This is a genomic window from Collinsella sp. AM17-1, assembly GCF_003470665.1.
GTDB lineage: Bacteria > Actinomycetota > Coriobacteriia > Coriobacteriales > Coriobacteriaceae > Collinsella.
Window position 1 is genome coordinate 1 of the sequence record NZ_QRJZ01000020.1, and the last position, 46,801, is coordinate 46,801.

A 46,801-nucleotide genomic window follows, 5' to 3' on the forward strand; every position below is an offset into this window, starting at 1 on the left:
CGCGCCGCGCTGGGAAGGGCCGCGTAGCGGTCCAAGAAATCGTCCGCAGTCCCTCATTTAAGTCTGTCCCCAATGAATGGTCCCCAATGAATGCCAAGCGACTTCCACTCATTTAAGTCTGTCCCCAATGAGTATGGGCATTTCACTCATTTAAGTCTGTCCCCAATGAGTAGGGATAGAAAAAGGCCCGGGTGCCGTGGGGCATCCGGGCCTTTGCTAGCAACTTGATGTTGCGGGCAGCTTAGAACTTGTGGCCGCACTTCTTGCAGACGCGCAGCTTGTTCTTGCCGTCCTTCTCGTGACCGACGCGGGTAACCTTACCGCACTCGGGGCAGACGAGATTGACGTTGGAGGCGTCGATGGGAGCCTCCTGCGAAACGATGCCGCCCTGCTGGTTGGCAGCGTTGGGCTTGACGGCCTTCTTGACGACCGAAACGCCCTCGACAACGACCTTGTTCTCGGCGGGGAGAGCACGCAGGATAACGCCCTGCTTGCCGCGATCCTTGCCAGAGAGAACCTGGACCTTATCGCCCTTCTTGATATACATATATCTCCCCTAACTACAGGGTCTCGGGAGCGAGCGAGACGATCTTCATGTACTTCTTGTCACGAAGCTCGCGAGCGACGGGCCCGAAGATACGGGTGCCGACGGGCGAACCATCGTTGTTGATGACAACGCAGGCGTTCTCATCAAAGCGAATGTAGGAGCCATCCTTGCGGCGGATCTCCTTAACGGTGCGAACGACGACGCAACGGACAACGTCCTTCTTCTTGACGTTGGCGCCAGGAGTAGCCTCCTGGACAGCACCGATGAACACATCGCCGATGCCTGCATAACGACGCTTGGAACCGCCAAGCACCTTGATGCAGCGAATCTTGCGAGCGCCGGAGTTGTCGGCGACGTTCAGCATGGTTTGCATCTGAATCATGGTAGATGTTCCTCCGAACTAAGAACCGAAGAGAGGTGCGCAGCCTTTATACGGCCCGTGGTATGCAAGCCAGGCATACGCACATCTTCGGAAACGTACAAGTCGTAAGAGCGACTGCTTATTTAGCGCGCTCGACGACCTCGATGAGGCGCCAACGCTTCATCTTGGACATAGGACGGGTCTCCATAACGCGGACGGTATCGCCCACGCCAGCCGTGCACTCCTCGTCGTGAGCGTGCAGCTTCTTGGAGCTGGTCATCATCTTGCCGTACTTGGGGTGACGCTTGCGCTCGGTGATGGTGACAACAATGGTCTTGGCACCGGAGACGGAGGTAACGACACCCGTACGGACCTTACGCGAGTTACGCGAATCAGTCATGTTCTCTCCTTAGGTCCTACTCGGCGACAGCGGACTTCTCCGCTGCGATCTCGCGGGCGCGCTGCTCCGTGAGGACGCGAGCGATGTCCTTCTTCACGGTGTTGACGCGAGCGGTGTTGTCCAGCTGGCTGGTGGCCATCTGGAAACGAAGGTTAAAGAGCTCGGCGCGCATTTCCTTCAGCTTCTCAACGAGCTGAGCGTCCGAGAGCTCACGAATCTCTGCGGGCTTCATTAGTTCTCCTCCTTGGCGGCGGCGGCGTCCTCAGCAGCCCACTTGGCCTCGAGAGCGGCCTCCTCAGCCATCTCCTTCTCGATGCGCTGCTCAGCGTTCTTGGCAGCAACAATCTTGGTCTTGATGGGAAGCTTGTGCTGTGCAAGACGCAGAGCCTCGCGAGCGACCTCCTCGGGCACGCCCTTGACCTCGAACATGATGCGGCCGGGCTTGACGACGGCCACCCACTCCTCGGGGTTACCCTTACCAGAACCCATGCGAGTCTCGGCAGGCTTCTTGGTGATGGGCTTATCGGGGAAGATCGTGATGTAGACACGACCGCCACGCTTCATGTAGCGGGTCATGGCAATACGAGCGGCCTCGATCTGACGGTTGGTGATCCAATGGGCCTCGAGAGCCTGGATACCAAACTCGCCGAAATGCAGCTCGGTATTACCCTTGGCCTGGCCCTTCATGGAGCCACGCTGCACCTTGCGGTGAAGAATACGCTTAGGGGCAAGCACTACTGACCCCTCCTCTCGGAGTTACGACGACGAGGACGGGAAGAGCCCTCGAGTGCAGGGTTGGGAACAGGCTGGCCCGGGAGCTTCTCGCCCAGGTAGATCCAGACCTTCACGCCGCAAGCGCCCATGGTGGTGCTGGCGACGGCCGTGCCGTAGTCGATCTTGGCACGGAGGGTGTGCAGAGGCACGCGACCCTCGCGGTACCACTCACGACGGCCCATCTCGGCACCGCCGAGACGACCGGAGCACTGGATACGGATGCCCTTAGCGCCGGCCTTGCGGGCGGACTGGACAGCCTTGCGCATAGCGCGACGGAAGGCAACGCGGCCCTCGAGCTGCTCGGCGATAGACTGAGCAACGAGGTTGGCGTCGAGCTCGGGGCGCTTGATCTCGACAACGTCGACGGAGAGCTGGCCCTTGGAGACGCCAGCGACCTTCTCGAGCTCGGTGCGGAGGGTATCGATCTCGGCACCCTTCTTACCGATGACAACGCCGGGGCGAGCGGTGAGGATGATGACCTTCACCTTGTCGCCAGCGCGCTCGATCTCGACGCGGGAGACAGCTGCGCGGGAAAGACGCTTCTCGAGGTACTTGCGGATCTCGAGATCGTTACCGAGGGTCTTAGCGTAATCCTTCTCTGCGAACCAGCGGGAGCGCCAGTTCTCGGTGATGCCAAGACGGAAGCCGGTGGGGTAGACTTTCTGACCCATACAGCTTTACGCCTCCTTTCGAGGAGCAACGACGACGGTGATGTGGGAAGTACGCTTCAGAATGCGAGAAGCGGAACCCTTGGCGCGGGGACGGATGCGCTTAAGCGTCGGACCCTCGTCAACATAGGCAGCGGCGACAACCAGGTTGTCGGCACGCAGACCGTTGTTGTTCTCGGCGTTCGCAACGGCGGAACGGAGAACCTTCTCGACATCCACGGCGACGGCGCGGTCGCAGAAGTGGAGGATGTCGAAGGCCTGAGCGACAGGCTTGCGGCGGATCAGATCGACCACCAGGCGGGCCTTGCTGGGGGAAACACGCACGTACTTAGCGACGGCGCGAACCTCGGTGGCCTCAGTTTCAATAGACTTAGTTGCCATTTACGGTTAACCCCCTATTTGGCCTTGTGGCCACGGAACGTACGAGTCGGCGCGAACTCGCCGAGCTTGTGACCAACCATGGACTCGGTAACATACACGGGCACATGCTTGCGGCCGTCGTGGACGGCGATGGTGTGACCAACCATCTCGGGGAAGATGGTGGACGCGCGGGACCAGGTCTTCACGACGTCCTTCTTGCCAGCCTCGTTCATCGCGGTGATACGCGAGAGAAGGCGAGTCTCCACGAACGGGCCCTTTTTGAGACTTCTGCTCATAAGTGCTTTCTCCTAAAACTCGGTATCCGAAATTACTTCTTACGGCGACGAATGATGTGCTGGTTCGAGACCTTCTTCTTCTTGCGCGTACGAAGGCCCTTCGTCGGCTTACCCCAGGGGGTAACAGAGGGACGACCAGAGGTGTGGTTCTTGCCCTCGCCACCGCCGTGCGGGTGGTCGACAGGGTTCATGACGGTACCGCGGACGGTCGGGCGCACGTTCATGTGACGCTTACGGCCGGCCTTGCCGATGACGATGTTGGAGTGATCGGCGTTGCCGACCTCACCGACGGTGGCGCGGCAGGTAACGAGGATGCGGCGCATCTCGGAGGAAGGCATACGGACGATAGCGTACTTGCCCTCCTTACCCATCAGCTGGCAGGAGTTGCCGGCGGAACGGGCGATAGCAGCGCCCTTGCCCGGCTGGAACTCGACGGCGTGGATGAGCGTACCGACGGGGATGTCGGCGAGGGGCAGAGCGTTGCCCGGCTTGATGTCGGCGTCAGAACCGGACATGATGGTCTGACCGACCTCGAGGCCCTTGGGGGCCAGGATGTAGCGCTTCTCACCGTCAGCGTAGTGCAGCAGAGCGATGCGAGCGGAACGGTTCGGATCGTACTCGATCGTGGCAACCTTGGCGGGCACGCCGTCCTTGTTGCGCTTGAAGTCGATCACGCGGTAACGACGCTTCACGCCGCCGCCCTGGTGGCGGGTAGTGATGCGGCCGTTGCTGTTACGACCGGCCTTCTTGGGCAGGGGCTCGAGAAGAGACTTCTCGGGCTTGGTGCAGGTGATCTCGGAGAAGTCGGAGATCGTCTGCCAACGCCTACCAGCGGAGGTCGGCTTAAGGTGCTTTACAGCCATTACAATCCCTTTCAATAGGAATCCGTTAGCCATCGCAGACAGGGATTCGAGGTTCTGCCTCGGGTGCGATGACACCGGACGTATACACGGTTCCGGGCGTGTCCATTTTATACGCCCAAAACCTTGAGCTCTCGCCTCCCCTTTTTGGGAGGCATGAGCTCACTCAACAGCAGCGAGTCTTAGGCCTGGTTGCCAAAGACCTCGATGGTGTCGCCCTCGGCCAGCGTGACGATGGCCTTCTTCCAAGAACGGGTCTTGCCGGCGACATAGCGCACGCGCTTGGTCTTGGGCTTGACCGTCAGGGTGTTCACGCGAACGACCTTGACGCCGAAGATCTCCTCGACAGCGTCCTTGATCTGATACTTGTTAGCATCCTTGGCGACCTCGAACGTGTACTTGTTCAGCTCCATGCCGGAGAAGGAACGCTCGGACACGATCGGACGGATGATGATCTCGTGGGCGGTCATTTATACAAGCACCTCCCCGAAGTGAGCGGCGATGTCGGCGGGCATCAGCACAGCGTTGTTGTTGACGAGATCGTAGGTGTTGGCCTCGTCGGCAGTGATGATGAACGTCTTGGGAATGTTGCGGAACGACAGGTAGGCGTTGACGTCCTCATCGCGAACGATGATGGTCAGACGCTTGCCCTCAAGGCCGAGAGCCTTGAGCATGGCGACGGCAGCCTTGGTGGAAGGCTTCTCGAAGCCGTAGTCGTCGACGAGCACGAGCTCGCCATCGGCCAGCTTGGCGGACAGCGCGGAGCGCATAGCCAGCTTGACCTCCTTGTTGTTCATACGCTTAGCGTAGGAACGGGGCTTGGGGGCGAAGACAACGCCACCGTGACGCCACTGGGCAGCACGGATGGAACCCTGGCGGGCACGGCCGGTGCCCTTCTGACGCCAAGGCTTCTTGCCGCCACCGGAAACCTCAGAGCGACCCTTAGCAGACTGGGTGCCCTGACGCCAAGAGGCCATCTGGCACTTGACGATGTGGTGCATAACGTGGATGTTCGGCTCAATGCCGTACACCTCAGCGGCGAGCTCGGCCTCGGCGACCTTCTTGCCCTCGCTGTTCTTTACTTCAAACTTTGCCATTTAAGTGTTCTCCTTGGTATGACGCTGGGCTAAATGGGCTGGGCCCTTAGGCCATACGGATGGCGACGAGACCATTCTTGGCACCCGGGACAGCGCCCTTGACCAAGATGAGGTTCTGCTCGGCATCGATGCGGACAACGGAAAGGTTCTTGACGGTAACGCGCTCGTTACCCATGTGACCGGCCATCTTGACGCCCTTGAGGACGCGCGCAGGATAGGCGCACTGACCGATAGAACCGGGGTGACGCTGGAAGTGAGAACCATGCGTCATAGGACCGCGGCGCTGACCCCAGCGCTTGATGCGACCCTGGAAGCCCTTACCCTTGGAGGTACCGATGACGTCGACCTTCTCGACATCAGCGAAATCAGCGACGGTGACGACCTCGCCGACCTTGTGCTCCTCGCCGTTCTCGACGCGAACCTCACGAAGGAAGCGGACAGGCTCGACGCCAGCCTTGGCGAAGTGACCAGCCATGGGCTTGTTCACGTTCTTGGCCTTGATGTCGCCGAAACCGATCTGGACGGCGTCATAGCCGTCGGTTGCCTGAGTTTTAACCTGCGAGACAGCGCAGGGGCCAGCCTGGATGACCGTGACGGGAACGACGTTGTCGTCCTCGTCCCAAACCTGGGTCATGCCAATCTTGCGGCCGAGAATCATGCTGATCAAGATATGATCCCAACTCTCGCGTGGTCTTGGGACAATGCGTACGCCACCGAGCGTACGCCCCTAGAGGACCACTACTTACACGACGTGCTCCCCAGTCTTGTATTGCGTCCGGACTACCTGACAACCCTATTAAGCAGGCATTTTGTCCAGCCAGAATACTCCCCTGGTTACACACAGCTGTTTAGTATACACGGCTGCGGGCGTATCCATCGAGATTCATATTTCACTCACATTGTTTACGCAGGTAAAGTGCGTGGCACGTCTCCCGAGCACGGCGGAGGGCCGGAGAAATATATTAAGGTCCCTGCTCTACAGTCCTGCGCAAGACGAAGGCCACATTAAGTGGCCTTCTTTGCGTGCGGAACTCGCGATGACCTTAATATATTTCTCCGGCCCTCCGCCGTGCTCGGGAGACGACACGTTGATGTCTGCTTAACTCTGCTCGTTCAGGCTAATGACTTTGTTGGGGGTCCACTATTTGCTGAAGAGTGAACTTGCATTGGGACCTATCGCCCTCTCCTTGCAAATCTTCCTCGTCAAAATCGAAAATCATGATGGCGCAGTTGGGGAGTTTTGTTGGGAGCTCGAAGCCCTCTGGGGCTGCAGCCTTGATGAATTGGCGGCTGGCGCTGCCGTGGCTTACTGCTAGGAGGGTTTCGACTCCCTTGGCGCCCATGAGATTGGTGAGGGTGTCTACCATGCGCTCTTGCAGCGCGCGGCTTCCTTCTCCTCCGAAGGGGACCAGATCCTCGCCGGGATCCCAGACGTCGGTAGGTAGCGCGTCGTGCGGGCCCTCTTCGAAGGAGCCGTAGCAGCGTTCGATGATGCCTTCGCAGGGCTCGGCAGCGGCGTCCGGACCGAGGAGTTCGCATGCGACGAGACTTGCCGTGTCCATGGCTCGGCCTAAGGGTGATGAGATCACTTTGTCGGGGACGACGCCGTTGGCTTTGAGCCACGCGGCGGCTGCCTGTGCCTGTTGACGGCCCAGGCTGGTCAGCGGTGAATCGCAGCGGCCCTGGACCAGCTTTTTGACGTTGAATTCCGTCTGGCCGTGGCGGAGTAGATAGAGACGCTTCATGCTCTCCCCTTCTGCTTCAGTTACCTTGCCGGCACAGCCCTACTCGTTGGTATGGCCGACATAGTCTTCGTCGATCGTAATCTTGGCAATCGACTTGGGGTATTCCGATTCGACCCTCTGGGCTAGCGCGTGCTTGAGCTCATCGGCTCCCATGTCCAAATCCGAGGGTCGCACACAATCAAATATCACATTGGTGTGCGTGGGGCCCGGCACGCAGCGCAGATCGTGAATCGAAAGGCGGCTATCGATCTCTTGAGCCATAGCGTTGATGCGCAGGCGCATGCTCGCCACATTTGAATCGTCGGTCACGATGGGATCGTAATGGAGCGTGACGATCATGCCGTCCTCGTCCCTAAAAGACTGCTCGATGTTATCGAGCGTGTCGTGACTTTCCAGCGGGCTGGCCTCGGCCGCCATCTCGGCGTGCGCACTTGCAAACTTCCTGCCCGGACCGTAATCGTGAACCATTAGGTCATGAACGCCCAAAACGCCGGGGTAGCTCATGATCTTGTCTCGGATGTGCTTGACCAGCTTGGGATCGGGTGCCTGACCCAAAAGCGGGCTCACCGTATCTTGGATAAGCTCAAAGCCGCTCCAGCCAATATAGGCGCCAACGGCAAGGCCAACCCATGCGTCAAGATTGACATGTGTCACCTGCGAAACAATTGCGCACGCTAACACGGCGCCTGTGGCAAGGACATCGTTCTTGGAATCCTGCGCGGTCGCATGCAGCGTCTCGGACTCAATGCGATCGCCGAGCTTTTGGTTGAGGGCCGCCATCCAGAGCTTTACGACCATCGAAAGCACTAGAACTGCCACCAGGGCAAGCGAGAACTCGACAGGTTCGGGGTGGATGACGCGCTCGACCGAGGACTTCACCAGCTCAACGCCAATAAGCAGCACGAGTGCCGCCACAACCAGACCCGAGAGATACTCGTAGCGACCGTGGCCGTAAGGATGCTCGAGGTCGGCCGGCTTGCTCGCCAGCTTAAAGCCCAGCACGCTCACGATATTCGAGCTGGCATCGGACAGGTTGTTCATGGCATCTGCCACAATCGAAACCGATCCCGAAACCACACCAATGGCACCCTTTGCAGCACAAAGCGCCACATTGGCGACAATACACACCATGCCCGCTAACGTGCCCACACGCGCACGATCGCCCTGTGCGCGCCTAACAATCCACTCGACCATCTGCATCCGCCCCCACGGTACTACTTATATATCTATTGCTCAAACGGATTGTAGTGTAGCCACTTTGCCCCACAGATACAAAGAGGCCGCAACCCACACGGGCCACGACCTTGGAACATGACAAAGAAATCGCCCTTTGTCGCACAGGTTTATGCGCTTGCTTCGGCCACGCTCTTCGAGGTTTCGGGTGAATCAGCTCCGTCTTCTGCCGCCTGCCCCTTCGCCGGCACCACGCCAAAGCAGTAGCTCAGCGCCGCAGACACCGCAAATGCCACACCGCCGGCAGCACAGCACCATAGCAGGTTCGAGATGCCGCCCGTGGCAAAACCAATGACCATGAGGACATTCGTCATACCGATGGTATAGGCCGTAACGTGGCCCACGGCCGCAACAAGGCCTCCGACGACGGCGCCAATGGCCATGCACGTCAGGCACCTGCCATATTTAAAGCCGCAACCGTACAGCACCGGCTCACTTACGCCACCAAGCACGCCCGAGATCGAATAGCCCAGCATGAGAGCCTTCTCGTCCTTATCCGCAACGCGAAGCGACGCACCAAAGGGCATGCCCCAAACGGCAAACGTTGCCATCGTCGCGGCGATCAGAATGCACGAATCCGTTCCCACACTCATAAACTGCGCATAGGCGAGCGATAGGACAACGTTGCTGATGCCCGCAATCTTAAGGAACTCCCAACCCGCGGCAAGCCCCATGAGCGTAAGCAGCGACACGATGCCACCGGAATTGCCAAGCATAAACATAAGCTGTCCCAACAGCATGCCCAGATAGCTGCCCGCCGGCGCCGTAATGCACAGCGAAACCGGAACCATGACGAGCATGGTCGCAAACGGAACGAACGAAAACGCCACGGCCTTAGGGATAATGCGCGAAAAGAAACACTCCACTCGCCATAGCACAGGCACCGAGATAAGGACCGGAATAACAGTCGCCGTGTAATCGTTGACCGGCGCGGGAAGCAGGCCATACACGGAAGTCATCGATGCCCCCGTCGTCGATGCGGCATCGACGAGCTTAAGCAAATCGGGCGCAATCAATACGCCGCCCAGCATCATGCCCAGCTGCTCCGAGCAACCGAGCTGGCGGGCGGCCGCCCAACCAAGATAAATGGGCAAAAAGTAGTAGCCGGCGTTATAGAGCCAACTGTAGAACAGGCGATAGATTTCGGAATCGGCAGACCACAGGCCCAGCATGCCTTCGCCCATAATGACGGCGACGGTGCGGAACAACGCCGCGCAGACAATAAAGGGCAGCGCCGACATCATGCTTTTGGACAGATAGTCCACCACGGCCATGGCGTTTGATGAAACCGTCGTTGTAAACGAGGTGTTAGAAACTTGTGACATGGAACGCCTTTCCCAATGTGACATGTGAACTGTCCCTTTGTCACATCGTGCGGTACTGACCGATTGCGCGGTACTTTTCGTAGCGAAGGTTTGTGAGGGTCGCGTCGTCGAGCTGCCCAAGCGTATCGAAGGCATCAAATGCCGAGGACATGACGGCACCGGCGATCTCCTCATGCGACAGGCCCCTATCGTCGACAATGCCGTCGATGATACCGAGCGCCAACAAATCGGGGGCCGTGAGCTTAAGCGCCTCGGCGGCCTCATTCGCGCGCTCGGTATCCTTCCACAGGATCGACGCACAGGCCTCGGGGCTCACGACCGAATAGGCCGAGCTCGAGAGCATCAGGATGCGGTCGGCCACGGACAGCGCCAGCGCGCCGCCAGAGCCGCCCTCGCCTGTCACCACCGAGACAATCGGCGTCTTAAGGCCGCTCATCCCCATGAGATTCTGGGCAATCGCCTCGCCCTGGCCGCGCTCCTCGGCACCGATGCCGCAAAACGCACCCGAAGTATCGACCAGGCACAGAACCGGTCGACCAAACTTTTCGGCCTGGCGCATAAGACGACGCGCTTTGCGGTAGCCCTCGGGATGCGCCATACCAAAGTTGCGGCGCATACGCTCTTTGGTCGTGGTACCGCGCTCGATGGCGATGACCGTTACGGGGCGTCCGTCTTTCCAGCCAATGCCAGCCACCACAGCGGCGTCGTCGCCAAAGTAACGGTCGCCGTGCAGCTCCACAAATCCATCCAGGCCCAGCGAGATCATCTCACCCGCCGTGGCGCGATCTGCCGAGCGGGTCTGCTTGACAATCTCGAGCGCGGTTTTTGGTGCCGGCGAGCGCTTAAACAAGTGCCCCAGCTTTTTGACGCGGCGACCCGTATGCACGATTTCATGCGGTGCCCCCAGGCCGGGCGCATGCCCTTCATGTAGCGCCAGCAGCTCGCCTACCGTGAGCGCAATCTCGCCACGCGGAACGACGGCATCGCAAAAGCCGTGCTCCAGCAAAAACTCGGAGCGCTGGAATCCCTTGGGCAGACGCTTGTGCATGTTCTGCTCGATCACGCGCGGGCCGGCAAATGCCGTCAGGGCATCGGGCTCGGCCAGGATAATGTCGCCCTCCATGGCAAAGCTCGCGGTTACACCTCCGGTCGTGGGATCGGTGAGCACCGTGATATAAAGGCCGCCCGCCTCGCTATGGCGCCTAACCGCCGCAGAAATCTTGGCCATCTGCATAAGCGATGTCACGCCCTCTTGCATGCGCGCACCGCCCGAAACGGTAAAGCCGACAACTGGCAATCCCAGCTCGGTCGCACGCTCAAATGTGCGACAGATCTTCTCGCCCACCACGGAACCCATCGAGCCCATCATAAAGTTGGCGTCCATAAAGAAGAGTGCCGTATCGCAACCGCAGATTTCGCCCCTGCCGCACACAACGGCATCGCGCTCGCCCGAACGCTCGCTCACGCTCTTGAGCTTGTCGGCATAGCCGGGAAACGAGAGGAAGTCCTCCGACGCCAGATTGGCATCCCATTCCTCAAACATGCCCTCGTCGACCGTCATGCGCATGCGCGCGCGACCGCTCACGCGAAAGTGTTTGCCGCAACGAGGGCAGACCTCGAGGTTGTCGTGCAGGCGTGCCTCATCGATTACGCGGCGGCACTCCGGGCACTTGATAAACACGTGGCGCGCGGGAAACTCGGCGCGCGACTCGGTCATCGGTCCCTCGAGGACGTTGACCGTCTTCGCTTTTCTATTCATCAGCATAGAGATGCCCCATCAGATCGGTGTGATACATGCCCGACAAGAACTCGTCGTTTGCCAGCACGTCGAGCTGAAGCTCGCTGTTTTCGCTCACGCCCTCAATCACGAGCTCGCCCAGGGCCGAGCGCATCTTGCGAATGGCGCCGTCACGCGTGGGCGCACACACGATGAGCTTGCCGAGCATGGAGTCGTAGTACGGCGGAACGTTCGCACCGGTAAACATGGCGGAATCCCAGCGCACGCGCGGACCACCCGGCACGCGCAACGCGGTGACCGTTCCGCATGACGGCAGAAAGTCCGGCGTTTCGGCATTGATGCGGCACTCCATGGCGTGGTTGCGGACCGGCATGTCCTCCTGCTCAAAGGGCAGAGGCTGGCCGGCCGCCACGCGCAGCTGCCACTTAACCAAGTCGGTATCGGTCACAAACTCTGTAACCGGATGCTCCACCTGCAAGCGCGTGTTCATTTCCATAAAGTAGAAATTGCCGTCGTCCGAATACAGGAACTCGATGGTACCGGCTCCTTCGTAGCCGACGGCACGAGCCAAGTCACGCGCTGCCTTGTGCATGCGAGCACGAATGTCGTCGTGTCCGTCGAGGCACGGCGCGGGGCTCTCCTCGATCAGCTTTTGATTGCGACGCTGAACCGAGCACTCGCGCTCGCCGAGCGAAAACACATGGCCCTGCTTATCGGCCATAATCTGCACCTCAACGTGGTGCGCCGGCGCGACGAACTTCTCCATGTAGCACTCGCCGTCGCCAAAGACGGCCTCGCCCTCGGCACGCGCCTCGATGAACGCCTTTGCCGCATCTTCCACGCGCTCGACCTTGCGAATACCGCGGCCGCCTCCACCCGCACGCGCCTTGATGAGCACGGGGCAGCCAATGCGCTCAGCCTCGGCCGTTGCCTCCTCGGGACTTTTGAGCAAATCGCAGCCCGGCACGATGGGCACGCCCGCCGCGGCAGCCGTTCGACGTGCGGCGTCCTTGTCGCCCATGCTGTCGATCACCTTGGCCGAAGGACCGACAAACGCCAGGCCATACTTGTCGCAGTCGCGCGCGAAGCTCGCCTTCTCGGAAAAAAAGCCATAGCCAGGATGGATCGCCTTTGCCCCCGACTTCACGGCACAGGTGAGCACAGCATCGTCGTTGAGGTAGCTCTCGGCAAGACGCGGACCGCCGATGCAATATGCCTCGTCGGCAAGCTGCACGTGCAGCGCGTCCGCATCGGCCGTGGAATAAACAGCGACGGTCTTGATGCCCATATCGCGGCACGCGCGGATAACACGGACCGCGACTTCGCCGCGGTTGGCGATGAGCACTTTGTCGAACATGAAGCCTTCCTTAACTTTCGTGCATGAGTGCAAAAGACATATCGGCGCGGCAGCAAACCTCACCGTTGACGCTCGCGGTGCCCGTCGCAAAGCGGAACGGCCCGCGCGCACGCGTGATGGAGCACACCAGATCCACCGTGTCGCCCGGGCGCACCGGACGCTTAAAGCGCACCTTGTCCAGACTCGTATAGAACGGCGTCGCGCCGCGCGCCTCCTCATCGCCCATCAGCAGCACGCAACAGTTTTGGGCGAGCATCTCGCACTGAATCACGCCGGGGACCACCGGGTTTCCCGGAAAATGCCCCTGCAAAAAGTACTCGTCACCCGTAATCGTGATCTTGCCGTGGGCCTCGTCGCCCACCAGCTCGGCCTCGTCGAGCAAAAGCATCGGTTCGCGATGCGGCAACAGCTTCTTGAGCTCTTCTTTGTTCATGGATATCACCTATCCGATCCTCATGAGGCAGCTGCCAAACTCCACGAGGTCACCGTCGGCCACGCAGATCTCGAGTACCTCGCCGTCTGCCTCGGCCGTCACCTCGTTGAGAACCTTCATGGCCTCGATGATGCAGAGGGTCTCACCGGCCTTGACCTTGGAGCCCACGTGCACAAACGGCTCGTCGCCCGGCGCCGGGGCAGCATAGAAAACGCCGACCATGGGAGCGGTCACCTCGGTGCCCTTGGGCTCCGGTGCGGCGGCAGGCGCCTGCGCGGCGGGCTCCGGTGCGGCGGCAGGCATGGCGACAGGAGCCACCGCCGGAGCAGTCACGGCACCCGGCATAGGCATGGGCACGGCAACCGGCTGCGCGGCGCTCGCGCGCTCGAGTTCGACCGCGGTGCCATCGGGCTCCTCAACGCGTACGCGCGTGAGGCCGCGGTCCTCCATAACATCGGCTATCTCGGCAAGTCTTTTGGAATCCATGCTCTAGCTCCTCGTATATCTACGCAGCGCGATGGCGGCATTGTGTCCGCCAAAGCCCAGATTGGTCGAAAGCGCCCAGGTAAGGTCGGCGCGAACCGCGCGATTGGGCGTGTAGTCAAGATCGCAGGCGGGATCGGGCGTGTGGTAGTTAATGGTCGGGGGTACTACGCCCTGCTCGAGCGCCATGGCGCAGGCCATGACCTCGATGGCACCCGTAGCACCGATCATGTGACCGGTCATCGACTTGGTCGACGAGACATGCGCGGCGCGCGCCGCGTCCTCGCCGAGCGCCCGCTTAATGCCCGCCGTCTCGGAGGAATCGTTGAGCTTGGTCGAGGTGCCGTGGGCATTGATGTAGAGGCCCTCGGAAGGCTTGACGTCGCCCTCGACCACCGCCAGCGATATCGCGCGGGCAATGCCGGCAGCCTCGGGATCGGGACTCGTGATGTGATAGGCATCATCGGTGTTGCCGTAGCCCACGACCTCGGCATAAATGTGCGCACTGCGCGCCTGCGCATGTTCCATGCTCTCGAGCACGAGCACGCAGGCGCCCTCGCCCATCACAAAGCCGTCGCGGTCTGCATCGAACGGACGGCAGGCCGTCGCGGGATCGGGGTTGGTGGTCAATGCGCGGCAGGACGTAAAGCCCGCAACGGCATCGGGGATAATTGCGGCCTCGGCGCCGCCCGCGAGGATCGCGTCGGCATAGCCGTGCTTGATGGCGCGGAACGCCTCACCCACCGCATGGGCAGAAGTCGCGCAGGCAGTCACGACGGGTAGGGTCGGGCCCTTTGCCTTATGGCGGATCGCGATATTGCCCGAAGCCATGTTGGGGATCATCATCGCGATCATATAGGGCGATGCGCGGCGGGGCCCGCGGTCGGCAATCGTATGGACGTTGTCGACAAGCGTCTGCATGCCGCCCACGCCTGAACCCACGTAGACGCCCAGGCGCTCGCGATCGATGGCGCCTTCGACATCAAAGCCCGCATCGTGCATCGCCTCGTCCGAAGCCGCCATCGCAAACTGAACGCAAGGGTCCAGATGCTTGGCGTCACGCTTGCCAAAGTACTCGTTGCCGTCAAAGCCCTTGACCTCGGCCGCCACCTTGACGGCAAATGCATCGGTATCGAAGTGCGTAATCGGGCCGATGCCGCACGTGCCAGCGCACATGGCCGCCCAGGTGGCAAGCGCCGTGTTGCCGAGCGGCGATACGGCACCTATGCCGGTAATTGCAACTCTCTGTTCCATCATGGTCTCCTCATCCAAGCCGTTCTTCGGCCCTGATTTCTACATCGCCATTCCGCCGTCAACGCGTACGACCTCGCCCGTAATGTAGGCAGCCGCATCGCTCGCCAAAAAGCGCACCACGCCGGCCACTTCCTCGGGGCGCGCCATGCGCTTTAGGGGAATCTGCTCCTCGGTTGCCGCGCGAACCTTCTCTGAGAGCTTTGCCGTCATATCTGTCTCGACAAACCCGGGTGCGACCGCGTTCACTCGTACGCCGCGGGGCGCAAGCTCGCGCGCTACCGCCTTGGTCAGGCCGATGACGCCCGCCTTAGAGGCAGCGTAGTTGGCCTGCCCGGCATTGCCCATCAGGCCCACGACCGAGCTCATGTTGACGACGCAGCCGCCGCGCTGGCGCATAAAGGTCTTGGTGAGTGCGCGTGTCGTGTTAAACGTTCCTTTTAGATTGACATCGAGCACACGATCGAAGGCGTCGTCGCCCATGCGCATGAGCAGCCCATCGCGAGTGATCCCGGCATTGTTGACGAGCACCCAAATAGAGCCAAAGTCGTTGAGAACCGCTTCCGCGCACGCGTTGACGGCAGCGGGATCGGCCACATCGCATTGATACGCGCGCGCCGTGGCGCCAGCGGCCTCGCAGGATTCGCACGTCTCGCGCGCCGCATCGACGCTACCGGCATAGACGACAGCGATATCGTAGCCATCCTCCGCCAGACCGATAGCGCAGGCGCGGCCGATACCCCGCGAGCCGCCCGTGACCAGTGCCACGCGACGTGAGTCGTTGCGCTCGAGCGCGCCATTGTTCAAGTTGCCCATGTCATTCCTTTCGGGTTACAGCCCTGTGGACTATGCGAGCTCGTCGGTAATCGCCGCGACCTGCTCGGCCGTCTCGCACGAATACACGCGAACGTCGCTCAGCGTACGCTTGACCAGGCCCGACAGCGTTTTGCCGGGGCCGACCTCAATAAACGTGTCGATGCCCTGATCCTGCAGCGCATGCAGGGTGTCAACCCAGCGCACGGCATGGCTCACCTGGTTGGCCAAGACATCCGATGCTGCTCGCGGGTCCGCCGGATAGGGCGCCGCCGTCATGTTTGCCATGACCGAAATCAGCAGCAAAGACGGCGCGTGGCCGGCTTGGATATACGTCGCCAGCCCCTCAGTCGCCTCGGCCATATAGGGGCTATGAAATGCACCCGACACCGCGACTTTCATAGCGCGGCCGCCAGCCTCTTTTACTAGGACGTCGAGCTCCTGCAGCGCCTCGGGCGCTCCAGCAACAACCGTCTGCTGCGGGCTGTTGTAGTTGACCGGCCAGCAGTCCTCGCCGGCCTGCGCAGCCAGGTTCTCGACTTGCGCCGCATCGAGCTTAATGACGGCGCGCATGCCGCCCGGATGGCGCTCAGCAGCCGCGGCCATCAATGCCGCGCGCTCACACACGAGCTCAAAGCCCGCTCGCGTATCGAACGCCCCCGCAAAGGTGAGCGCAGCGACCTCGCCCAGCGAGAATCCCGCACAGGCGGCAGGCACCACGCCGCGCTCGCGCAGTGCGGCAGCCGCTGCTAGGTCGTGAACAAACACGCAAGGCTGCGTGTTCTCGGTCTGCGAGAGCTCCTCCTTGGAGGCGCTCCGGCACTGCTCACTGGTTCCCGGACGCACCTCGTCGGCGATCGCGAACACCTCGGCAGCCGCCGGCGATGCTTCGATCAGGTCGACACCCATCGCGGGGTGCTGGGCACCCTGGCCGGCGAACAGAAACGCTACGCTACCCATGCGCACGCACCCTTCAGGACGTGTTCGGCGCCATCGACCAGGTCGTCAACGATTTCGCACGCACTCTGGCGCTCGTTGACCATGCCGGCAATCTGTCCGCACAGATACGAACCCTCTTCGTAATTACCGTCCTTTGCGGCCTTGCGAAGAGCACCCGTGCCCATGGCCCCAAGCTCCTCGGCACTTGCGCCCGCCGCCTCACTTTTGGCGTAGGCATTGGTGAAGGGGCTCTTGAGCGCACGCACCGGATGTCCCGTCGAGCGGCCAGTCGCACGCGTCGAAGTGTCGTTGGCCTTCAGGACCATCTCCTTGTACTGCTCCGAGACGGTGCACTCATTTGCAACGAGAAAGCGCGTACCCACCTGGACGCCGGCAGCGCCCAGCATAAAAGCGGCCGCCACGCCGCGGCCGTCGGCAATACCGCCGGCAGCCACGACGGGAATGTCGACCGCATCGACGACCTGCGGCACCAGTGCCATCGTCGAGGTCTCGCCAATATGGCCGCCCGATTCGGTGCCCTCGGCAACCACGGCGGTGGCCCCACGACGCGCCACGAGACGGGCGAGCGCTACCGAAGCCACAACGGGGATGACCTTGATGCCCGCATCGTTCCACGCCTTCATGTACTTGGCGGGATTGCCGGCACCCGTCACGACGACCGGCACCCGCTCGTCAATCACGACCTGGGCGACCTCGTCGGCAAACGGGCTCATGAGCATGACGTTGACGCCAAAGGGCTTATCCGTCCTGGCGCGCAGCTTGTGAATCTGGTCGCGCAGCCAGTCGGCGTCGGCGTTCATGGCCGCGATAATCCCTAAGCCGCCCGCCTCGGACACTGCGGACGCCAACGAGGCGTCGGCAATCCAGGCCATACCGCCCTGGAACACGGGCTTTTCGATGCCGAGCAGATCGCAGAGAGGAGTCTTGAGCATCTCTACTTCTCCAATGCCGCCTCGACCGTATCGGCGAACTCGCCGACCGTCTTGGGGTTCTCCTCGGTATCGAGCTGGATGCCAAACTCGTCCTCGACGGCGACGAGGATCTCGACGGTGCCCAGGCTGTCGAGACCAATCTCCTCGAGCGTGGACTCGGGCTTCATCTCGACGTCGTCAAGGCCAGCGGTCTCGCGGATAACGTCGCAAACGCGCTCGAAGGTCTTCTGATCTGCCATGGTAGTTCTCCTTTGTTTGTGCCCTAGGGGCGTTTTTATTTCCTATGTGCGACTACTTCCAACGAAGCAGATAGCCACCTATATCCAGGCCGGCGCCAAATCCAACCAAGGCGATCGTGTCGCCCGTGTGAAGTGCACCGGCGTTTGCCAGCCGGTCGAGGGCAAGCGGAATGCATGCGCTCGAAATGTTGCCGATCTCGCGCAACGTGCGAACCACGCGCTCGTCCGGCACGCCCAGGCGCTTGACCGCCTGGTTCAAAATTCGCTCGTTGGCCTGATGGAATACAAAATGGTCGATGTCCTCGACCGCGATACTCGCGTCGCAGGCGAGCTTATGGACCGTGTCGCAGATGGCGTTGACGCCGAACTTGAACACGCGGCGGCCATTCATGGACAGCACGCTCTCGCTATCTGCGGAGGCCTTAAACGGCGAGGTACCGACCAGACCGGGAACGCGCAACGTCTCGACGTCGGGCGCCGTCGAAAGCTCAACGGCAAGGGGGCTGTCTCCCCCAGCCTCAATCACTGCGGCACCTGCCCCATCGCCAAAGAGCACGCAGGTGGCGCGGTCGGTCCAGTCGAGCGCGCGAGTCATCTGCTCGGCAGCAACGACAAGCACGTGCTCGGCACGGCCGCGGGCGATATAGCCCTCGGCGACATCGAGCGCAAATACGAAACCGGCGCAGGCCGCCGAGACATCGAAGGCAGGGCACGTCGCGCCTAGTCGCTCAGCAACGGCACACGCCTCAGCGGGAACAAGGTGGTCACCCGTCGTCGTCGAGCAGACGATCAGATCCAGCTGGCTCGCGTCGATTCCGGACACCTGGAGCGCCCGCTCGCTCGCCGCTACGGCAAGGTCGTCGAGCGACTCGGTGGTGCAGACATGGCGGCTCTTGATACCTGTGCGGGTAAAAATCCACTCATCCGAGGTATCGAGGAACTCGGACAGCTCGTCGTTGGAAACACTGCGCTCAGGAAGCGCCGAGCCTGTTCCAAGAATCGTGAAACCCATCACTAGCCTCCTTTGAGTTGTTGACGTGTTTACATCGACCAAGAGAGGATAGCGCATTTTAGTCGTTGTTGACGTGTTAACATTAAATTGTCCAAATGCGACAAAGGCTTCACATTGTGTCTATCTCTCGACACCATTACGCGATTGCCTTATTTACTTAGGAGGTAGCAACCGTTATGGATGCCAAATTGACGATAGTCGACGTAACCGGATCGACCAACGATGACCTGCTCGAAGCAGGAAAACAGGGAGCGCCGCACGGCACAGGACTTGCCGCCCGGGCTCAAACAGCAGGACGCGGCCGGCGCGGGCACAAGTGGGACTCAACCGTCGGCAACTTATTGCTTTCGATTGTCCTGCGCCCATGCGTTAATCCTGCAAAGTTCTCTGGTCTTGCCGCCGTCAGCGGCCTAGCGGTGCTCGAAGCACTCGAAAAGCAGGGTCTTGCAAACGAGATTCGCCTTAAATGGCCCAACGACCTTGTCGCACGAGGACGCAAGCTCGGCGGCATTCTGGTCGAGGCCGCACGCGATAACGAAGGCAAGCCCTTCGCCGTCTGCGGCATTGGCGTCAACGTAAACTACACGCCCCAAGAGATACCCGATGGCGGCCTGCCGGCAATTGGCCTGTCAGACCTCAACGAGAGAGTTCCCGCCGTCGACATGCTCCTCGATGAGGTCTATCACGCAGTTATAGACGCTGTAGATGCGTGGGCAGAGCGTCTTAACGCCATGGAAGAAGACGCCGGACCGCTCGCGCCCGTCCACGGCGAATATGTCACTCACCTCAATTGGATTGGGGAGCACGTTATCGCCCGTTCCCCTGCCGGCGACAAGCTGGCACGCGGCATCTTTAAAACCGTCGATGGCTTTGGTCGCGCGTGTATCGAAACGGAAGGCGGTTTGCGATCCTTCCATTTTGAGGAGGCATCGCTGCGTCCCGCGAGCGAATAGGGCGCCACAGCCAGCCGCTCGGCAGCCTTATCCGGCGGTCCAATCCCATCATGCTAAACAAAAGGGCCCCGCTACCGTAACGGCAGCGGGGCCCTTTAAGCTATGAGCGATATCGCTTAGAGCTTGATGTCGATGTCGACGCCAGCGGGGAGGTCGAGACGCATGAGCGAATCAACGGTGCCCGAGGTGGGGTCGAGGATGTCGATGAGGCGCTTGTGAGTGCGCATCTCGAACTGCTCACGGGAGTCCTTGTTAATGTGCGGCGAGCGGATAACCGTGTACAGGTTGCGCTCGGTGGGCAGGGGGACAGGACCGGAAACGCGAGCGCCGGTCTTCTGAGCGGTCTCGACGATGAGCTTCGCGGACTGATCGACGACCTCGTGATCATAGCCCTTGAGGCGAATGCGGATCTTCTGGGTAGCCAACTTAAACCTCCAAAGAGTGCGAGAGATGTTCTCGCGGATTACGTAACAGGGAGCTCGAACTTAGGCGTTCTTGCTCATGACCTCGTCCACGATGGACTTGGGCGCGGGCTCATAAGAGTCGAACTGCATCGTGTAGGATGCACGGCCCTGGGTCTGGGAGCGAAGGTCGGTAGCGTAACCGAACATCTCGCCCAGCGGCACCTTGGCACGGATGAGCTTGCTGTTCTTGCGATCCTCCATGCCCTCGATCTTGCCGCGGCGACCGGAGAGGTTGCCCATAACGTCGCCCATGTACTGCTCGGGGGTCTCGACCTCGACAGCCATGATCGGCTCGAGCAGCTGCGGATCGGACTTCTTGAGGGCGTCCTTGATAGCCATGGAACCGGCGATCTTGAAGGCGGCCTCGGAGGAGTCGACCTCGTGGTAAGAACCGTCGAACAGGGTGACCTTGACGTCGAGGACCGGGAAGCCGGCGATAACACCGGTGTTCAGGGCCTCCTGGATGCCCTTGTCGATGGACGGGATGTACTCCTTGGGCACGACGCCGCCGACGATAGCGTTGACGAACTCGTAGCCGAAGCCCTCCTCCATCTTCTCGAGCTTGATGACGGCGTGGCCGTACTGACCGCGACCGCCGGACTGACGGACGAACTTGCCCTCAGCCTTCTCGACGTCGTGACCAGCGGTCTCGCGGTAGGCAACCTGGGGCTTACCAACGTTAGCGTCAACCTTGAACTCGCGGAGCAGACGGTCGACGATAATCTCGAGGTGCAGCTCGCCCATGCCGGCGATGATGGTCTGGCCGGTCTCGTGGTTGGTGGACACCTGGAAGGTCGGGTCCTCCTCGGCGAGCTTGGTCAGAGCCAGGGACATCTTGTCCTGCTCGGCCTTGGTCTTGGGCTCGATGGCAACGTCGATAACGGGCTTGGCGAACTCGATCTTCTCGAGGACGATCTCCTTGCCCTCGGCGCACAGGGTGTCACCGGTGGTGGAGTTCTTGAAGCCGACGCAAGCGACGATGTCGCCGGCGGCAGCGTCGTCACGGTCGATACGCTCGGCGGCGTTCATCTCGAGGATGCGGCCGAGACGCTCGCGCTGACCGTTGGAAGCGTTGACAACGTAGGAGCCGGACTCGGCGCGGCCGGAGTAAACGCGGACGTAGGTGAGCTTACCGACGAACGGGTCGGTCATGATCTTGAAGACCAGGCCGGAGAAGGGCTCATCGAAGGAAGGATGACGCTGGATCTCCTCGCCGGTGTCCGGATCGGTACCGGTGACAGCCTCGACGTCGAGCGGGCTGGGCAGGTAGTCGACGACAGCGTCGAGCAGCTCCTGAACGCCCTTGTTCTTGTAGGCGGAACCCACGAAGACGAGGTTGAGCTCGTTGGCCAAAACGCCCTTGCGCAGAGCAGCCTTGAGCTCCTCGACGGTGAAGTCCTCCTCCATAAGGATCTTCTCCATGAGCTCGTCGTCAAAGCTGGCAGCAGCGTCGAGGAGCTCCTCGCGCTTGGTGGCAGCGATGTCGGCAAACTCAGCCGGGATCTCGTCCATCGGCTCAGGGTAGGTCATGCCCTTCTCGTCGGCCTTGAAGTCCCATGCAGTCATGGTGACCAGGTCGATGACGCCCCAGAAGTTGTCCTCGGCGCCCATCGGGACCTGAGCGGCCACGGCGTTAGCGTCGAGACGATCCTTCATGGTCTCGATAGCGTTGAAGAAGTCAGCGCCCACGCGGTCATACTTGTTGATGAAGGCGATGCGGGGGACGTTGAAGGTGGAAGCCTGACGCCAAACGGTCTCAGACTGGGGCTGAACGCCGGCAACGGCGTCGAAGACGGCGACAGCGCCATCGAGGACGCGCAGGCAGCGCTCGACCTCGGCGGTGAAGTCAACGTGGCCCGGGGTGTCGATGATCTGGATGCGGTAGTCCTTACCGTCCTTGTTCCAGAAGCACGTGGTAGCAGCGGAGGTAATGGTTACGCCGCGCTCCTGCTCCTGAACCATCCAGTCCATGGTGGCAGCGCCCTCATGGACCTCACCGATCTTGTGGGTCTTACCGGTGTAGTAAAGAATACGCTCGGTCGTGGTGGTCTTACCGGCATCGATGTGGGCCATGATGCCGATGTTACGGGTATCGGAAAGCTTGTACTTAGGCTTAGCCATGTTAGTTCCTTACCTTAACTTACCAACGATAGTGAGAGAACGCGCGGTTGGCCTCGGCCATCTTGAAGACGTCCTCACGCTTCTTGACGGAAGCGCCCAGGCCGTTGGAAGCGTCGAGGATCTCGTTGGCGAGACGCTCGGCCATGGTCTTCTCCTTGCGAGCGCGGGAGAAGTTGACGATCCAGCGGATACCCAGAGCGGTGGAACGACGGGAGTTGACCTCCATCGGGACCTGATAGGTAGCGCCACCGACACGCTTGGGCTTAACCTCGAGCGTGGGCTTGACGTTGTCCATAGCCTTCTTGAAGGTAGCGAGAGCGTCGCCACCCTCGGACTTCTCGGCAACGATCTCGAAAGCGGTGTAAACGATGCGCTCAGCGGTGGCCTTCTTGCCGTCAAGAAGGACCTTGTTGATGAGCTGAGTCACCAGGCGGTTGTTGTAAACGGCGTCAGGCTGAACCTCACGACGATTAGCTGCTGCACGACGCGGCATGTGAAATCTCCTTAAGTGTCTACCGTGCGGCGCTCAAGACGGCACACGGCGAAAGTATCAAAACGTTATCTGGCTTATTTGGCCTTGGGGCGCTTAGCACCGTACTTGGAACGAGCCTGCATACGGTTCTGGACCGGAGCAGCGTCGTAGGCGCCACGGATGACGTGATAACGGACACCAGGGAGGTCACGGACACGACCGCCGCGGACGAGCACGATGGAGTGCTCCTGCAGGTTGTGGCCCTCACCCGGGATGTAAGCGGTAACTTCGATGCCGTTGACGAGGCGAACACGGGCAACCTTACGAAGAGCCGAGTTCGGCTTCTTGGGGCTCGTGGTGAAGACGCGGGTGCACACGCCGCGCTTCTGGGAGTTGTGCTGCAGAGCAGCGTTCTTGGACTTCTTGGGCACGGAACGACGGCCCTGGCGAACCAGCTGGTTAATAGTAGGCAAAGCGTACTCCTTCTCGAATGATTCCAGCTTTCTGTAAAGTGCAACGGCTTGAATCGAGGGGTCAGCATCCCCCTACGAAACACGCAGTTCGATAGGATACGTGGCGTTAGCTGTGCCGTCAACAGACCACGCCGCCGGGCGTATCCCAAAATGAGCATATTTCCGCAAAGCCTACACAAAAGGAATCCCCTCCTGTGCGCAAGGGTGGATTCCCGGGCCGGGCGGCCCGCTGTTTAAGTTTGCTGCTCTACAGTCCTGCGCAAGACGGAAAGCACATTAAGTGCTTTCCTTTGCGTGCGGAACTCGCGACAAACTTAAACAGCGGGCCGCCCGGACCGGGAATCCGACGCGCTCGTCGGGGCAACGTTACCTGCCAAAAAGGGACAGGTTTGTTTTGGTCGGTTTTATCTGCGGAAACGTCGCGCTCCAGCGGTGATCCGCCCTCATCTGTCATAGGGAAATCGGCGGCGCTTTCGGAAGTATGCGGCAAATTCTGGACCTGCCGAGCACGCCGGGGTTTTGCGATAATAAACCCGCAGGTAGAGCGCTTGAGCATATGCGGTGTGGTCGGCCCATCGAGATTTTGCCGCATACTTCCGAAATTCAGGCGAATATCGCTCAAAATAACCGTCCATATAACGCAAAATAGGCCGCTTCCCCTAGTGGGAAGCGGCCTCAAGCCTTACGAGTAGACGATGGTAAAGGGTACTTCTGTTTCGGTCTCTCCTGTTGATGTGCACCTCGTTCCCTCAAGGGTTACCGATACAACCTGATCGACATTGATGAGCCTTGTCGGAACCCAGATGTTCTCTCCGCTATTGCGCGCCATCGAAACATAGAAATTGTACGCCCCTGCGTCGTCATCTTCGATAATCTGCTCCGATCCATCCTTGTAGCTGACGGTCAGTTTATGATCAACTGCTTCATAGCCCAGATCATCGATGTGCGTCTGGATGGAAAACGGGCTGATCTCGAGAGGCGAGTCGTCGGAGCGGAGCTCCTTTGTATCGACGTGCGCTCCGACGTTAAACTCTGGCGTCGATACCTCGATCACCTTCGCATCCTCACCTTTGCCCTCCGTCCAACTGATATTCCAGGTGACCGCATGTCGTAAATCTCGATCGCGATTCCAAGATGCAAAGTACATCGTGCCGTTAATGACCGTGTCGCTTGATGTGTCTTTATCAATGGTGCAGCGTGTATCAGCCCATTCCTCGCCGAAGTTCATGCTGGGTGTACTGACGCCCCCTTCTTCTTCACCATAGAGAACAAGTTCGCCAAGCTCTGCCGCCGGCTTGTAGTAGTTAACGCCATTCGGATTGGACAATGTAAACGTCACAGCACCGCAACCGTTCTCGTCGATTGCCATCTCATGAATGTCGAGCGTATAGCCGTTGCCCTCGACGGACAGATTGACCTTCTGGACTGCACCCTCCAGGCTTTGGGGCGCGATACCATCACCAAACTCTCTGGTGTAGGTATATTTCGTCCCCGACGAGCCGCCATTTGTCCAGGTAACGGACTCACCGTTGCCATGGTTTCCCCAGGCAGAGGCAAAATAACTGGAATTGACAACAGCGTAGGCGACCCCTCCGGTCGCCAGCACTCCGGCAAGACATCCGATTACGGCAACATACAGAGGCTTCGCGTGACCCTTTCGGCGAAGCGGCTCGCCAGCAGCGGCATAAAGAACACGGTCAGCAAGATCGCTATCGGCTTGGACGGACTCGAAGGCCTGCTTGATCTGGTTGGATTTCACGGTCGCCCTCCTCTAGGATGAACTTGAGCTTCGATCTGCCGCGAGCTAAACGCGTTCGAACGGTCGCGGCTGGCACATGCAGTAACTCGGCAATTTCTGAAGTCGAGAAGCCCAGATAGTAATAGAGCACGATAGGAATACGGAATCGCTCCGGAAGTCGCATAACGTCTGACAGGACCGCCTTGGTCTCCTCCTGCGCCGTCGAAAGCGAATCGGCCAGATTCTCAATATCCTCCACGCGCCTCCACGGCTTTCGAAAGAGAGATTTACATTCATTGATCGTGACCCGGATAAGCCATCGACGAAGATGCTCCCAGTTTTCAAATTGCGCGTCGCTTTTGAGCAACTTAAGAAAGACGTCTTGAGCGACATCGTCGGCGTCAGCGCGATCACGCAGATACGTCAATGCGATCCGAAACACGACATCCCGGTGGTCTTCGACCGCCTGTCTAAAAGCTTGTTCTTCCATAATCACCTCCCGGTGACATTAATGGTTCTCGATGAGGCCCTCACCATAGATACGCTCTTGTCGGGCGAAATGTTTCAAATTCAAGCATGAAAAACCGACCAAAATAAACCTGTCCCTTTTTGGCAAGGGATCAACGGAACGCAACAGGTTGAGCATACGCAAGCGAGCGGCCCCCAGAGCGTACAAGGTGGCATGAAAAAGGCAGGGCATTGACCTTTTGGTCATGCCCTGCCTTTTGAATGACAGATTGTAGCTCTGGGGGCCGCGCAGCGACGGAGGTCGCCGCCGTTCGTTAGAACGGCGGAACTAATTACTCCTCGTCGTTGTCCTTGGCCTCTTCGGCGTCGTCGGTGTCCACGAGCTGATTGAGCAGCTCGTCGAGGGAAGCCATGTCCTCGTTGATCGCGCCGTTGGCGGGAGCCTTCTTGTCGTCAATCGGAGCGCCCAGGAGCTCCTCGTCGGCGTCGGCGTGATGCGTCGGAGCGGAAGTACCCAGCAGGATATCGTCCGGACCGTCGGGGCTAAAGACCATCTGCAGCAGCTGCGAGAGGTCTTCCTCGTCGGCAACGTCGTCGTTGTTCTCGAGGATGTAGAGCAGATCGTGGGCCTCGAGGCCGTCACGGAGCTCCTCGATCGCCTTGGCACCGATGCCGTCGATGCGCAGCAAATCCTCCTCGGACTTGCCGACCAGGTCGCCGACCGTCTCGATGCCGACCTCGCTGAACTTGTTGGTCCAGCGCTGCGACACGCCCAGGTCGTCGAACAGGTACAGACGAGCCTTCTCGGCGGAGATGGTGTGGCCGTTGCGGGTGAACGAACCGTCAGCACCACCGAACTCGTCGTAGCCGGCCCAGTCGAGCTGCTGCGGGAGCTGCTCGTCCAGGTCCTTGAGCTCCACAGGAGCCCACTCGGGCAGCGACTTGGCGTTGGGCGAGGCCGGACCGTCGATGTCCACGTAGCCGTCGGCCGTGCGATACGTCAGCTTAGCGTTGGCGTACGGCTTGAGGCCGGTACCAGCCGGGATCTTCTTACCGACGATGACGTTGGACTTAAGGTCGAGCAGGTGATCGACCTTGCCCTCGATGGCAGCCTCGGTAAGAACGCCGGCGGTACGGATGAACGAAGCGCTCGACAGCCAGGAGTCGATGTTGGACGCGACCTTGAGCGTACCCAGGATGACGGGCTCGGCCACGGGAGCCTGACCGCCCAGACGGGCAACGCGCTCGACCTCGTCGGCGAACTCGTAGCGGTCGACGTACTGACCAAGCAGGTACTTGGAGTCGCCGGGGTTGGTGATCTGAACGCGACGCAGCATCTGACGTGCGAGCACCTCGATGTGCTTGTCGTTCAGGTCGACGCCCTGGCTGGTGTAGACGTCCTTAACGCTCTCGACGAAGGTGTGCATCGTCGACTCGATGTCGGTCAGCTTGCGCAGGTTGCGGAAGTTGACGAAGCCCTTGGTGATCTGGTCGCCGGCGCGAACCTCGCAGCCGTCCTCGATCTCGGGCATGAAGCGCACCGAAGCGGGGACGCGACGCTCGTCGAGGACACGGGTGTGATCCTCGGAGTCGGTGAGCGTCAGCACGTACTCGGACTTCTCGGGCTTAATCGAGAGGTGACCGGAGTACGGAGCCAGCTCGGCCTCGCGACCCAGGATCTTCTCGTTGACGTTGCCGACGATATCGAACATACGGCTGACCGTAGGCAGACCCTGCGTAATATCGTCGACGCCAGCGACGCCACCGGAGTGAATGGTACGCATCGTAAGCTGCGTACCGGGCTCGCCGATGGACTGGGCGGCAATAATGCCGACCGCGGTACCGATGGCGACCGGACGACGGGTGGAAAGATCCCAGCCGTAGCACTTCTGGCACACGCCGTACTTGGAGCGGCAGGTGAGCAGCGCGCGAAGCTTGACCTTCTTAAGGCCGGCATCGACCATCTTCTGGATGTCGGCGACCTTCTCGATGTAGCCGTCCTGCTCAAAGAGCACAGTGCCATCAGGAGCCACGACGTCCTCGATGAAGCAACGGCCGACGAGGTCGGTGTTGAGGTCGGTGGTGCCGGGGATGATGAGGTTGTAGGTGACGCCCTCGTGCGTACCGCAGTCCTCCTCGCGGACGATGACGTCCTGGGCCACGTCGACCAGACGACGGGTCAGGTAACCAGAGTCCGAGGTGTGGGATGCGGTATCGACCAGGCCCTTACGGGCGCCGTAGGTCGAAATGAAGTACTCGAGCGGCAGCAGGCCCTCGCGGAAGTTCGCCTTAATGGGAAGGTCGATCGTCTCGCCGGACATGTCTGCCATCAGGCCACGCATGCCGCCGAGCTGACGCAGCTGGGTCTTAGAACCACGGGCGCCGGAGTCGGCCATCATGTACAGCGGGTTCTCCTCGTCGAACATGTCGAGCATGAGCGCTGCGACCTTATCGGTACAAGCGGTCCACTCGTTAACGACTTCGATGTGGCGCTCCGTCTCGTTGATGAAGCCCTCCTCGAAGTACTCGTTGATCTGGTCGACGTTGGCCTGGGCGCGGTCGAGCAGCTCCTGCTTCTCGGCAGGGATGAGAGCGTCCCACACCGAGATGGTGAGGCCGGCGCGGGTAGCGTAGTGGAAACCGGAGTACTTGATGGCGTCGAGAATCGGGCCGACCTTGGCCTCGGGGTAACGATCGCAGCAGTCCGCAACCAGCTTGGCCACGTCGCCCTTGACCATCTTGTAGTTCATGAACTCATAGTCTTCGGGCAGGCACTGGCGGTTGAAGATGATGCGGCCGATAGAGGTCTCGAAGCGCGCGGTCTTGTTGCCGGTGACATCGTAGTCGACAAACTCGTTCTTGCCGTTCTTGACGCGGAAGATACGGGTGCCGTCCTCGTTGATGACGTTGGCGTTCTCGGCGGACACGCGGACCTGAATCTTGGCCTGCATGTCGACCTCGGAGCGGCAGTCATAGGCGTGCAGCGCGTCGTCGAAGCTCGAGAACACGTGGTTCTCGCCCGGCAGACCGTCGCGGACCTGGGTGAGGTAGTACACACCGATGATCATGTCCTGCGAGGGGATGTTGACCGGCTTGCCGGATGCCGGCGAGCGCAGGTTATTCGCAGAGAGCATGAGCACGCGAGCCTCGGCCTGAGCCTGGCTGGACAGCGGCACGTGGACAGACATCTGGTCGCCGTCGAAGTCGGCGTTGAAGGGCGAGCAGACCAGCGGGTGCAGGTGGATAGCCTTGCCCTCGACCAGCACCGGCTCAAAGGCCTGGATGGACAGACGGTGCAGGGTCGGTGCACGGTTGAGCAGCACGACGCGGCCGTCGATGACCTCTTCGAGGATATCCCACACAAAGGTGGCACCGCGGTCGATAGCGCGCTTGGCGCCCTTGATGTTCTCGACCTTGCCGAGCTCGACCAGGCGCTTCATGACGAAAGGCTTGAAGAGCTCCAGCGCCATAGTCTTGGGCAGACCGCACTGGTGCAGCAGCAGCTTGGGGTCGGTAACGATTACCGAACGGCCAGAGTAGTCGACACGCTTACCCAGCAGGTTCTGACGGAAACGACCCTGCTTGCCCTTGAGGGCCTCGGCGAGCGACTTGAGCGGGCGACCGCCACGGCCAGAGACCGGGCGACCACGACGGCCGTTGTCGAACAGGGCGTCCACGGACTCCTGGAGCATGCGCTTCTCGTTGTTCACGATGATCGCAGGGGCGTCCAGGTCGAGCAGGCGCTTGAGACGGTTGTTACGGTTGATCACGCGACGATACAGGTCGTTGAGGTCGGACGCGGCGAAGCGGCCGCCGTCGAGCTGGACCATCGGGCGCAGATCGGGCGGAATGACCGGGATGACGTCCAGGATCATGTTCGCGGGGCTGTTGCCGCCCTTCAGGAAGGCGTCAACGACCTCAAGGCGCTTGACGGCCTTCTCGCGCTTCTGCTTCTGGGAATCCTCGTCGGCGATGATGGCCTTGAGCTTCTCGGCCTCGGAGGGGAGGTCGATGGCAGCGAGCAGGTCGCGGACGGCCTCGGCACCCATGCCACCCTTGAAGTACATGGAGTAGTAACGGGTCATCTCGCGGAACAGCGGCTCATCGGAGATGAGGTCGCGCTCGGTGAGCTTCATGAAGGCGTTGAAGGCGTCCGTGCGGAGCTGCTTCTCGTCCTTGCACTCTTCCTCAATGTCGACGATGCCAGAGGCGATCTCCTCGGGGGTCAGCGGCTCCTCGTCGGAGAACTCGTCAAAGTTCTCGGGGTCGCCCTGCTCCTTGAGGGACTCGATCTGGCGGGCGCACTCGGCATCGATCTCTTCCAGATCGGCGGCGAGCTCCTCGCGCAGGTCGTCGGCGTCGGCCTCGCGAGCCTCGTAGTCAACCTCGGTGATGATGTAGCTGGCAAAGTACAGAACCTTCTCGAGGTCCTTGGACTTGATGTCGAGCATACGGCTCATCGGGAAGCTCGTGGGGCTCTTGAAGTACCAGATGTGGGACACGGGAGCGGCGAGCTCGATGTGGCCCATGCGGTCGCGACGCACCTTGGCCGAGGTGACCTCGACGCCGCAGCGCTCGCAGACGATGCCCTTAAAGCGGATGCCCTTGTACTTGCCGCAGGAGCACTCCCAGTCCTTGGCGGGACCGAAGATCTTCTCGCAGAACAGGCCGTCCTTCTCGGGCTTGAGGGTACGGTAATTGATGGTCTCCGGCTTCTTGACCTCGCCGTGCGACCAGGAACGGATCTGGTCGGCGGAGGCAAGGGAGATCTTTACCGAGTCAAAATCAGTAGCTTCGAAATCTGCCACAGTCAACTACTCCTTATCAGTGGTCGTGGCGGCGACAGCCTCGGGCGCCTCGGCGGTCTCGGCATCCTCGGCCTCGACGTCGGCGTCAACGCCGGCGAGCGCAGCCAGGTCGTCGAGAGCAGAGGTCTCCTCGGCGGTCACAGGGGCGGAGGCGTCCTCGTCGGCATCGTGCATGGGCTCGATGTCCAGTGCGAGGGAGCGGATCTCCTTGACGAGAACCTTGAAGGACTCGGGGATTCCCGGGACCGGAACATTCTCGCCCTTGACGATGGACTCGTAGGTCTTGACGCGGCCCACGGTATCGTCGGACTTGACGGTCAGGATCTCCTGCAGGACGTTGGAAGCACCGTATGCGTACAGTGCCCAAACTTCCATCTCGCCGAAACGCTGGCCGCCGAACTGGGCCTTGCCGCCCAGAGGCTGCTGGGTAACCAGGCTGTAAGGGCCGGTCGAACGGGCGTGGATCTTGTCGTCGACCATGTGGCCGAGCTTGAGGATGTAGGACGTACCCACGGTAATGGGCTCGCGGAACTCCTCGCCGGTACGGCCGTCGAACAGACGGGTCTTGCCGCGCTCGTCAAGCTGGGTGACGAACTCGGGGCGCATGTGATCGCCAAAGGCAGCGGTGGCCTTGTTGAGCATGTTCTTGTTGGCACGACGAATGACCTCGGCGATCTCGTCCTCCTTGGCGCCGTCGAAGACGGGCGTGGCGGTGAAGAACGGACCGGGGACGTACTTGTCGGAGTCGGCCTGCTCGGTATCCCAACCGCAGGCAGCGGCCCAGCCAAGGTGGCACTCGAGCAGCTGGCCGACGTTCATACGCGAGGGAACGCCCAGCGGGTTGAGGATAACGTCGATCGGGGTACCGTCAGCCATGTAGGGCATGTCCTCGACCGGCAGAACGTTACAGATAACACCCTTGTTGCCGTGGCGGCCGGCGATCTTATCGCCCTGCTGGATCTTACGACGCTGGGCGACGTAGACGCGCACCTGCTCGTTGACGCCGGGGGCCAGGTCGTCGCCGTTCTCGCGGCTAAAGCGGACGACGTCGATGACGCGGCCGTAAGCGCCGTGAGGCATCTTAAGGGAGGTATCGCGGACGTCGTGGGCCTTGGCACCGAAGATGGCGCGCAGCAGGCGCTCCTCGGCGGTCAGAGCGCTCTCGCCCTTAGGCGTGACCTTGCCGACCAGGATGTCGCCAGGGCCGACCTCGGCGCCGATGCGGATGATGCCGTCCTCGTCGAGGTTGGCAAGCATGTCCTCGGAGAGGTTCGGGATCTCGCGGGTGATCTCCTCGGGGCCGAGCTTGGTGTCGCGGGCGTCGATCTCGTGACGGGTGATGTTGATGGTCGTCAGCAGGTCCTCGGCCACCAGGCGCTCGGACACGACGATACCGTCCTCGTAGTTAAAGCCTTCCCACGGCATGTAGGCCACGGTGAGGTTCTGGCCCAGTGCGAGCTCGCCGTGATCGGTCGAAGGACCGTCGGCCAGAGGCTCGCCCTGCTCAACGGTGTCACCGACGCGCACGAGCGGACGGTGGTTGATGCAGGTGGACTGGTTGGAGCGCTGGTACTTGGCCAGGTGATACTCGTCCATGCCGCCGGCATGCTTGACGATAATCTTGGCGGCGTCGGCAAAGATAACCTCGCCGGCGTTCTTGGCCAGGGTGACCTCGCCGGAGTCCAGAGCGGCGCGACGCTCCATGCCGGTACCGACATAGGGAGCGGCGGGGTGAACCAGCGGCACGGCCTGACGCTGCATGTTGGCGCCCATCAGCGTACGCTTGGCGTCGTCGTGCTCAAGGAACGGGATCAGCGTGGCTGCGACGGAGAGCATCTGACGCGGCGAGACGTCCATGTAGTCGACGTCCTCGACGGGCACGTCGGCGGGAGCGCCGAAGGAGCCGTCGAAGTCGCGGGTACGGGCGATCACGGTGTGCGGACGGACAAGCTTGCCCTCGGCATCGGTCGTGATGAACTCGTTGGTCTTGGGATCGAGCGGCGTGTTGGCCGGCGCGATGACGTGCTTCTCTTCCTCGTCAGCGGTCATCCAGTCGATCTGGTCGGTGGCAACGCCGTTCTCGACGCGACGGAACGGGGCCTCGATGAAGCCATACTCGTTGACGCGGGCGTAGAGGGCGAGCGAGCCGATCAGGCCGATGTTGGGGCCTTCGGGGGTCTCGATCGGGCACATGCGGCTGTAGTGCGAGTTGTGAACGTCGCGGACGGCCGTCGGCACGTTGGTGCGGCGGCTGGAGCCGGACTTGTGGCCGGCAAGACCACCAGGGCCGAGTGCGGACAGACGGCGCTTGTGGGTCAGACCGGTCAGGGGGTTCGCCTGGTCCATGAACTGCGAGAGCTGCGAGGAACCGAAGAACTCCTTGATGGAGGCCACGATCGGGCGGATGTTGATGAGCGACTGCGGGGTGATCTCGTCGATGTCCTGGGAGCTCATGCGCTCACGGACGACGCGCTCCATACGGCTCATGCCGATACGGAACTGGTTGGCGACGAGCTCGCCAACGGTGCGGATACGGCGGTTGCCAAAGTGGTCGATGTCGTCGACCTTGAAGCCCTGCTCGCCGGCAGCGAGGGACAGCAGGTAGCGCAGCGTAGCGACGATATCCTCGTCGGTGAGCACCGTGACCTCTTCCTCGGTGGTGAGGTTGAGCTTCTTGTTGACCTTGTAACGACCGACGCGGGCCAGATCGTAGCGCTGCGGGTTAAAGAGCAGGCCCTCGAGCAGGCTGCGGGAAGCGTCCACGGTGGGAGGCTCGCCCGGGCGCAGGCGACGGTAGATCTCGATGAGGGCGTCCTCGCGAGTGAGAGCGGTGTCGCGCTCCAGGGTGCGCTTGATCACATCGGAGTTGCCGAGCAGCTCGATGATGTCGTCGTTGGTGACGGCGATGCCAAGGGCGCGCAGGAACATCGTGGCGCTCTGCTTGCGCTTACGGTCGATGGAGACCATGAGCTGGTCGCGCTTGTCGACCTCAAACTCAAGCCAGGCACCGCGGGACGGGATGATCTGGGCCTTGTAGATCTGCTTGCCCGAATCCATCTCGGAGCTGTAGTACACGCCCGGGGAGCGGACGAGCTGCGAGACGACGATACGCTCGGTACCGTTGATGATGAAGGTGCCCTGATCGGTCATCATGGGGAAGTCGCCCATAAAGACGAGCTGCTCCTTGATCTCGCCGGTCTCCTTGTTGGTGAGACGGACGTCGGTCAGAAGCGGAGCCTGATAGGTCATATCCTTCTCGCGGCACTCCTCGACGGTGTGCGCGGGGTCGCCGAACTGATGCTCGCCGAAGGTAACCTCGAGAACATGGTTCTGGCTCTGGATGGGGCTGGATTCCTTGAACGCCTCACGAAGGCCCTCGTCCTTAAAACGCTCAAAGGATTCCCTTTGAACAGAGATAAGGTTGGGGAGCTCCATGGCCTCCGGGATTTTCCCGAAGCTGACGCGCTTGCGCTCAGTGGCAGTGTATGCGTAGGTCACCAGGTTTTTCCTCCTTCACGGAAATGCTCGGTGGGTTGGCGAGGCATAGCTTCGCCAGTTATCGCAACCTAATAGTTTATCAGGTACCGACCGTTGGGCAAGAAAAGCCTTGACGCGATTGAGTTTTTGGAGTAGCAAAGTTTTTCGAAAGAAAACACGCAGGTAGATGTATGTATATCGAACATCTGTTCATATATTTTCTGTGAACAGAGCTGCTGATGCGCGCCGCTGAACGGCGAAATGACGGCGAGGGTTGGTCAGGCGGAAAGTGCGTCCCGTTTTGAGGCCTCAAACTGGGTCGCAGTTTCCGGTTGAGCACTGTTTGGGAAAGCATATCCCGTTCTGAGCCGAAATTCCGGGTCGCAGTTTCCGCTAGGGGTTCCAACCGGAAAGCGCGTCCCAGAATTCGACCAAATTGTGGGTCGCACTTTCCGGAGCCAAGCTGTAGCTCGAATAAAAAAACGGGTGCAGACCGAAGTCCGCACCCGTAAATGTCGATGCCCGAAGGCTTACTTGCGCATCAATCCGCCGCGCTCGTCGATGGCGTCCCAGAAGGCATCGGCAAAGCGGGGGTCGTTTGCAGCCATGAGGGCGTTAGTGGCCATCCAACCAGAGGGAGTGCCAGTGTCGTAGCCCGACAGCGGGTCGATGACGACGGCGTACATGGCCTCGCGGTCGAGCGAACGGGCCATGGCGTCGGTGAGCTGGATCTCGCCGCCCTTGCCGGCCTGCTGATCTGCCAGCAAGTCCATGACCAACGGGCTCAGCAGGTAGCGACCGACGATGTACAGGTTGGACGGAGCCGCCTCGGGAGCGGGCTTCTCGACCAGACCGCCGATACGCCAGACAGCGCCCGGCTCTGCATCGGCAACGTCCTCGGCGCCCTCGAGCGAACCGACACGCTCGCCGGCGATAACGCCGTAGCGGCTGACTTCCTCGGGCGAGCAAGCAGCGACGGCGATAACCGAAGCGCCACCGTGCTCCTTGGAAACGGCGAGCATCTTGTCGCAGATGTCGCGATTAGGCACAACGTAGTCGCCCAGAAGAACCAGGAAGTTCTCCCCTGCCACGGCGTCGGCAGCAGAGCGAATAGCATGGCCGAGACCCTTGGGCTCGTACTGATAACGGAAGTCGACCGGCATACCGCCAGCGTGGGCGACGGCGTCGGCATAGGCGTTCTTGCCGCGCTCGCGCAGCAGGTTCTCAAGCGAGCGATCGGGCTGGAAGTAGTTCAGTAGCTCGGGCTTACCGGGAGAAGTAACGATGATGGCGTCGTCGACCTCCTCGGGGTCGAGCGCCTCCTCGACGACGTACTGAATGACGGGCTTGTCGAGCACCGGCAGCATCTCTTTGGGCGTGCACTTGGTGCCAGGCAGAAAACGCGTGCCAAGACCGGCGGCGGGGATGATTGCCTTCATGTTATTCAAAGATCCTTTCGCAGGCGCAAAAGCGCCCCATGCGTGCGGCACACAGCCGCAGACCAAATTGCGATACCCAAGCATCTTACCGCTGGAACTATATGTCGCTACAAGGCAGAGACAATTCTTCAGCAGGTCAACGCAAATTATTGCTCGAATGGTGCAATTTTATTGCCCAACGGCAGGGCGCCCGATACGACGCAAATCACAGAACCTGGCAGTTTGAGCAACCGATGCCGAGGGACCGAAAAACAAAAAAGACGGGGCTCGCAATGCGAACCCCGTCTGCAAAGAAATCTGGCGAGAAAGCCTGATTACTTGAGGGTGACAGCAGCGCCAGCAGCCTCGAGCTTCTCCTTGGCAGCCTCGGCGTCCTCCTTCTTGGCACCCTCGAGAACAGCCTTGGGAGCGCCCTCGACGACCTCCTTGGCCTCCTTCAGGCCAAGGTTGGTGAGCTCACGGACGGCCTTGATGACCTGGATCTTGTTGTCGCCGAAGCCCTCGAGCACGACGTCAAACTCGGTCTTCTCCTCGGCCTCAGCAGCGCCAGCAGCGGGAGCGGCGACAACAGCGGCAGGAGCAGCGGCGGAAACGCCGAAGGTGTCCTCGATAGCCTTGACGAGCTCGGAAGCCTCGAGAAGGGTCATTTCCTTAAGAGCATCGATGATCTCATCGGTGGTAAGCTTAGCCATTTCTAAGTCCTTTCGGTTTCCGTGTCTGTGCACGGAGATCAGTTAAAACACGGCGCGAATGCGCCAGGGGTGCGGCGTTGCCGCCGCGGGTGAAAACAGCGACTAGGCTGCCTTCTGCTCGGAGACCTGCTGGATCGAACGAGCGAGACCAGAGGAAACGCCGTTGACGCAGACAGCGATGTCGCGAGCGAAACCGGAGATGAGACCGGCGATCTGGCCGAGAAGCTGATCCTTGGTGGGCAGCTCGGCGATAGCCTTAACATCATCAGCGGAAACGGCCTTGCCGTCGGAGATACCGCCCTTGATCTCAAGGACGCCCTTGGACTTAGCGGAGAAGTCCTTAAGGGCCTTAGCGGCCTCGACCGGCTCGGTCTCGTAGAACACATAAGCGACGGGGCCGGCGAGGATCTCGTCGAGCTCGGGCTGCTCCTGGTTCTTGAGAGCGATCTTGACCAGGTTGTTCTTGTAGACCTTCATCTCGGCGCCGCACTCGCGAAGCTGATGACGCAGCTCCTGAGCCTGCTTAACCGTCAGACCGTTGTAGTTGACGACGAACAGACCGGCGTTCTCGGCGATACGGGACTCGATCTCTGCAACCTTGTCGATTTTGTACTGCTGGGGCATGAATTACACCTCCTCGAATTCTTTCCGGGCACGGTCCGCCACAAGGACGTGACGGGGGCATGTCCAAAAAGAAAGCCCCCGCGCTGCATGAGCGACGGGGGCGAGAAGACATATCTACTCGACCACCTCGGCTGGCGGGATGTCCCATTAAGCTCGCGGGTAAGACCCGTTTGCGCCGGCTGTCTCTGGCAGCGGATTCGTGCGTGAACCGAAAGTATTATGGCGGGGACCCCGGCGTCGGTCAACGGGAAACCGGGGTGCACACAATTCCACCATCCGGCCGCACCGCCGAAGGCCAGGCGCAAGGTTTTCGCTCGGTCAGGTCCTGGGCTCGCACGAAGAGCACATTAAGTGCTCTTCGGCTCGTGCGGAATCTACGAAAACCTTGCGCCTGGCCTTCGGCGGCGCGGCCTGCGGTGACTTTGGGGCAGCCCGGTTTCCCGTTGGCCGGCGCCCCCACGCATAACCCTTATGTCGGTGGGCTGATGTGTTGCGTCCCTGAGGACTACAAAGTCGAAATGAAGGTGGACAGGCGGCGGAGGCCCTTGTCCAGATTTTCATCGCTTACGCAGTAGCTTAGGCGGATGTGGCCTTCGGTGCCGAAGCAGTCTCCCGGGACTAGGGCTACGTTTGCCTCTTTGATGGCTTTGATGCAGAAGGCTTCGCTGGTTAGGCCGAACTTTTTGATGCTCGGGAAAGTGTAGAAGGCTCCTGCGGGCTCTACTACGTCGAGGCCCATGTTGTTGAGGGCTGTAAGAACTCGTTTGCGGCGGGCTCGGTAGACTTTGAGCATGGGGGTTGGGTCGACGGTGAGGGCTCGGGCTGCGGCGTCCATTTCGAAGGAGACGGCGCTCGATACTAGGTATTGGTGAGCCTTGGCGATCTCGGCGATGACGGGTGCCGCTGCTGCGAGCCAACCCAGGCGCCAGCCGGTCATAGCCCATGGCTTGGAGAAGCTCTCGATGACTACCGTCTGTTCACGCAGCTCCGGGTGGCGCTGGGCAAAGCGCTCGTAGCCATCCGCATAGACCAGACGGTTGTACACGTCGTCGCAGACCACGTAGATACCCGCCTGCTCTGCCACGCGCGCCACGGCATCGAGTGAGGCCGCGTTGAGAATGCAGCCCGTGGGGTTATTGGGCGAGCAGATGACGATGGCCTTGGTCGCCGGCGTCACGCAGGCACGAAGCGCGTCCTCGTCAATCTGGAATTGCGCGGGCTCCGTATCCAAGAAGACCGCCTTGGCGTGGTTGGCCACGACGGTGCTCTCGTACAGGCCAAAGGCAGGCGTGGGGATAATGGCCTCGTCGCCGGGGTTGAGCATAGCCATGAATGTTGCCGACAGGGCCTCGGTCGCGCCGTCGGTTAGGATGACCTCGTCGGCCGAAAACGTAAGGCCCGCGTCGCCCATATATGCGGACAGCGCCTCGCGCAGGGCGGGGCGACCGTTGTTGGGCGGATAGTGCGTGTCACCGCGGTCCAGCGCGGCGGTCACCTCGGCGCTAATCACATCGGGCGTGGGAAAATCGGGCTCGCCAAGCGCAAGCGCGATGCACCCCGGGTGCTGGGCGGCGAGCGCGTTGATCCGGCGGATACCGGAGGGCTTAAGCGTGGCAAGCGAGGTATTCATGGGCAGTCGCATGGCGTTCCTTTCGTAAGGGTTGCACTAGGATAGCGCGGCGAAGCGTCACCAGACGGTGTAACCTAAACGGAAACGAGCCGGAAAGGAGATGGCATGGAGACAATCACGCGTGGCGACGTACCAAAAACACTGCACACCATTGCGTATATCAGTATTCCCAATAGCGCCGATCTTGGTTTTTTGCTCTGGGACCTGCAGGATGCCATCGCCGCCTATGCCCGGTTTTCCGACACCGTACTCCCCCGCCCGGTCGACTTGAAGGCAAATGACGCCGGCAGCGTTGCCGATGGCATCGTGCTAGCCATTGAAGATGTGGCTGACGATGAGACGTTGACAGCCATCGAGCAGGCGCTTGAGCGCTTTGGCGGTACGGGAACGCGCGTCTATGCCGCGATTCGAACCGTACAACAGGGCACTGAGCAGGCGCGTGAGACCGCCGTTCGCCTGCACAAGGCATGTGAGCGCCATGACCAATTGTGGTGTGGCGGCGTTGCCATCTGCGCCGGCAGCGGCATTGCGGCGCTTCGTCGCTCCCCGCGCATGGGACTCTTGCGGCGACCGTTTTCGGAAGCGATGGATAAGCTTGTGGGCGCTGTGCGCATGGGCTGCTCCGTCGAGCATGCACAGCGACTTGGCGGCGGCAATGCCGCCAACGTCGACGCCGACGGCATGGTTTGCGCCGAGCCAGCCGTGCCCGCGCCGATCTGGCGAGGCGTTCTGAAACGTCTGGGCGCCCACGCTCAAACAAAAATCTAAATTAAATAACAGCCCAATCAACGGCATCGCGCCAGCGCTCGACAAGGCGTTCCAGGCGCCATGCCGCATTGGCGGGACTTGTCGACGGCAGAACGATGGCGGGCAGCCCGGTGCGTTCTTGTAGATAGCGCTTGTAGAGTCGGCCAGCTGTACCACCGTTGCATATCGCCTGCTCAATGGGAGCTGCGCCGGTAATGCGCTCGATATGTGCCGGCACAACGTTTTTGATGCTGGCGTCACTCGAACCCTTAATGTCGCAGCTCTCGATCACGTCCCACAGGGCCACACCGCCGTTGAGCAGCATAGCCCGCTTGGCGGCAATCGAGGCGTCGAGCGTCGCCGGCTCGCCACTCGCCAAAGCGTCGCCCTCGTTGGGCGGCACGGACGCACCAAGGCACGCGGCCATCACGCGCCAAAAGCGGTTCTGGGGATTACCGTAATAGAAGGCATTGGCACGCGAGAGCACCGAGGGAAACGACCCCAACACCAAAACGCGCGAGCGCTCGTCAAACACGGGCTCAAACCCATGCTCAATATGTTGATAGCCCTCGTCGGACGCAGCCATGGCCTAGGCCCTCAACAGATAGCGCACCTCGTAGGGCGCAAGCTCAAGGGAGCCCGCCAGCTCGACCGTGGGTGCATCGTCGGCAAGCAGGTCGACGAAGGAGCCGTTGAGTTCGCCAGCTCCAAAGGTATAGGGCTCGTTCACGGCATTGACCGCCACGAGCACCGTCGCGCCGTCGCAGGCGCGCTCGAACAGCAGCTGCTTGTTCTGGATCACCACGCTACGGTACGCGCCGTAGTTGAGAGCGCGTGCCGCCGCGTCGTTTGCCGAGCGCAGGTGCGCGAGCTGCTTGATGAACGTCGTCAGCTCGTTGGGCGCAGGCGCATTGAGCGCAGGTCGCAGCGCCCAGTCGCCATCGGAGCCGCCCTTTTCGCCGACAATTCCCCACTCGCTGCCATAGTAGACGCACGGGATGCCCGGCATGCCAAAGAGCATGCCATAGGCGGGGCGCAGGCACGACTTGTCGGTGAGGATGCTTGCTAGGCGCGGCACGTCGTGGTTGTCGACAAACGACAGCAGGTGCTTGCCGCGGTAGATGCACCAGGGGTCGCCGCCAAACTGACGGTGCAGCGAGTGCGCGATCTCGAACATATTGACCGAGTTAAAGCTGGAATACAGGCCCTTGTAGCACTCGTAGTTGGTGCAGGAATCGAGCATCTCGTCGTTGACGATCTGGTTGTAGTCGCCGTGGAGCGTCTCGCCGATCAGCACAAAGTCGGGCTTGAGCTCACGGGTAAAGGCATGCAGGCGGCGCATAAAGTCGCGGTCGAGCATATAGGCAACGTCCAGGCGCAGACCGTCGACGCCAAAGACGTCGGCCCAACGGCGCACGGACTCGAGCAGGTAATCGACCACAGCGGGATTTTGCAGGTTGAGCTTCACAAGCTCAAAATGGCCTTCCCAGCCCTCGTACCAAAAGCCATCGCCATAGCAGGAGTCGCCGTCAAAGCTAATGTGGAACCAATCCTTGTAGGGCGAGTCCCACTTGCGCTCCTGCACGTCGCGGAAGGCCCAAAAACCGCGGCCGACGTGGTTGAAGACGGCATCGAGCACCACGCGGATGCCATGGGCATGCAGCGTGTCGCATACGGCGGCAAAGTCGGCGTCCCCACCCAGGCGGCGGTCGATGTGGCGCAGGCTGCGTGTATCGTAGCCGTGGCTATCAGATTCGAGCGGCGGGTTGATGAGTACAGCGCCAACACCGAGTTTTTGCAGGTAGTCGGCCCATTGGGCGATCTTCATGATGGGCGCATCGGGGTTTGGCGCGGCGTTAGCAGCCTGGGCGAGCTCATCCTCGGCAACGGGCGCGGCGTTTTCGCGCGGAGCTCCGCAAAAGCCCAGCGGATAGATCTGATAGAACGTCGTCTCGTATGCCCACATAGCAACCTCCCGGTAAGCTCAACACAACGCCATCCATTGTATGCCTGCCGTGCATCCCCTCCCCCAAAATAAGTTGCGGTGAAATAGGGACTGTTGAGACCAATAAACCGGGCAAACAGTCTCTATTCCACCGCAACTGATGAGGGGACGTGATTAGGCGACGGGCTTTGCACGGCGTATGGCCGGGAACAGCACGGTGATGGCGAGGATGACGCCCACGACGGTAATCGCCCCGCCCGCGAAGCCAATCCAAGCGATACCGGGACCCGAAACCACGGCGCCACCAATCGCCGTGCCCGTACCAATACCCAGGTTGAACAGGCCCGAGAAGATCGACATGGCGACGGCCGACGAATCCGCCGGCGTGTACTTGATGAGCTCGGCCTGAAACGCCACATTGAAGGCCGTGGCGCAGCAGCCCCATAGCGCGCACACAGCGAGAACCGCAGCGAGCGACGATGCGGCCGAACCCATGAGCAGCAGGGCCACCGGCACGCCGGAGAGCGTGATAGCCAAGAACGGGAAGCGATGCCCATCGAAAAGGCGGCCAAACAGCCAGCTTCCGAGCAGACCAGAGCAGCCAAACGCCGTCAGCGTCATGGTGATGGCGCCCGCGTCGACGTGCGCGACCTGCGCCAGGAAGGGCTCGATATAGCTGTAGCTTGCGTAATAGCCGGTCGCCATAAAGACCGTGACCGCGTAGAGCGCGATCAGGAACGGGTTCTTGAGCAGCTCGGGCAGCTGTTTGACGGTAAAGCGCTCGCCCGCCGGCATGGCCGGGAACACCGCGGCTTGGTACACAACCGCGGCGGCAGAGAAGGCCCCGACCACGGCGAACGTCATGCGCCAGCCCACGGCCAGCCCGATGGCGCGGCCGATCGGCAGGCCAAAGATCTGCGCGATGGACGAGCCCGTGGCGATCATGCTAATGGCGAGCGCCCCGTGGTGACTGTCGACCAGGCGCGAGGCCATGATCGAGGCGACCGACCAGAACACGGCATGCGCGCAGGCGACCACCAGACGCGCGCAAACCAAAATAGGATAGGTGGGCGCCACGGCGGACAGGAACTGGCCCAGCGAGAACACGGCAAGCACACCGAGCAGCATGCGCTTGAACTCGAAGCGCGAGGCGAACACCATAAGCGGCAACGACAGCAGCATGACGCCCCAGGCGTAGACCGAGATCATGATGCCGGCCTGGGCCTCGGTGAGCGAGAACGACGCGGCAATATCAGTCAGAAGGCCGATGGGCATAAACTCCGACGTGTTGAACACGAACGCACAACAGGCGAGCCCGATAAGAGGGAGCCACTGCTTGAGTGAGATGCCATCTTGTCTTGCCTGACTCATATATAACGTCTCCAATCATTTTGAGCGGAGGCGATTATATAGCAACGGCCCCGCATCCGTCAGCAACAGATGCGGGGCCGCAATCAACTCAATACACAGGGGTTGCGCCGTCAATAAATAGCTAAGCCAACCCCAGCAATATGCCCGCCGAATGCACGACAAACGCCACGATCCAGGCGACCGTCACCTGAAACGCGAATACGGCCACGGCATAGCGCGCGCCCAACTCGCTCTTGACGGCGCCGATGGATGCCACGCAAGGCGGGTACAGCAGCGTAAAGACCAAGAACACGTAGGCGGTAAACGGCGAAAACATGGCTGACAGTGCCGCGGGAGAGGTTGCGCCCAAAAGCACCGTGAGCGTCGAGATGACGCTCTCTTTGGCAATAAGTCCGGTGACGAGCGCCGTGGATGCACGCCAGTCGCCAAAACCGAGCGGGGCCAGCACCGGCGCGATGATGCTACCCAGACCAGCAAGCAGGCTTTGCGACTGGTCGGCGACCACGTTAAAGCGGATATCGAACGTCTGCAGGAGCCAGATGACCACCGTAGCGGCAAAGATAATGGTAAAGGCCTTGGTGATGAAGTCCTTGGCCTTATCCCATGCCAGCATCACCGTCGTCTTGACGCTCGGCAGGCGGTAATTGGGAAGCTCCATGATAAACGGAACCGGGTCGCCCTTAAATGCCGTGCGGTTGAGCACCAAAGCCGCGATGCAGCCGACCACGATGCCGATCAGATAGAGCGAGACCATGGCGGGAACTGTCGCTTGCGGGAAAAACGCCCCGCACAACAGACCGTAGACCGGCAGCTTGGCCGAGCAGCTCATAAACGGCGTGAGCATGACCGTCATCTTGCGGTCGTGCTCGGATGGGAGCGTACGGGTCGACATGATAGCCGGCACGGTGCAGCCAAAACCGACGAGCATGGGCACGAAGCTACGGCCCGACAGGCCAAAACGACGCAGCACCTTATCCATGACAAAGGCAACGCGCGCCATGTAGCCCGAGTCTTCCAGAATGGAGAGGAACAAAAAGAGCACGACGATAATCGGCAGGAAGGTCAGCACGCTGCCCACGCCCGTAAGCACGCCGTCAACAGCCAGCGAGCGCACCACGTCGTTGGTGCCGAACGCCTTGAGGCCCGCATCGGCCGAGGCGATGACGGCAGCGATGCCGTCCTCCATGAGCCCTTGCAACGCCGCGCCGATCACGCCAAACGTCAGCCAAAAGACGAGGCCCATGATCACCAGGAACGCCGGAATGGCTGTGTAACGACCTGTCAGGATGCGGTCAATCTTGACGGAGCGCACGTGCTCGCGGCTCTCGTGCGGCTTGACGACGCAACGCCCGCACACGTCGCCGATAAAGCTAAAACGCATATCGGCCAGCGCAGATAGGCGGTCGGTGCCGGCCTCGCCCTCCATCTGGGTGATGATGTGCTCGATAGCGTCGAGCTCATTGCGATCCAGGTGAAGCGCCTCGGTTACCAGCTCATCGCCCTCGACCAGTTTGGTCGCCGCAAAGCGCACCGGAATGTGCGCCGTCACGGCATGGTCCTCGATCAGGTTAGCAATACCGTGGATGCAGCGATGCAGCGCACCGCCGTCCGGACCGTCGGGCGCACAAAAGTCCAGGCGACCAGGGCGCTCGCGGAACCGTGCCACGTGCAGGGCGTGGTCCACCAGCTCGCCGATGCCCTCGTTGCGGGCAGCGCTAATGGGGACAACGGGCACGCCCAACAGGCTCTCGAGCAGGTTGACGTCCACGGCGCCGCCGTTAGCGGTCACCTCGTCCATCATGTTGAGCGCGATGACCATAGGACGGTCAAGCTCCATGAGCTGCAGTGTCAGGTACAGGTTACGCTCGATGTTGGTGGCGTCAATGATGTCGATGATGGCGTCGGGGTTTTCGTCCAAGATGAATTGGCGGCTGACGATCTCTTCGCCCGTGTACGGCGACAGCGAATAGATGCCGGGCAGGTCGGTAACGCTTGCCTCGGGATGGTTACGGATAGTGCCGTCCTTGCGGTCGACCGTCACGCCGGGAAAGTTACCGACGTGCTGGTTGGAACCTGTCAGTTGGTTGAACAACGTGGTCTTGCCGCAGTTTTGGTTGCCAGCGAGGGCAAAGTGCAGCGGCGCGCCCTCGGGCACGGCCGTCTTTGCCGCACGGGGCGAATACGTCCCCTCGCCCAGGGCCGGATGCTCCGTCGTGCCGATTGCGGCGTTAGCGCGCGGACCCGTATCGGTGTCGTGAATACCCACGAGCTCGATGCGAGCGGCATCGTCCTTGCGCAGCGTCAACTCGTAGCCACGCAGGCGAATCTCGAGCGGGTCGCCCATGGGGGCGTACTTCATCATGGTGACTTCGGTGCCCGGCGTCAGGCCCATGTCCAAAATATGCTGACGGAGCGCCTGGTCGTCGGATGTCACCGATGCGACAACGGCGTCCTTTCCAATCTCGAGTGTATCGAGCTTCACGCGCTCATCCTTTCGTTAGACGCGGTTAACCGTTTACCGGGGTTAACCAACTCGTAACGACAAATGATAGCGCTCTGAACTATTTTATAAAGTCAAATACCGATGTTTACCTGCGCAAACTTTATGCGGTGCGCCCCGAAGGCTCTTTACGCATACCGCTCAGCGAGATCGAAACGGAACCCGACCGCGCGGTAGCAGTGAGTCGATCACCCTCGACCGACCCCGTGCATGTAAAGGGCGCCTTGCCCATCAAGACGTGGGAGATAGTACCCAAGAGCTCAAAGAAATCGCCCTCAGCACGGGCACTCGAGAGAGCGATATTGAGACCCCTGACGTTTAGTACTGCCCTGAGCGCGCCGTTCACCCCATGTGAAAACGTCACCTCGCCGCGTCTACTCCCCACCGGCGTCTGGGCCGAAACCACATACGTACCCTCAAGCATGGTTCCTCCTCTGAGTAGGCTTTTTGAAATGGCCATCTAGTCTACTTTGCTGCGAGACGGCTTGCCCAGAAACTGCAAGCACATAACGACGTTCAACCAACAGATTGCTGCAAGGAGGACAAGCGTGCAAGGGGGGCAGATTACATTTGGCACCACTTGCGCCAACGGACGGGATGCGGAGCGACTGTGCAGGTGGATTCCGGATCGCCGCTTCCTCCGTCCCCCAGCGAATCAAAACAAGTTGCGGTGGAATAGTTCCTGTTTGATGCTTTAACCAGCAAAAACAGGAACTATTTCGCCGCAACAGCAAAAGCCCGCGCTGGCAACAAATGTCACCTGCGCGGGCTTGGTGGGCGCTCACAAAGGCACGTTACAGAGGCCCACGTCAGTTATGGATTACCGAACGGCACCGGCACGCGACGCCTCCGTCGGCTTACCAAGCGATGAAGCTTGCCGCAGTCTTAGACTATCGGCGCAATGCCGGCAAAGTGCAGATACAGCGAGATGACCGCCACGACAATGACCACCGCTGCGATCAGCTTGTCGTGCAGGTGCGGAAGTACCGGCTTACCGCGACCTCGCTCGCCCAGCATATAAACGGGAATGGCCGGAGCAAAAAGGATCGTCGTGATCATGACGCCCTGGAGGCCCGTCGACCACACAAGGAACAATGTGTAAATGAAGCCGAGCGTGCCGAAGAATCGCGCCTTGCCGACGCTTGGCGCATGCGGTCCGTCCAGATGCTCCTTCTTCCAACCAATCACCATGTAATAGGCAGCCGAGCAGACATACGGAACCAGAATCGTGTTGACTGCGCAGCTATAGAAGAACTGGTAGGTGCTCGCCGCCACATACGACACGATCAAGAAGAGCTGCGTAATGCCGGAGCTCACGAGAACCGTTACCACCGGGGCGTCGTGCTTGTTCGTCTTGGCAAACGCCAGAGGGAAGGATCCCTGGCGCGCCGCCTCGAACGGCGTCTCGGACGCAATGATGACATAGCCCAGCAGCGCGCCGACCAACGAGAGAATAACGCCAAGGTTTACGATGGCAGCGCCAACCGGGCCGATTGCGCACTCGAGAATTCCCGCCATGGAGGGCGTTGCGAGCTGCGCCATCTCCGTGCGCGGCATAATGCCGAGCGATAGCATCGAGATAATCAGATACAGCGTGAACACAGCTGCAAATCCAAGTGCCGTCGAGCGACCGACGTCGCGCACATACTTTGCGCGGCCCGAAATGACAACAGCACCCTCAATGCCCGTAAAGACCCAGACAAGGGCGATCATGGTCGAGACAACTTGCTCGCCAAACCCAGGACCAGCCGGCTCGCCCCAGAAGTTGTCCATAAAGATATCGACGTTGAACTTACCCAGGAGCACGATGCTCAGCACGAAAAGTCCCAGTGGCACCAACTTCGCCAACGTAACAATCGTGTTAATGCCCGCAGCCTCCTTGACGCCGCGAAGCACAAGGGCGGTGAGGAACCACAAAAACACGCTGGCACAGATGATGGAAAGGGACTGCGGACAAAAAGTTGGACCATCAGGTCCGGTTTGGAGTCCGCATGA

Annotated in this window: 44 protein-coding genes and 1 pseudogene; 2 read left to right on the forward strand and 43 right to left on the reverse strand. The window is 60.8% G+C overall.

From position 1 onward, the window contains the following. Positions 1 to 241 precede the first annotated feature (241 nt). The 25 genes and pseudogenes from rplX to DW195_RS08595 form a co-directional block, all read right to left on the reverse strand. Positions 242 to 547, reverse strand: coding sequence for a 50S ribosomal protein L24 (gene rplX, locus DW195_RS08475; protein WP_099432059.1), 306 nt, complete (start codon positions 545 to 547; stop codon positions 242 to 244). A 13-nt stretch (positions 548 to 560) separates the two neighbouring features. After that, positions 561 to 929 carry a 50S ribosomal protein L14 gene (gene rplN / locus DW195_RS08480; RefSeq protein WP_006235041.1) on the reverse strand — a complete coding sequence of 123 codons (369 nt, stop codon included), beginning with the start codon at positions 927 to 929 and terminating at the stop codon, positions 561 to 563. A 118-nt stretch (positions 930 to 1,047) separates the two neighbouring features. Beyond that, positions 1,048 to 1,308 carry a 30S ribosomal protein S17 gene (gene rpsQ, locus DW195_RS08485; RefSeq protein WP_006235040.1) on the reverse strand — a complete coding sequence of 87 codons (261 nt, stop codon included), beginning with the start codon at positions 1,306 to 1,308 and terminating at the stop codon, positions 1,048 to 1,050. A gap of 16 nt (positions 1,309 to 1,324) precedes the next feature. Next, entirely contained in the window at positions 1,325 to 1,540 is a 216-nt protein-coding gene (rpmC, locus tag DW195_RS08490; protein WP_006235039.1) for a 50S ribosomal protein L29, read from the reverse strand. A 107-nt stretch (positions 1,541 to 1,647) separates the two neighbouring features. Next, a pseudogene (gene rplP, locus DW195_RS08495) lies at positions 1,648 to 2,043 on the reverse strand (50S ribosomal protein L16); the annotation flags it as partial. After that, entirely contained in the window at positions 2,043 to 2,753 is a 711-nt protein-coding gene (gene rpsC, locus DW195_RS08500; RefSeq protein ID WP_006235037.1) for a 30S ribosomal protein S3, read from the reverse strand. The pseudogene rplP and the gene rpsC, both read right to left, overlap by 1 nt. Before the next feature lie 6 nt (positions 2,754 to 2,759). Next, complete coding sequence (gene rplV, locus DW195_RS08505) at positions 2,760 to 3,131, reverse strand: 50S ribosomal protein L22 (protein WP_006235036.1); 372 nt, start codon at positions 3,129 to 3,131, stop codon at positions 2,760 to 2,762. Between the two features lie 14 nt (positions 3,132 to 3,145). Beyond that, the gene (gene rpsS / locus DW195_RS08510; protein WP_006235035.1) at positions 3,146 to 3,406 is read right to left on the reverse strand and encodes a 30S ribosomal protein S19; all 261 of its coding nucleotides are present in this window, start codon (positions 3,404 to 3,406) and stop codon (positions 3,146 to 3,148) included. Positions 3,407 to 3,438: 32 nt separating this feature from the next. Then, positions 3,439 to 4,269: a 50S ribosomal protein L2 gene (gene rplB / locus DW195_RS08515; protein WP_118206456.1), complete on the reverse strand. Its 831-nt coding sequence runs from the start codon at positions 4,267 to 4,269 to the stop codon at positions 3,439 to 3,441. Between the two features lie 179 nt (positions 4,270 to 4,448). Beyond that, a complete protein-coding gene (rplW, locus tag DW195_RS08520; RefSeq protein ID WP_022094197.1) occupies positions 4,449 to 4,736 on the reverse strand; it encodes a 50S ribosomal protein L23 in 288 nt (95 codons plus the stop codon). Continuing rightward, positions 4,737 to 5,363, reverse strand: a complete 627-nt coding sequence (rplD, locus tag DW195_RS08525) for a 50S ribosomal protein L4 (protein WP_118206457.1) — start codon at positions 5,361 to 5,363, stop codon at positions 4,737 to 4,739. A 46-nt stretch (positions 5,364 to 5,409) separates the two neighbouring features. Continuing rightward, entirely contained in the window at positions 5,410 to 6,030 is a 621-nt protein-coding gene (rplC, locus tag DW195_RS08530; protein WP_035137484.1) for a 50S ribosomal protein L3, read from the reverse strand. Between the two features lie 451 nt (positions 6,031 to 6,481). After that, positions 6,482 to 7,108 (reverse strand): histidine phosphatase family protein, encoded by a 627-nt coding sequence (locus DW195_RS08535; RefSeq protein WP_118206458.1) that lies wholly within the window; start codon positions 7,106 to 7,108, stop codon positions 6,482 to 6,484. Positions 7,109 to 7,147: 39 nt separating this feature from the next. Further along, on the reverse strand, positions 7,148 to 8,302 hold the full coding sequence (locus DW195_RS08540) for a cation diffusion facilitator family transporter (RefSeq protein ID WP_233540851.1): 1,155 nt from the start codon (positions 8,300 to 8,302) through the stop codon (positions 7,148 to 7,150). Positions 8,303 to 8,451: 149 nt separating this feature from the next. After that, positions 8,452 to 9,666 (reverse strand): PTS fructose transporter subunit IIB, encoded by a 1,215-nt coding sequence (locus DW195_RS08545; protein WP_147356505.1) that lies wholly within the window; start codon positions 9,664 to 9,666, stop codon positions 8,452 to 8,454. A gap of 40 nt (positions 9,667 to 9,706) precedes the next feature. After that, entirely contained in the window at positions 9,707 to 11,431 is a 1,725-nt protein-coding gene (accD, locus tag DW195_RS08550) for an acetyl-CoA carboxylase, carboxyltransferase subunit beta (RefSeq protein ID WP_118206461.1), read from the reverse strand. Next, the gene (locus tag DW195_RS08555; RefSeq protein ID WP_118206462.1) at positions 11,418 to 12,761 is read right to left on the reverse strand and encodes an acetyl/propionyl/methylcrotonyl-CoA carboxylase subunit alpha; all 1,344 of its coding nucleotides are present in this window, start codon (positions 12,759 to 12,761) and stop codon (positions 11,418 to 11,420) included. The genes accD and DW195_RS08555 overlap by 14 nt, the downstream gene beginning before the upstream one ends. 10 nt (positions 12,762 to 12,771) lie before the next feature. After that, entirely contained in the window at positions 12,772 to 13,194 is a 423-nt protein-coding gene (gene fabZ / locus DW195_RS08560) for a 3-hydroxyacyl-ACP dehydratase FabZ (RefSeq protein WP_099432064.1), read from the reverse strand. A gap of 9 nt (positions 13,195 to 13,203) precedes the next feature. Continuing rightward, positions 13,204 to 13,680 (reverse strand): acetyl-CoA carboxylase biotin carboxyl carrier protein, encoded by a 477-nt coding sequence (gene accB / locus DW195_RS08565; RefSeq protein WP_117765060.1) that lies wholly within the window; start codon positions 13,678 to 13,680, stop codon positions 13,204 to 13,206. A 3-nt stretch (positions 13,681 to 13,683) separates the two neighbouring features. Further along, positions 13,684 to 14,931, reverse strand: a complete 1,248-nt coding sequence (fabF, locus tag DW195_RS08570) for a beta-ketoacyl-ACP synthase II (protein WP_118206463.1) — start codon at positions 14,929 to 14,931, stop codon at positions 13,684 to 13,686. Positions 14,932 to 14,970: 39 nt separating this feature from the next. After that, on the reverse strand, positions 14,971 to 15,744 hold the full coding sequence (gene fabG, locus DW195_RS08575) for a 3-oxoacyl-[acyl-carrier-protein] reductase (RefSeq protein ID WP_118206464.1): 774 nt from the start codon (positions 15,742 to 15,744) through the stop codon (positions 14,971 to 14,973). A 30-nt stretch (positions 15,745 to 15,774) separates the two neighbouring features. Further along, entirely contained in the window at positions 15,775 to 16,701 is a 927-nt protein-coding gene (locus DW195_RS08580) for an ACP S-malonyltransferase (RefSeq protein ID WP_118206465.1), read from the reverse strand. Continuing rightward, positions 16,689 to 17,633, reverse strand: a complete 945-nt coding sequence (fabK, locus tag DW195_RS08585) for an enoyl-[acyl-carrier-protein] reductase FabK (protein WP_118206466.1) — start codon at positions 17,631 to 17,633, stop codon at positions 16,689 to 16,691. Before fabK ends, DW195_RS08580 begins: the two co-directional genes overlap by 13 nt. A 2-nt stretch (positions 17,634 to 17,635) precedes the next feature. Continuing rightward, complete coding sequence (locus tag DW195_RS08590; protein ID WP_006235019.1) at positions 17,636 to 17,872, reverse strand: acyl carrier protein; 237 nt, start codon at positions 17,870 to 17,872, stop codon at positions 17,636 to 17,638. 52 nt (positions 17,873 to 17,924) lie between these two features. After that, complete coding sequence (locus DW195_RS08595; RefSeq protein WP_118206467.1) at positions 17,925 to 18,884, reverse strand: 3-oxoacyl-ACP synthase III family protein; 960 nt, start codon at positions 18,882 to 18,884, stop codon at positions 17,925 to 17,927. 176 nt (positions 18,885 to 19,060) lie between these two features. Between DW195_RS08595 and DW195_RS08600 the strand changes: the two genes are divergently transcribed. Then, complete coding sequence (locus tag DW195_RS08600) at positions 19,061 to 19,837, forward strand: biotin--[acetyl-CoA-carboxylase] ligase (RefSeq protein WP_118206468.1); 777 nt, start codon at positions 19,061 to 19,063, stop codon at positions 19,835 to 19,837. Positions 19,838 to 19,953: 116 nt separating this feature from the next. Here the strand turns inward: DW195_RS08600 and rpsJ are convergent, their stop codons facing one another. From rpsJ to DW195_RS08665, 12 genes are all read right to left on the reverse strand, one after another. Next, a complete protein-coding gene (gene rpsJ, locus DW195_RS08605; protein ID WP_118206469.1) occupies positions 19,954 to 20,262 on the reverse strand; it encodes a 30S ribosomal protein S10 in 309 nt (102 codons plus the stop codon). Between the two features lie 60 nt (positions 20,263 to 20,322). Further along, the gene (gene fusA / locus DW195_RS08610; RefSeq protein WP_022094183.1) at positions 20,323 to 22,422 is read right to left on the reverse strand and encodes an elongation factor G; all 2,100 of its coding nucleotides are present in this window, start codon (positions 22,420 to 22,422) and stop codon (positions 20,323 to 20,325) included. A 19-nt stretch (positions 22,423 to 22,441) separates the two neighbouring features. Then, a complete protein-coding gene (gene rpsG, locus DW195_RS08615; protein WP_006235013.1) occupies positions 22,442 to 22,915 on the reverse strand; it encodes a 30S ribosomal protein S7 in 474 nt (157 codons plus the stop codon). Between the two features lie 74 nt (positions 22,916 to 22,989). Continuing rightward, positions 22,990 to 23,367, reverse strand: a complete 378-nt coding sequence (gene rpsL / locus DW195_RS08620) for a 30S ribosomal protein S12 (RefSeq protein WP_006235012.1) — start codon at positions 23,365 to 23,367, stop codon at positions 22,990 to 22,992. Positions 23,368 to 24,049: 682 nt separating this feature from the next. Beyond that, positions 24,050 to 25,126, reverse strand: a complete 1,077-nt coding sequence (locus DW195_RS08625; RefSeq protein ID WP_118206470.1) for a DUF4179 domain-containing protein — start codon at positions 25,124 to 25,126, stop codon at positions 24,050 to 24,052. Next, positions 25,077 to 25,595 (reverse strand): RNA polymerase sigma factor, encoded by a 519-nt coding sequence (locus tag DW195_RS08630; protein ID WP_187364957.1) that lies wholly within the window; start codon positions 25,593 to 25,595, stop codon positions 25,077 to 25,079. The genes DW195_RS08625 and DW195_RS08630 overlap by 50 nt, the downstream gene beginning before the upstream one ends. A 310-nt stretch (positions 25,596 to 25,905) precedes the next feature. Then, a complete protein-coding gene (locus DW195_RS08640) occupies positions 25,906 to 30,381 on the reverse strand; it encodes a DNA-directed RNA polymerase subunit beta' (RefSeq protein ID WP_199576350.1) in 4,476 nt (1,491 codons plus the stop codon). A 6-nt stretch (positions 30,382 to 30,387) separates the two neighbouring features. Next, positions 30,388 to 33,816 (reverse strand): DNA-directed RNA polymerase subunit beta, encoded by a 3,429-nt coding sequence (locus DW195_RS08645; RefSeq protein WP_229071722.1) that lies wholly within the window; start codon positions 33,814 to 33,816, stop codon positions 30,388 to 30,390. Between the two features lie 572 nt (positions 33,817 to 34,388). Beyond that, complete coding sequence (locus tag DW195_RS08650) at positions 34,389 to 35,297, reverse strand: UTP--glucose-1-phosphate uridylyltransferase (RefSeq protein ID WP_117806112.1); 909 nt, start codon at positions 35,295 to 35,297, stop codon at positions 34,389 to 34,391. A 314-nt stretch (positions 35,298 to 35,611) separates the two neighbouring features. After that, positions 35,612 to 35,989, reverse strand: coding sequence for a 50S ribosomal protein L7/L12 (rplL, locus tag DW195_RS08655; protein WP_006235005.1), 378 nt, complete (start codon positions 35,987 to 35,989; stop codon positions 35,612 to 35,614). Positions 35,990 to 36,091: 102 nt separating this feature from the next. Continuing rightward, complete coding sequence (rplJ, locus tag DW195_RS08660) at positions 36,092 to 36,613, reverse strand: 50S ribosomal protein L10 (protein WP_089572500.1); 522 nt, start codon at positions 36,611 to 36,613, stop codon at positions 36,092 to 36,094. A 505-nt stretch (positions 36,614 to 37,118) separates the two neighbouring features. Continuing rightward, on the reverse strand, positions 37,119 to 38,255 hold the full coding sequence (locus DW195_RS08665) for a pyridoxal phosphate-dependent aminotransferase (protein ID WP_118206472.1): 1,137 nt from the start codon (positions 38,253 to 38,255) through the stop codon (positions 37,119 to 37,121). 93 nt (positions 38,256 to 38,348) lie between these two features. On the opposite strand from DW195_RS08665, the gene DW195_RS08670 reads away from it, so the two are divergent. After that, positions 38,349 to 39,011 carry a hypothetical protein gene (locus DW195_RS08670; RefSeq protein ID WP_118206473.1) on the forward strand — a complete coding sequence of 221 codons (663 nt, stop codon included), beginning with the start codon at positions 38,349 to 38,351 and terminating at the stop codon, positions 39,009 to 39,011. A gap of 1 nt (position 39,012) precedes the next feature. Here the strand turns inward: DW195_RS08670 and DW195_RS08675 are convergent, their stop codons facing one another. From DW195_RS08675 to DW195_RS08700, 6 genes are all read right to left on the reverse strand, one after another. Then, positions 39,013 to 39,576 carry a DNA-deoxyinosine glycosylase gene (locus DW195_RS08675; protein ID WP_118206474.1) on the reverse strand — a complete coding sequence of 188 codons (564 nt, stop codon included), beginning with the start codon at positions 39,574 to 39,576 and terminating at the stop codon, positions 39,013 to 39,015. A gap of 3 nt (positions 39,577 to 39,579) precedes the next feature. Further along, on the reverse strand, positions 39,580 to 40,956 hold the full coding sequence (locus tag DW195_RS08680) for an alpha-amylase family glycosyl hydrolase (protein WP_118206475.1): 1,377 nt from the start codon (positions 40,954 to 40,956) through the stop codon (positions 39,580 to 39,582). A 153-nt stretch (positions 40,957 to 41,109) separates the two neighbouring features. Continuing rightward, complete coding sequence (locus tag DW195_RS08685; RefSeq protein WP_118206476.1) at positions 41,110 to 42,306, reverse strand: MFS transporter; 1,197 nt, start codon at positions 42,304 to 42,306, stop codon at positions 41,110 to 41,112. A 121-nt stretch (positions 42,307 to 42,427) separates the two neighbouring features. After that, a complete protein-coding gene (gene feoB, locus DW195_RS08690; RefSeq protein WP_118206477.1) occupies positions 42,428 to 44,788 on the reverse strand; it encodes a ferrous iron transport protein B in 2,361 nt (786 codons plus the stop codon). A gap of 121 nt (positions 44,789 to 44,909) precedes the next feature. Beyond that, on the reverse strand, positions 44,910 to 45,230 hold the full coding sequence (locus DW195_RS08695; RefSeq protein ID WP_117637613.1) for a hypothetical protein: 321 nt from the start codon (positions 45,228 to 45,230) through the stop codon (positions 44,910 to 44,912). 461 nt (positions 45,231 to 45,691) lie between these two features. Continuing rightward, a partial coding sequence (locus tag DW195_RS08700) for an amino acid permease (protein WP_118206478.1) occupies positions 45,692 to 46,801 on the reverse strand: 1,110 nt, incomplete at its 5' end.

Bases quoted from the DNA above. Each gene is read 5' to 3' on its own strand.
- rplN (WP_006235041.1), bottom strand. From the start codon at position 929: ATGATTCAGATGCAAACCATGCTGAACGTCGCCGACAACTCCGGCGCT.
- rpsQ (WP_006235040.1), bottom strand. From the start codon at position 1,308: ATGACTGATTCGCGTAACTCGCGTAAGGTCCGTACGGGTGTCGTTACC.
- rpsC (WP_006235037.1), bottom strand. From the start codon at position 2,753: ATGGGTCAGAAAGTCTACCCCACCGGCTTCCGTCTTGGCATCACCGAG.
- rplD (WP_118206457.1), bottom strand. From the start codon at position 5,363: ATGGCAAAGTTTGAAGTAAAGAACAGCGAGGGCAAGAAGGTCGCCGAG.
- DW195_RS08665 (WP_118206472.1), bottom strand. From the start codon at position 38,255: ATGCGACTGCCCATGAATACCTCGCTTGCCACGCTTAAGCCCTCCGGT.
- rplL (WP_006235005.1), bottom strand. From the start codon at position 35,989: ATGGCTAAGCTTACCACCGATGAGATCATCGATGCTCTTAAGGAAATG.
- DW195_RS08580 (WP_118206465.1), bottom strand. From the start codon at position 16,701: ATGGGTAGCGTAGCGTTTCTGTTCGCCGGCCAGGGTGCCCAGCACCCC.
- DW195_RS08600 (WP_118206468.1), top strand. From the start codon at position 19,061: ATGGATGCCAAATTGACGATAGTCGACGTAACCGGATCGACCAACGAT.
- DW195_RS08555 (WP_118206462.1), bottom strand. From the start codon at position 12,761: ATGTTCGACAAAGTGCTCATCGCCAACCGCGGCGAAGTCGCGGTCCGT.
- DW195_RS08685 (WP_118206476.1), bottom strand. From the start codon at position 42,306: ATGAGTCAGGCAAGACAAGATGGCATCTCACTCAAGCAGTGGCTCCCT.
- DW195_RS08590 (WP_006235019.1), bottom strand. From the start codon at position 17,872: ATGGCAGATCAGAAGACCTTCGAGCGCGTTTGCGACGTTATCCGCGAG.
- DW195_RS08535 (WP_118206458.1), bottom strand. From the start codon at position 7,108: ATGAAGCGTCTCTATCTACTCCGCCACGGCCAGACGGAATTCAACGTC.
- accD (WP_118206461.1), bottom strand. From the start codon at position 11,431: ATGCTGATGAATAGAAAAGCGAAGACGGTCAACGTCCTCGAGGGACCG.
- rplW (WP_022094197.1), bottom strand. From the start codon at position 4,736: ATGACCGCCCACGAGATCATCATCCGTCCGATCGTGTCCGAGCGTTCC.
- DW195_RS08630 (WP_187364957.1), bottom strand. From the start codon at position 25,595: ATGGAAGAACAAGCTTTTAGACAGGCGGTCGAAGACCACCGGGATGTC.
- rplX (WP_099432059.1), bottom strand. From the start codon at position 547: ATGTATATCAAGAAGGGCGATAAGGTCCAGGTTCTCTCTGGCAAGGAT.
- DW195_RS08650 (WP_117806112.1), bottom strand. From the start codon at position 35,297: ATGAAGGCAATCATCCCCGCCGCCGGTCTTGGCACGCGTTTTCTGCCT.
- accB (WP_117765060.1), bottom strand. From the start codon at position 13,680: ATGGATTCCAAAAGACTTGCCGAGATAGCCGATGTTATGGAGGACCGC.
- rplV (WP_006235036.1), bottom strand. From the start codon at position 3,131: ATGGCAACTAAGTCTATTGAAACTGAGGCCACCGAGGTTCGCGCCGTC.
- DW195_RS08645 (WP_229071722.1), bottom strand. From the start codon at position 33,816: ATGGAGCTCCCCAACCTTATCTCTGTTCAAAGGGAATCCTTTGAGCGT.
- rpsS (WP_006235035.1), bottom strand. From the start codon at position 3,406: ATGAGCAGAAGTCTCAAAAAGGGCCCGTTCGTGGAGACTCGCCTTCTC.
- DW195_RS08695 (WP_117637613.1), bottom strand. From the start codon at position 45,230: ATGCTTGAGGGTACGTATGTGGTTTCGGCCCAGACGCCGGTGGGGAGT.
- fabZ (WP_099432064.1), bottom strand. From the start codon at position 13,194: ATGAACAAAGAAGAGCTCAAGAAGCTGTTGCCGCATCGCGAACCGATG.
- rplB (WP_118206456.1), bottom strand. From the start codon at position 4,269: ATGGCTGTAAAGCACCTTAAGCCGACCTCCGCTGGTAGGCGTTGGCAG.
- fabK (WP_118206466.1), bottom strand. From the start codon at position 17,633: ATGCTCAAGACTCCTCTCTGCGATCTGCTCGGCATCGAAAAGCCCGTG.
- DW195_RS08675 (WP_118206474.1), bottom strand. From the start codon at position 39,576: ATGGCTGCGTCCGACGAGGGCTATCAACATATTGAGCATGGGTTTGAG.
- DW195_RS08545 (WP_147356505.1), bottom strand. From the start codon at position 9,666: ATGTCACAAGTTTCTAACACCTCGTTTACAACGACGGTTTCATCAAAC.
- rpsG (WP_006235013.1), bottom strand. From the start codon at position 22,915: ATGCCGCGTCGTGCAGCAGCTAATCGTCGTGAGGTTCAGCCTGACGCC.
- fabF (WP_118206463.1), bottom strand. From the start codon at position 14,931: ATGGAACAGAGAGTTGCAATTACCGGCATAGGTGCCGTATCGCCGCTC.
- fabG (WP_118206464.1), bottom strand. From the start codon at position 15,744: ATGGGCAACTTGAACAATGGCGCGCTCGAGCGCAACGACTCACGTCGC.
- rplJ (WP_089572500.1), bottom strand. From the start codon at position 36,613: ATGCCCCAGCAGTACAAAATCGACAAGGTTGCAGAGATCGAGTCCCGT.
- DW195_RS08680 (WP_118206475.1), bottom strand. From the start codon at position 40,956: ATGTGGGCATACGAGACGACGTTCTATCAGATCTATCCGCTGGGCTTT.
- rpmC (WP_006235039.1), bottom strand. From the start codon at position 1,540: ATGAAGCCCGCAGAGATTCGTGAGCTCTCGGACGCTCAGCTCGTTGAG.
- DW195_RS08670 (WP_118206473.1), top strand. From the start codon at position 38,349: ATGGAGACAATCACGCGTGGCGACGTACCAAAAACACTGCACACCATT.
- fusA (WP_022094183.1), bottom strand. From the start codon at position 22,422: ATGGCTAAGCCTAAGTACAAGCTTTCCGATACCCGTAACATCGGCATC.
- DW195_RS08595 (WP_118206467.1), bottom strand. From the start codon at position 18,884: ATGGGTTTCACGATTCTTGGAACAGGCTCGGCGCTTCCTGAGCGCAGT.
- DW195_RS08540 (WP_233540851.1), bottom strand. From the start codon at position 8,302: ATGGTCGAGTGGATTGTTAGGCGCGCACAGGGCGATCGTGCGCGTGTG.